The following is a 51,780-nucleotide window of genomic DNA, read 5'->3' on the forward strand; positions in this document are numbered from 1 at the left end:
CAGGTTCTCTGCAAGCCGGGTTCGGTGACACCGCACACCAAGTTCGAAGCCGAGGTCTACATCCTGACCAAGGAAGAAGGCGGCCGTCACACCCCGTTCTTCGCGAACTACCGTCCGCAGTTCTACTTCCGCACGACGGACGTGACCGGCACCGTGACGCTGCCCGAAGGCACCGAGATGGTGATGCCGGGTGACAACCTGAAGTTCGACGTGGAACTGATCGCGCCGATCGCCATGGAAGACGGCCTCCGCTTCGCCATCCGCGAAGGCGGCCGCACCGTCGGCTCCGGCGTCGTCTCCAAAATCGTCGCGTAAGCGGTCGTATTCAAATTGCGCGGGACGGTGTCATGCCGTCCCGTATCCGGTTCGAAGAAGGGGCAGGGTGGTCTTGCTTCGTCCTCTCAACCGCAACGCCAATAAAGGCTAAGACCAATGCAAAGCCAAAACATTCGCATTCGGCTCAAGGCGTTTGATTACCGTGTGCTCGATGCGTCGACACAGGAAATCGTGAACACCGCAAAGCGGACGGGCGCCACAGTGCGCGGCCCGATCCCGCTGCCGAACAAGATTGAGAAATTCACCGTTCTGCGGAGCCCGCACGTCAACAAGAAGTCGCGTGACCAGTGGGAAATTCGGACTCACAAGCGTCTGCTCGACATCGTTGATCCGACACCGCAAACCGTTGATGCGCTGATGAAGCTCGACCTCGCCGCTGGCGTGGATGTCGAGATCAAGGTTTAAGGAGGGTATCCCATGATGCGCTCTGGTATCATCGCGAAAAAAGTCGGCATGACCCGGCTTTTCATGGAAGACGGAAAGCAGATTCCCGTGACCGTCCTCCAACTCGACAATCTTCAGGTCGTCGCTCAGCGTACGCCTGACCAGCACGGCTACTCGGCAGTTCAGCTGGGCACCGGTTCGATCAAGGCAAAGCGCGTATCCAAGGCGATGCGCGGTCACTTTGCTGCGGCGAACGTGGAGCCCAAGCGGAAGGTCGCGGAATTCCGCGTCGCGCCCGAGAACCTGATCAATGTGGGTGAAGAGATCACCGCTGACCACTACTTTGAAGGTCAGTATGTGGATGTCTCCGGCACCTCGATCGGTAAGGGTTTTGCCGGTGCCATGAAGCGTCACAACTTCGGTGGTCTGCGCGCGTCGCACGGTGTGTCGATCTCGCACCGCTCGCACGGCTCCACCGGTCAGTGTCAGGATCCGGGCAAGGTCTTCAAAGGCAAGAAAATGGCCGGTCACATGGGCGCTGTCAAAGTGACGACCCAGAACCTCCAGGTTGTGAAGACCGACGCAGAGCGTGGGATCATCATGATCAAGGGCGCCGTTCCCGGCTCCAAGGGTGGTTGGGTGACAGTCAAGGACGCCATGAAGAAGCCGACGCCTGACAACATTATCCTGCCCGCCGCTCTGCGGTCGGCTGCTGATGAAGCCAAGCGTCTGGCCGAAGAAGCCGCCGCACAGGCCGCAGCAGAGGAAGCCGCCGCAGCAGAAGCCGCAGCAGCAGAGCAGGCCGCAGCAGAGGAAGCCGCTTTGAAGGAAGCCGAGGCTGAAATCGAAGCTGAGAAGAAGGAAGGCGACGAATGAAACTCGACGTGATCAAACTGGACGGCGGCAAAGCCGGGTCGGTCGAGCTGACGGACGAGATCTTCGATCTCGAGCCGCGCGCCGACATCCTGCACCGTGTGGTCCGCTGGCAGCGCAACAAGGCGCAGCAGGGCACCCACAAGGTGAAAACCCGGTCCGAAGTCAGCTACTCGACCAAGAAGATCTATCGCCAGAAGGGCACCGGTGGCGCACGTCACGGCTCCCGCAAGGCACCGATCTTCCGCAAGGGTGGCATCTACAAGGGACCGACCCCGCGCAGCCACGCGCATGACCTTCCCAAGAAGGTGCGCAAGCTGGGCCTGATGCACGCTCTGTCCGCCAAGGTCAAAGACGGCTCGCTTGTCATCATCGAGAACATCGAGTCCGATGGCAAAACGTCCCAACTGGCCAAGCAGGTCCGTGACCTGGGCTGGAAGCGTGCGCTAATCATCGACGGGGCCGAGGTGAACGAAAACTTCGCCCGCGCCGCAGCCAACATCGATGGCCTCGATGTTCTGCCGTCGATGGGGGCAAACGTCTATGACATCCTCAAGCGTGACACGCTCGTGCTCACGAAGGCGGGTGTCGAAGCACTGGAGGCTCGTCTGAAATGAGCGCAAAAGCAGAACATTACGATGTGATCCGCAAGCCGATCATCACCGAAAAGACCACCATGGCGTCCGAAAACGGCGCGGTTGTCTTCGAAGTGGCGATCGACGCCAACAAGCCGCAGATCAAAGAGGCCGTCGAGGCTCTGTTTGGTGTGTCGGTCAAGGCAGTCAACACGACGATCACCAAGGGCAAGACCAAGCGCTTCCGCGGCACAATGGGCCGTCGGAAAGACGTGAAGAAAGCCTACGTGACACTTGCCGAAGGCAACACGATCGACGTGACCACGGGTCTTTGATCGCTTCGGGCTTCGGTCCGGGTTGTGAGAATGAGAAAGCCCCTCGCCAGTGATGGCGGGGGGCTTTTTTATAGTTGACTACTGACGGGTGAACTATTTCGCCCGAACAGCGGCGAAGCCGCCGGGCCATCGCCAGACCGCCCGGACGGGCTGGCGGGTTGGTGGCGCCGGTGCCCCGTTCAAAGGTTCTTAGGATTTGGCAGATATAAAGCGCCGTAGAACGATCATTGGATCGCCATCTCGCGGTCTGGCGATGGCCCGGATTGCGCGTGGTGCGTGTGAACACGCACTCTAAGGTGTGAAGGTAATGGAAATTGTAAGTGTCAAGCTTTGTGGGCGTCGGCGTAGGCTTTGAGGACTGCGGCCATGCGTTTGGTATACCCTTTGGGGTCTTCGCTTTTGAAAAACGCGATCACGTCTTCGGGGAGGCGCAGGCTGACGACGGGTTTGGTGCGGGGTGGGATGACCTGGGCGTTTTCCCAGAAGTCAGAACCGAGTTCGGAGATGTCGGAAAAGTCGATCTCGGCGTCAGGGCGCTTGGCGATCTCTTCCGCCGTCAGGGGTGTCTTGTAACGCTTGGACATAGCGCGCGCGTTCCTGTGTATTGGCCTGCCGGGCGGAAATGATCCGACAGGTGCGATTTCGATCCGTGTGAACGACGACCAGCACCGCAATGCGCTTGACGCAGCCAATGCTCAGAACCCGAACTTCGCCATAGTCCACACGGGTGTCCAGTGCATCAACTGTGAAGCCATCGAAAATCTCAATCGCCAGTTCAAAGCTGATCCCATGCTTGGCGATGTTGGACCGGTTCTTGGTGTTGTCCCACTCAAATTTCTGCGTCATTTGTATTACATTTTGTTTTACATTGCAACTTCTGCTTGCATGTTAAGTCTTCGCTATTTCTGGTTAAGCGGTGATTAGTGCGGACATTGCCGAACACCCTGAAGGCACGAGGTATCGGAGCGCTTGACGTCGTGGCCCACACCTCCTAGTAAGCCCCAACCGCGCAGCCCCGGATTCGTCCGGGGCTTCGTTGTTGCGTTAACCGGGGACCTTCGGGGCCCTATACCAACGGCGGATACGTCCGCCCAAACATAGCGGGTCAAACAAGACCTGCACTGCTAACGGAAGACAGAAAGCATGGCACTCAAGTCGTATAAGCCGACGACGCCGGGCCAGCGCGGGCTGGTGCTGATCGACCGTTCGGAGCTGTGGAAAGGCCGTCCGGTCAAATCCCTCACAGAGGGTTTGACCAAATCGGGTGGCCGGAACAACACCGGACGTATCACATCCCGTCGTCGCGGTGGTGGGGCGAAACGCCTTTACCGTATCGTTGATTTTAAGCGGAACAAGTTTGACGTGAGCGCGACCGTCGCGCGCATCGAATATGACCCCAACCGCACCGCCTTTATCGCCCTTGTCCAGTACGACGATGGTGAGCAGGCCTATATCCTCGCACCTCAGCGCCTTGGCATCGGTGACCGCGTCGTCGCCTCGCAAAAGGCCGACGTGAAGCCGGGCAACGCGATGCCGTTCTCGGGTATGCCCATCGGCACGATCGTTCACAACATCGAGCTGAAGCCTGGAAAGGGTGGTCAGATCGCGCGTGCAGCCGGCACCTACGCTCAGTTCGTGGGCCGTGACGGCGGTTACGCTCAGATCCGTCTGAGCTCGGGCGAGCTTCGCCTGGTCCGTCAGGAATGCATGGCCACCGTGGGTGCCGTGTCGAACCCGGACAACTCGAACCAGAACTTCGGTAAAGCGGGCCGCATGCGCCACAAGGGCATCCGTCCGAGCGTGCGTGGTGTCGTCATGAACCCGATCGACCACCCGCACGGTGGTGGTGAAGGCCGGACCTCTGGTGGTCGTCACCCGGTGACGCCGTGGGGCAAGCCGACGAAGGGTAAGAAGACCCGCAACAGGAACAAGGCGTCGCAGAAGCTGATCATCCGCTCGCGTCACGCCAAGAAGAAGGGGCGGTAAACCATGTCGCGCTCTGTATGGAAAGGCCCGTTCGTCGATGCCTATGTCTTGAAAAAGGCAGAAGCGTCGCGTGAATCCGGCCGCAACGAAGTCATCAAGATCTGGTCGCGCCGCTCGACGATCCTGCCCCAATTCGTGGGTCTGACGTTTGGCGTCTACAACGGCCAGAAGCATATCCCAGTCAACGTCAGCGAAGACATGATCGGTCAGAAGTTCGGTGAATACTCCCCGACACGGACCTATTACGGTCACGCGGCTGACAAAAAAGCGAAGCGGAAGTAAGTCATGGGCAAGGAAAAGAACCCCCGCCGCGTGGCTGACAACGAAGCCATGGCGAAGCTGCGGATGCTGCGCACCAGCCCGCAGAAACTGAACCTCGTCGCCGGTCTCATCCGCGGCAAGAAAGTGGACAAGGCGCTGAACGATCTGACCTTCTCGAAGAAGCGGATCGCCGGCGACGTGAAGAAATGCCTTCAGTCCGCGATTGCAAACGCCGAGAACAACCACGGGCTCGACGTCGACGAACTGGTCGTTGCCGAAGCCTATGTTGGAAAGAACCTCGTGATGAAGCGTGGCCGTCCGCGGGCGCGTGGCCGGTTCGGCAAGATCATGAAGCCGTTTTCGGAGATCACCATCAAGGTGCGTCAAGTTGAGGAGCAGGCCTAATGGGTAACAAAACCAATCCGATCGGCATGCGTCTTCAGGTCAACCGCACCTGGGACAGCCGCTGGTACGCAGACAGCAAGGATTACGGCAATCTTCTGCTCGAAGATATCGCGATGCGCGAATTCATCGAGAAAGAGTGCAAGCAGGCCGGTGTCGCGCGTGTCATCATCGAGCGCCCGCACAAGAAGTGCCGCGTCACCATTCACACCGCACGCCCGGGCGTCATCATCGGCAAGAAAGGCGCGGACATCGAGACGCTCCGCAAGAAGCTGGCCGCGATGACCGACTCCGAGCTGCACCTCAACATCGTTGAAGTGCGCAAGCCGGAACTAGACGCGCAGCTGGTTGGCGAAAGCATCGCGCAGCAGCTCGAGCGTCGTGTGTCCTTCCGTCGTGCCATGAAGCGCGCCGTGCAGAACGCAATGCGCATGGGTGCCCTCGGCATCCGCGTGAACGTTGCGGGTCGTCTTGGCGGTGCCGAGATTGCACGGACAGAATGGTACCGCGAAGGCCGTGTGCCGCTGCACACGCTGCGCGCCGACATCGACTATGCCAATGTCGAGGCGGAAACGCCCTACGGCATCATCGGCATCAAGGTCTGGATCTTCAAAGGCGAGATCATGGAACATGATCCGTCTGCGCGTGATCGTAAGGCACAGGAACTGCAAGACGGTCCCGCACCGCGTGGTGCTGGCGGCGGTCGGAGGAACTAATCATGCTTCAACCAAAGCGTACAAAATTCCGTAAGATGTTCAAAGGTCGGATCAAGGGCGAAGCCAAGGGCGGCTCCGATCTGAACTTTGGCACCTTCGGCCTCAAGGCGCTTCAGCCTGAGCGTGTGACTGCACGTCAGATCGAAGCCGCCCGTCGTGCCATGACGCGTCACATGAAGCGTCAGGGCCGCGTCTGGATCCGCATTTTCCCGGATACGCCCGTGACCTCCAAGCCGACCGAAGTGCGGATGGGTAAAGGTAAGGGCTCCGTGGATTTCTGGGCCGCCAAGGTCAAGCCGGGCCGCGTGATGTTCGAAATCGATGGTGTCGGTGAGGACATCGCCCGCGAGGCGCTGCGTCTGGCCGCGATGAAGCTGCCGATCAAGACCCGCGTCGTGGTCCGCGAGGACTGGTAAGCGGTTCGGTGCGTGAGATCACGCACCCTACGAGATTGGAAACCCCTGGTGCGAAAGCGCCAGGGGTTTTTTGCCTAGTCCCGCCAGGTATCAGCGAGAGGTCCGACCATAATGTCCTTCAGCGGATGGCCGTGTTTCTTGTGCCATTCCGATCGCGCTTTGAAGGCCTCGGCATTTTCCGCCAACCAAGCCCTACGCTCGCCGTTCTGGGATAGTGTTTGCTTGTCTGACTTGATTGGCCGGTCTTCCGACATGGTGTCACTCCCATCGATAGTTGAAACTCACCGACACGCGCTCGTCCTCGGACTGGTTCATAACCACCTCGTGCCGCAACCAGCTTTCCCAGAGCAGCACATCGCCGACCGATGGCTTTACATAGATAAACGACCGCATCTCTTCGCGCGCGTCTTTTCGGCGGGGTGGGGCGGCCATCATCATGGCGTGGCGCGGATCTTCCAGCTTCAACGCGGACGCACCTTCGGGCATTGAGACATAGGTCGTGCCCGAGATCACCGAATGCGGATGGATGTGGGCGGCGTGGAAGCCGCCTTCGGGCAATATGTTTATCCAGAGGTCTTCCAGAACCAGCTTGCGCCCGTCCAGATCGAACTCCAGATCCTCGGCGAAGGCCGCCACATGCGCGTCGAGCGATTTGACCAGATCGGCGAAAATCGGGAAACGCCAAGGTAGGTCGCTCAGGGACGCGTAAGAGGTATAGCCCGGATAGGCGTTGTCCTCGCACCACTGCTGACCGGCCTCGTCATCTTCGGCGATGGCAAAACAGGAGGATTCCATTTCTTGCGGATCAATCGCCGGTCCGTGTTCGGACAAGGGCGCGCGGTAGAGGCGGGTTACGAAGAGGGAAGATATTGTGCTCATTCCTCCCTCATAATATGCGTTTCCGGCATTGGCGAGAGGTCAAGGCCGAAGCTTGAATACAAAGGGGTTGCGCGACGCGGACATCCCGCCTATACGCGCCACTTCATCCACCTCCACCGGGAATCGGGGTGACCCACATCAACGATGGGGCCCGCCGGTGATGTTGATAGAAAGGAATGGCGCATGAACGCCAAGGAACTGCATGACAAGACACCGGATCAGCTCCGGGATGAGCTTGTTTCGCTGAAGAAAGAGGCCTTCAACCTCCGCTTTCAGCAGGCCACAAGCCAGCTTGAGAACACCGCGCGCATCCGTCAGGTGCGCCGCAACGTGGCACGCATCAACACCGTGCTGAACCAAAAGGCGGCTGCGGCTGCCAGCGACGCGTAAGAGGGAGCCAGACAGATGCCCAAACGTATTCTTTCCGGCACCGTTACATCGACAGCAAACGCACAGACCGTGACCGTTTCCGTCGAGCGCCGCTTCAAGCACCCGGTTCTTCAAAAGACGATCCGGAAGTCCAAGAAATATCGCGCCCATGATGAGGCCGAGAAATTCGCAGTTGGGGACGTTGTCCGCATTCAGGAGTGCGCCCCCAAGTCGAAGACCAAACGTTGGGAGGTTATCGCTGAGTAAGCGATAGCCTTTCGGCATTTACGAAACCCCCGGGCCAATGCCTCGCTCTGAGCGGTCCGGGACGTCGGGAGACAGATTATGATCCAGATGCAGACCAATCTGGATGTTGCTGACAACAGCGGCGCACGCCGTGTTCAGTGCATCAAGGTTCTGGGTGGGTCCAAGCGGAAATACGCGTCGGTGGGTGACATCATCGTTGTATCCGTGAAGGAAGCCATCCCGCGCGGTCGCGTGAAAAAAGGGGACGTCCGCAAGGCCGTCGTCGTGCGCACCGCCAAGGAAGTCCGTCGCGAAGACGGCACAGCCATCCGTTTTGACCGCAACGCCGCCGTGATCCTGAACAACGCAGGTGAGCCGGTCGGTACGCGTATCTTTGGACCGGTTGTGCGCGAGCTCCGTGCCAAGAACTTCATGAAAATCATCTCGCTTGCTCCGGAGGTGCTGTAATGGCTGCCAAACTCCGCAAAGGTGACAAGGTGGTCGTGCTTGCCGGTAAAGACAAAGGCAAGTCGGGCACCATCTCGTCCGTCGATCCCAAGGCCGGCAAGGCCGTGGTCGATGGTGTGAACATGGCCATCCGCCACGTGCGCCAGTCCCAGACGACCCAGGGCGGCCGTACACCCAAGGCGATGCCGATCGATCTGTCGAACCTGGCGATCGTCGACAAGAACGGCAAACCGACCCGCGTTGGCTTCAAGATCGAAGGCGACAAGAAGGTGCGTTTTGCGAAAACCACGGGGGACGTGATCGATGCTTGATACAGCAACCTACACCCCGCGTCTTCGGACCGTCTTCCGCGACCAGATCAAGGCCGCGATGAAGGAAGAGTTCGGCTATTCGAACGACATGATGATTCCGCGCCTCGACAAGATCGTGCTGAACATCGGCTGCGGTGCCGAAGCTGTCCGTGACAGCAAGAAAGCGAAATCCGCTGTTGAAGATCTGACGAAGATCGCTGGTCAGCAGGCCGTGACCACCAAGGCAAAGAAATCCATCGCGGGCTTCCGCGTTCGCGAAGAAATGCCGCTTGGTGCCAAGGTGACCCTGCGTGGCGACCGGATGTATGACTTCCTCGATCGTCTGATCACCATCGCGATGCCCCGGATCCGGGACTTCCGCGGCGTGAAGCCGTCCTTTGATGGTCGTGGCAACTTCGCCATGGGCATGAAAGAGCACATCGTGTTCCCCGAAATCGACTTCGACAAGGTCGACGAGGTTTGGGGCATGGATATCATCATCACGACGACCGCGAAGACCGACGCGGAAGCCAAGGCGCTGTTGAAGCACTTCAACATGCCGTTCAACGCCTGAGGGGACCGATACCATGGCGAAGAAAGCAATGATTGAACGCGAAAAGAAGCGTCAGAAGCTGGTGGAAAAGTACGCCGCCAAGCGGGCTGAGCTCAAGGAAATCGCGAACGACGAAGGCAAGCCGATGGAAGAGCGCTTCAAGGCGCGCCTCAAGCTTGCAAAACTGCCGCGGAACAGCGCGCCCTCGCGCCTGCACAACCGTTGCCAGCTCACCGGGCGTCCGCACGCCTATTACCGTAAACTCAAGGTCAGCCGGATCATGCTTCGTGAACTTGCCAGCAATGGACAAGCCCCCGGTATGGTCAAGTCGAGCTGGTAAGGAGGGCATAGAATGAACGATCCTATCGGCGATATGCTCACCCGTATCCGCAACGCACAGATGCGCGGCAAGTCCACAACCATGACACCGGCGTCCAAGCTGCGTGGCCGCGTTCTCGCGGTGATGGCGGACGAAGGCTACATCCGCGGTTTCGAAGAAACCAAGGACAAGAATGGCCACCCCGCGTATGAAATCAGCCTCAAGTACTACGATGGCACCCCGGTGATCCGCGAACTCAAGCGCGTGTCCAAGCCGGGCCGTCGTGTGTACCTGGGTGTGGACGACATCCCGCAGGTCCGTCAGGGCCTGGGTGTGTCGATCGTGTCCACGTCCAAAGGCGTCATGACCGATGCAAGTGCCCGCAGCCACAATGTTGGCGGCGAAGTACTTTGCACGCTCTTCTAAGGAGGTCTGGTAATGTCTCGCATTGGAAAACAGCCGGTCGAGCTGCCCTCGGGTGTCTCTGCATCCGTGTCTGGCCAGACCGTCGAAGTGAAGGGGCCGAAAGGCACCCAGAGCTTTCATGCGACCGATGATGTCACCATCGCGGTCGAAGACAACGTCATCACCGTCACGCCGCGCGGCAAATCCAAGCGCGCGCGTCAGCAATGGGGCATGTCCCGCACTGTTGTGGCGAACCTAGTTCACGGCGTGACCAACACCTTCAAGAAAGAGCTTGAAATTCATGGTGTTGGTTATCGTGCGCAGCTTCAGGGCAACGTCCTGAAACTGAACCTCGGTCTGTCGCATGACGTTGATTTCCAAATTCCGGACGGTGTGACTGTGACCGTGCCCAAGCAGACAGAGATCGTGATCGAAGGTCACGACGCTCAGCTTGTGGGTCAGGTGGCAGCCAACATTCGCGACTGGCGTCGGCCCGAGCCCTACAAGGGCAAAGGCATTCGCTATAAGGGCGAATTCATCTTCCGTAAGGAAGGCAAGAAGAAGTAAGGACGCAAGGACATGGCAAACAGTAAACGTGATCTGTTCCAAAAACGCCGCCTGCGCGTTCGGAACAAACTTCGCAAGGTCAATGCAGGGCGCGTGCGCCTGAGCGTTCACCGTTCGAACAAGAACATCAGCGTTCAGCTGATCGACGATGTGAACGGTGTGACACTGGCATCGGCTTCCACGATGGAAAAAGACCTTGGCGGCAAAAACGATGTCGCCTCGGCCACCAAGGTTGGCGCGGCGATTGCCGAGCGGGCCAAGAAGGCCGGGGTCGAAGAAGCCTATTTCGACCGTGGCGGCTTCCTGTTCCACGGTCGCGTCAAGGCACTCGCCGACGCAGCCCGCGAAGGCGGCTTGAAAATCTGATGGGGCGGCGCGTGCAAGCGCGCACCCTACCTTCATAAAACCGTGGGGTGCGTGATTTCACGCACCTTGCGCTTGCGGAAGGGCCAACCCCTTCCCGATGATCCGGGAGCGCCAAGAGCTCACCTGGATTGGACAACGGGCCAGAGGCCCACAACACAAAGGATGCCTACATGGCAGAACGTGATAACAATCGTCGGGGCAATCGCCGCGACCGTGAAGAGCAGGCGCCGGAATTCGCGGATCGCCTTGTCGCAATCAACCGGGTGTCCAAGACCGTCAAGGGTGGTAAGCGTTTCGGCTTCGCCGCGCTTGTCGTTGTGGGCGACCAGAAGGGCCGTGTCGGTTTTGGCAAAGGTAAGGCCAAGGAGGTCCCCGAGGCCATCCGCAAGGCGACCGAGCAAGCCAAGCGCAAGATGATCCGCGTGCCGCTGCGCGAAGGCCGTACGCTGCACCACGACATGGAAGGCCGTCATGGCGCCGGTAAGGTGGTCATGCGCACAGCACCGACCGGTACTGGTATCATCGCCGGTGGTCCGATGCGTGCCGTCTTCGAAATGCTGGGTGTGCAGGACGTCGTCGCCAAGTCGATCGGTTCGCAGAACCCGTACAACATGATCCGCGCCACGCTGGACGGCTTGTCCAAAGAGGCAAGCCCGCGCTCCGTCGCACAGCGTCGCGGCAAGAAAGTGGCCGACATCCTGCCCAAGCGTGAAGACACGCCGCAGGAAAGCGGCCAGGTTGCTGAGGAGGCCTGATCCAAATGGCAAAGACAATCATAGTCAAGCAGGTCGGTTCCCCGATCCGCCGCCCCGGTATCCAGCGTCAGACGCTGATCGGCCTGGGCCTGAACAAGATGCACAAGACCCGCGAGCTTGAGGACACACCCGCCATCCGTGGCATGGTCCGTAAAGTGTCTCACATGGTCGAGATCATCGAAGAGCGCGGCTAAGCCAGCGCCAGATACAGCGTAGAAAGCCCGCCGGAGAAATCTGGCGGGCTTTTTCGTTGGACGTCCTGTTTTGCGGGTCTTTGGGGCATGTGCCCCCTTGATCCACTTCGGCCAACCTTCTATACGCCCTCGGTGGACCACAGGGTCCGCGACTCATAATCAAGAAATGCCGTGTGCCGCTCTCGTTCGCTTCGGGGCGGAGGTCCGGCGAAGGAGAAGCGATATGAAACTGCATGAACTGCGCGACAATCCCGGCGCAACCAAACGTAAAAAGCGCGTCGGACGTGGCCCGGGTTCGGGCATGGGCAAGATGGGTGGCCGTGGTATCAAGGGCCAGAAATCCCGTTCGGGTGTGGCCATTGCCGGTTACGAAGGCGGCCAGATGCCGCTCTACCAGCGTCTTCCGAAGCGTGGCTTCAACAAGCCGAACCGCAAGGCGTTCGCCGTGGTCAATCTCGGCCTGATCCAGAAATTCGTCGACGCCGGCAAGCTCGACGCGAAGGGCACCATTGACGAGGACGCGCTGGTCGCTTCCGGTCTGGTGCGCCGCAAGCTGGACGGTATCCGCGTTCTGGCCAAGGGTGACATCACCGCGAAAGTGACGCTCAACGTCACCGGTGCATCGAAATCCGCGATCGAAGCGGTGGAGAAGGCTGGTGGGTCGCTGACGGTCACAACCGCGCAGGCCGCTGAATAAGAGGTTGTGAGCGGCGCACCTGCCGCTTACATACCCTCAAGAGCTTTCCAAACGCCGCCTGAGCCGGACCGCTCATGGCGGCGTTCATCATAAAAGAGACCCGCATGGTATCAGCAGCAGAACAAATGGCCGCGAACACAAGCTGGTCTGCGCTCGGTAAAGCCACCGATCTGCGCAACCGGATTTTCTTCACGCTCGGCCTTCTGATCGTTTACCGCATCGGCACGTTCATTCCGGTTCCCGGGATCGACGGTATCGCCTTGCGCGACTTCATGGAGCAAGCGAGCGTCGGCATCGGCGGCATGCTCAGCATGTTCACCGGCGGTGCTTTGGGCCGTATGGGGATCTTCGCCCTTGGCATCATGCCCTATATTTCGGCCTCAATCATTGTTCAGCTTCTGGCGTCGATGGTGCCATCGCTGGAACAGCTCAAGAAAGAGGGTGAGGCGGGGCGCAAGAAGATCGCGCAATACACCCGCTACGGCACGGTGCTGCTGGCCACGTTCCAGGCGTATGGGCTTGCCGTGAGCCTTGAGGCGGGCGATCTCGTCACCGATCCGGGCTGGTTCTTCCGTGCCTCCTGCGTCATCACGCTGGTTGGTGGTACGATGTTCCTGATGTGGCTGGGTGAGCAAATCACCGCACGCGGCGTCGGCAACGGTATCTCGCTCATCATCTTCGTCGGCATCATCGCCGAGGTTCCTGCCGCTCTGGCACAGTTCTTCGCGTCCGGTCGGTCCGGCGCCATCAGCCCTGCCGTGATCGTGGGGGTGATCCTCATGGTCATTGCGGTGATCATGTTCGTGGTCTTCATGGAGCGGGCGCTCCGAAAAATCACGATCCAGTATCCCCGCCGCCAGATGGGCATGAAGATCGCAGAGGCGCAGAACAGCCACCTGCCGGTCAAGGTCAACCCGTCGGGCGTGATCCCGGCGATCTTCGCCAGCTCGCTTTTGCTGCTGCCGACGACGATCAGCACCTTCAGCGGTCAGAATTCCGGCCCTGTAATGTCGACGATCCTCGCTTATTTCGGGCCGGGGCAGCCGCTTTACCTGTTGTTCTTCGGCGCAATGATCGTGTTCTTCGCCTACTTTTATACCTTCAACGTATCGTTCAAGGTGGAAGACGTGGCCGACAACCTTAAGAACCAGAACGGTTTTGTGCCGGGCATCCGTCCGGGCAAGAAGACGGCCGAGTATCTTGAATACGTGGTGAACCGCGTGTTGGTCCTGGGTTCGGCCTATCTGACGGCGGTCTGTCTGCTTCCGGAAATCCTGCGCGGCCAGTTCGCGATCCCGTTCTACTTCGGGGGCACCTCGGTGCTCATCGTGGTCTCGGTGACGATGGACACGATCCAACAGGTGCAAAGCCATCTGCTTGCGCATCAATACGAAGGTCTTATTCAAAAGTCGCAACTGCGCGGCAAGGGTAAGTCCAAAGGCAAAAGAAGGACGCCGGCGCGCCGATGAATATCATATTGTTGGGCCCGCCGGGTGCGGGCAAAGGCACACAGGCGCGGTTCCTTTGCGACGAGCGTGACATGATCCAACTGTCCACCGGCGACATGCTTCGCGAAGCCAAGGACAGCGGCACCGAGATGGGCAAGATCGTCGCCGACGTCATGGCCCGCGGTGAGTTGGTGACGGACGAGATCGTCATCGGCCTGATCCGTGAAAAGCTGAAGGGCGACAAGAAGGGGGGCTTCATCTTCGACGGGTTCCCCCGGACCCTGGCTCAGGCTGATGCTTTGGCAGAGCTTCTCGCCGAAGAAGGCGAAACCCTCGACGCCGTGATCGAAATGCAGGTCGACGACAACGCGCTGGTCGCCCGCATCACCGCGCGGTCAACCTGCGCCAATTGCGGTGAGGTCTACAACGACAACACTAAGCCGATCCCGGCGGACGGCAAATGCTCCAATTGCGGCGGCACCGAATTCAAGCGCCGTGCGGACGACAACGAGGAAAGCCTCAAGCAGCGTCTGATGGAGTACTACAAGAAAACCTCGCCACTGATCGGCTATTACTATGCCAAGGGGCAGTTGTCCTCGATCGACGGTCTGGGCGAGATGTCTGCCGTGAAAGCGGACATTTCCAAGGTGCTGGACGCCTGAATCCGGCAAAGGAGTCCGACAGGCCTTGTGAGTTTCCAATGAGGCCTGTCTGGCTCTTGACGCGACAGCCAAACGCTCCTATCTACCGCCATCTCTTAACGAGAATCATCGTCACAAAGCGGGTCGCTCCCCTTTGTGGATCACCTGATCAGCTGGGGGCCCCAAGGGTAAAACCGACGGGCCTTATGTTGTGAAAAAAGGGTCTGGCGTTACGGACCCGCAACGAAAAGGAAGACCTACGTGGCACGTATTGCTGGCGTGAACATTCCCACAGGGAAGCGTGTTCCAATCGCCCTCACCTATATCACCGGTATTGGCCATACCTCCGCAAAAGCGATCTGCGAGGCCGTCAATATCGATCCCGCCCGTCGTGTGAACGAACTGAGCGATGCCGAAGTGCTCGCCGTGCGTGAACATATCGACGCCAACTACACAGTCGAAGGTGACTTGCGTCGCGAAACGCAGATGAACATCAAGCGCCTGATGGACCTTGGTTGCTATCGCGGCTTGCGTCACCGCCGGAACCTGCCCGTACGCGGTCAGCGGACCCACACCAACGCTCGTACTCGCAAAGGCCCCGCAAAGGCCATTGCCGGTAAGAAGAAATAAGGGAGGTCCGAACCAATGGCACGTGATACCCGTCGCGGAGGCAAGAAGAAGGTCTCCAAGAACATCGCTGCTGGCGTCGCACATGTGAACTCCAGCTTCAACAACACCAAGATCCTGATCTCCGACGTACAGGGCAACGCCATTTCGTGGTCGTCTGCCGGTACAATGGGCTTCAAAGGCTCGCGGAAATCCACACCCTACGCAGCCCAGCTGGCTGCCGAGGATGCGGGCCGCAAGGCGCAGGAACATGGCGTCAAGACGCTCGAAGTCGAAGTTCAGGGCCCCGGTTCGGGTCGTGAATCGGCGCTCCGCGCTCTGGCCGCAGTTGGCTTCAACATCACGTCGATCCGTGATGTGACCCCGATGGCCCATAACGGCTGTCGTCCGCCGAAGCGTCGCCGCGTCTAAGACGTACCGATTTTCAGGCATGGCTCTGCCCTTTGGCGGAGCCATGTTTTCGTCATTTTAACCTCGGGCGTTTCTGCCTTTCGGACATGGGGCAGGAACAAGAATGGAGGGACGCATGATCCATAAAAACTGGGCAGAACTGATCAAGCCGACGCAGCTTGAGGTCAAGCCGGGCGCCGATCCGTCGCGCGTGGCAACGGTTGTTGCCGAACCGCTCGAGCGGGGCTTCGGTCTCACGCTGGGCAACGCGCTGCGCCGCGTGCTTCTGTCGTCGCTCCAGGGCGCGGCCATCACATCCGTTCAGATCGACAACGTGCTGCACGAATTCTCCAGCGTCGCTGGTGTGCGCGAAGACGTGACAGACATCGTTCTGAACCTCAAGGGCGTCTCGCTCCGCATGGAAGTCGAAGGCCCCAAGCGCGTGTCGATCAACGCCAAGGGTCCGGGCGTCGTCACCGCCGGTGACATCTCGGAAACCAACGGCATCGAAGTGCTGAACGGCGACCACGTGATCTGCCACCTCGACGAGGGTGCAGACCTCTACATGGAACTGACGGTCAACACCGGCAAGGGCTATGTCTCTGCCGACAAGAACAAGCCGGAAGATGCGCCCATCGGCCTGATGCCGATCGACGCGATCTATTCGCCGGTCAAGAAGGTCGCCTATGATGTGCAGCCCACCCGCGAGGGCCAGGTGCTGGACTATGACAAGCTGACCATGAAGATCGAAACGGACGGCTCTTTGACCCCCGAAGACGCGGTCGCCTATGCGGCACGTATCGTTCAGGATCAGCTGTCGATCTTCGTCAATTTCGACGAACCGGAATCGGCGCGTCAGGCGGATGAGGATGACGGTCTCGAGTTCAACCCGCTTCTGCTCAAGAAAGTGGACGAGTTGGAACTGTCGGTCCGTTCGGCGAACTGCCTGAAGAACGACAACATCGTCTATATCGGCGACCTCATTCAGAAAACCGAAGCCGAGATGCTCCGCACCCCGAACTTCGGCCGCAAGTCCCTGAACGAGATCAAGGAAGTGCTGTCCGGCATGGGCCTGCACCTTGGCATGGACGTCGAGGATTGGCCGCCAGACAACATCGAAGACCTGGCGAAAAAGCTGGAAGACAACTTTTAAGGATTTTGGGTGAGGGAACACTCTCACCCAAACGGGCACCCGCCCCAAGGAGAGCCGCTGACACGCATCGGTGGCCGGACAAAGCAAAAACGCCCGTAGAGGGCACGATTTGGAGAAGACACATGCGTCACGCACGAGGCTACCGCCGCCTGAACCGCACCCATGAGCACCGCAAGGCGCTTTTCGCGAACATGGCCGGCTCGCTCATCGAACATGAGCAAATCAAGACAACCCTGCCCAAGGCAAAAGAACTGCGCCCGATCGTGGAAAAGCTGATCACGCTCGGCAAGCGCGGCGATCTGCACGCCCGCCGTCAGGCACGCGCATCGCTCAAGCAGGACATGCACGTTGCCAAGCTGTTCGAGGTCCTTGGCCCGCGCTTTGCAGACCGCAAGGGCGGCTATGTCCGCATCCTGAAGGCCGGTTTCCGCTACGGTGACATGGCGCCAATGGCGATCATCGAATTCGTCGACCGCGATGTCGACGCGAAGGGCGCCGCCGACAAGGCCCGCATCGCCGAGTTCGAGGCTGCCGACGAAGAATAAGACCTGACCCGTCAAGGGAAGGTAAAGGCCCCGCTGGTTTCAGCGGGGCTTTTTTTGTGTGGGACGGAAACCCTTCGAAGGGTTTCCCGAGACTTTTCGAAAAGTCTCGCCCCCGCACGGTCCATTTCCGCGTGCTTAACGCTTTGCCGGGATACCTTTGCCCATTGGATCCAAAACCCGTTCCGTCTTTTGGCGGAACACCCCAAGAGACTACCCTCTCTCTACGGACGCTCGATGTGCGTTCAGACCATGAGAGACGCGTTTCAGTAGGCCTCGTCAGAGGTACAGGTTCGGAGCCTCGCCAGAGGCTCTGCACAGGGGAGAGGATGTCCACCCAACTCAGGTGACGTCACCTCTTTTTGGTTCCTGACAAGAACCGTCGCAGAAACACTCGTCATCCTCGGGCTCGACCCGAGGACCTCAGGCCATATCAGATCCTCGGGCCAAGCCCGAGGATGACGGTACGTTGTGTTTGCCTACGGCTGGTGAATAGAAAACACGGGTCGAGCAATTCAGCCCGTCCGAAGGGCGGGCCGCGCCCGACCCTCCCCCCGGGAGGGCGCATTGGCGTGGCGTGTTGTCGGAACTGCCGTTGTGCGCGTGACTCCGTCTCGCACTGGTCGGAGGGTGTAAGCGCCCACCCAGGGTCGGGCGCTTTTGCTGGTTCAGCAGGATGCGTGAATAACGCACCTTCTATCAAACATCCAACTCCTCAACAAACCGCGCATTCTCTTGGATATACTGGAACCGTAGCTCGGGTTTCTTCCCCATCAGCCGCTCCACCAGATCACCCGTCTCGCCCGGCTCATCCTCGTCAATCGTCACGCGGATCAATTTCCGTGACGCCGGGTCCATCGTGGTTTCCTTCAGATCCTTCGCGTCCATCTCGCCCAGACCCTTGAAGCGTTGGACGTCGATCTTGCCTTTGCCGCCAAGGCCCTTTTCCATCATCAGGTCCTTCTCGGCGTCGTCGGCCACGTAAAGCCGCTTGGCCCCCTGCGTCAGTCGGTAAAGCGGCGGGCAGGCGAGGTACAGATGCCCGGCGTCGATCATCGGGCGCATTTGGGTGAAGAAGAATGTCATCAAAAGCGACGCGATATGCGCGCCGTCGACGTCAGCATCCGTCATGATGATAATCTTTTCGTAACGCAGATCATCGACATTGAACTTGGTGCCCAAACCCACACCCAACGCCTGTGTCAGATCGCTGATCTCGGCATTGGTCCCCAGTTTTGAGGAGGCAGCCCCAAGAACGTTCAAAATCTTGCCCCGCAGCGGCAGCAAGGCCTGCGTTTTTCGGTCCCGCGCCATCTTGGCCGATCCACCGGCCGAGTCGCCCTCGACAATGAAAAGCTCGGTGCCTTCACGGGTGCCCGATGAGCAATCCACCAGCTTGCCCGGAAGCCGCAGCTTCTTGGTCGCGGATTTGCGCTGCGTTTCCTTCTCCTGCCGCCGCCGCAGCCGTTCCTCGGCGCGCAGCACGAGGAAGTCGAGGATCGCGCCCGCCGATTTGGTATCCGCCGCCAGCCAGTTGTCGAAATGGTCCCGCACCGCGCCTTCGACCATGCGTTGCGCTTCGGTCGTGGCCAGCCTGTCCTTGGTCTGGCCGACGAACTCAGGCTCGCGGATGAAGCAGGACACCAGCGCACAGCCACCCGTGATCAGGTCATCCCGCGTGATCTGCGCGGCCTTCTTGTTGTTCGACAACTCGCCGTAAGCGCGGATGCCCTTTAGGATCGCCGCCCAGAACCCGGCCTCGTGCGTGCCGCCTTCGGGGGTCGGCACGGTGTTGCAATAGGACTGGATGAACCCGTCCCGCGACGGGGTCCAGTTGATCGCCCATTCCACCTTGCCCGGCGCGTTGAATTTCTCTCGGAAATCAACCGTGCCGGCGAAAGGTTTGTCCGCATAGGTCGACGCGCTGCCCAGCGTTTCGGTGAGGTAATCGCTCAGACCGCCGGGGAAGTGGAACGTGGCCTCGGTCGGCGTTTCGCCATCGTCGATCGCCGATTTCCAGCGAATCTCGACCCCCGAGAACAGGTAGGCCTTGGATCGCACCATCTTGAGCAACCGCGCCGGTTTGAACCGGTGCGAGCCGAAAATCTCTTCGTCCGCGTGAAACGTGACCGTGGTGCCGCGCCGGTTCGGGGCTTGGCCCACCTTGGCCACCGGCCCCAGGGGCACCCCGCGCGAAAACCGCTGTTCGTAGACTTCCTTGTTGCGCGCGACCTGCACGACCATCGAGTCCGACAGCGCGTTCACCACCGACGCGCCGACGCCGTGCAAACCGCCCGAGGTCTCGTAGGCCTTGCCCGAAAACTTGCCGCCCGCGTGCAGGGTGCAGAGGATCACCTCAAGCGCGGATTTGTCCGGAAACTTCGGGTGCGGATCAATCGGGATACCGCGCCCGTTGTCGCGGATGGTCACGGCGAAATCGTCGTGAAGCTCCACTTCGATCCGGTTCGCGTGCCCCGCCACCGCCTCGTCCATGGAGTTGTCGAGCACTTCGGCCACAAGGTGATGCAGCGCGCGTTCGTCGGTGCCGCCGATATACATGCCGGGGCGTTTGCGGACGGGTTCCAGCCCCTCCAGAACTTCGATCGAGGAGGCGTCGTAGTCGGTCGGTTCGTGTCCGGAGAGGAGGTCTTCGGCCATGGCAGCTGCTCTGTGTTTGTTGCTTTGCGACACTATGGCAGAGCGCGGCGCAGGGGGGAAGCGTCAGCTGTCCTGATCGCCCTTCAAGAGCCGGTCCGCCTTGCGCCGAACCAGCACGCCGCGCAGATCGTGCATGGCCAGCAGAAGCGAATCCGTCACCAGGTCGAGCTGTTCGTCGGTGGCGCGCGACTGCGCCCATTGGGTCGTCAGGTTGAGGTGATCCACCGCGCGCAGAATGTCGTCGACATCGCGTTCCGCCAGAACGGTCTGCCGTTCGGCCATCCAGTTGCGGATGACCTCGATATCCTCATCGCTCAGCGTACGGTCGCCATGCGGTTTGATTTCCCCGTTGCGGATATTGACCACCGCGATCTGGTCCATCTCGATCCGGCGCTGACGGTTCTCGGTGTCGACGCGAAAGACCAAGGCGCCGTTTTCGCGCACCCTGAAATAATAGTCAGGAAGATCGCCTGCCATTGAAACCTCGCACCTGCTTCCGGGCGCAGGCTAAAGCCTTGCGTTGGGATCCGCCAGTCAGGGCGAATTGTGCAGGGAAACTAACCGGAGCTATGGTTGCCTTACCACATCGGGCGTCGTACCCGCGTCGGCCTGCCTCATGTCAGTCCTTCACAGAAGGCCTGGATGCGGCGGCAGGCGTCACTCAGGATCTCTTCCGAGGTGGCGTAGCTGACCCGGAAATACGGGCTCAACCCAAAGGCCGCACCGAACACCACGGCGACGCCCTGTTCCTCCAGAAGCGCCGTCGCGAAGGCTTCGTCAGTGTCGATCCGCGCGCCGCCTGCGCTGGTCTTGCCGATGCAGCCCGCGATGGACGGGTAGACGTAGAATGCGCCCTCGGGCACCGCGCAGGTGACGCCCTCGCAAGCGTTGAGCCCCTTGACCACAAGATCGCGCCGCTTGCGGAACGCCTCGCAACGTTCGGCCAGGAAATCCTGCGGGCCGTTCAGGGCCTCGACCGTGGCCCATTGGCTGATCGAACAGGGGTTTGTCGTCGATTGTGACTGAAGCTTGCGCATCGCCGCAATAAGAGGTTCAGGCCCTGCGGCATATCCGATGCGCCAGCCAGTCATCGCGTAGGACTTGGACACTCCGTTCACCGTAAGTGTCCGATCATAAAGCCCTGGTTCGACCTGGGCGGGTGTGCAGAACTGGAACCCGTCATAAGCGAGGTGTTCGTACATATCATCGGTCATGACCCAGACATGGGGGTGACGCATCAGAACATCTGTCAGCGCTTTCAACTGGTTGTGCCCATAGCCCGCACCGGTCGGATTCGACGGTGAATTGAAGATGAACCACTTGGTCCTGGGTGTAATGGCGGCCTCGAGCGCCTCTGGCGAGATGCGAAAGCCGTCCTCGAGTTTGGTGTCGACAATCACCGGCTCGCCGCCGCCGAGACGCACCATGTCGGGGTAACTGACCCAGTAGGGGGCAGGGATGATCACCTCGTCGCCGGGGTTCAATGTGGCCATCAACGCGTTGTAGAGCACCTGCTTGCCGCCCGAAGAAACGGCCACCTGCGACGGGGCGTACTCCAGCCCGTTTTCGCGTTTGAACTTGGCGCAGATCGCCTGTTTGACCTCGGGGATGCCGTCCACGGCCGTGTACTTCGTTTTCCCCGCCTCAATCGCCGCAATTGCAGCGGCCTTGATGTTGTCGGGTGTGTCAAAGTCGGGCTCACCAGCGCCAAGACCGATCACATCGTGACCCGCCGCCTTGAGCTCCGTTGCCTTCTGAAACACCGCAACCGTAGGCGACGGGCTGACGCGGGCGAGTGTGTCGGACAGAAACGGCATGGCTGGGCCCTGTTTGTGATTGCATCCCGTCCGTCTTAGGGTGCGCCCGAAATACGATCAAGCGAGGATCGTGAAAGGAGAACCGATGACCGAGAACGACCAGAACTGGTACGCGCCCGAAATCGCCACGTTCGGTGACCGCATGACCGCCGCCCGCGAGGCCGCCGGCATGACACAAGAGGCACTGGCCAAGCGGTTGGGCGTCAAGAAAAGCACGCTGCGCAGCTGGGAAGACGACCTGTCCGAACCGCGTGCGAACCGCCTGTCGATGCTGGCGGGCCTGTTGAACGTCTCGATGATGTGGCTGATCAACGGCGAGGGCGAAGGCGTCGAAAACCCGGATGCCGAAACCATGCCTTCGGATCTGACCGAGATCATCCTTGAAATCCGCGAGATGAAATCAGAGCTTCACCGCAAGGCCGAACAACTGGCGCGGCTCGAAAAACGACTGCGCAATCTGATGGTGAGTGACCAATGAGCGAAACCCGCGAACATCGGCTGAAACGGCTGTCCATGCGCTCCATGCGGCGCGGGATCAAGGAGATGGACATCATCCTGTCGCGCTATGCAGAGCTTCGTCTCAGCGGACTGGATGATGCCGCGCTCGATCGCTACGACGCGTTGCTGTCTGAAAACGATCAGGACCTTTACCAATGGGTAAGCGGTCAAAAACCGCCGCCGGAACCGCTGCGGGATCTCATTTCGGACATCTCCGAGGTCGCGTTCCAAAGGTGATCTGAAAAGAGTTTTACCCGCTTAACCGATTGTTCGGGTTTATCCCCGATGCTCCGTCATAACAGATAAGGCGGAGAAACGAATGAGCATTCATGCATCTGTTGAGCAGGGCCGCTCCAACGTCGTGTTGGAAGGCTATCTGGAGGCACTGGCACTGGTGGAACGTCTCCACCGGTTGCTTCTGGACGTGATCAAGGACGAATTCGAACGGGTCGGCATCATCGAAATCAACGCGGTCCAGGCGCTGCTGCTGTTCAATATCGGCGATAACGAGGTGACGGCGGGCGAATTGAAAACCCGTGGCTACTACCAGGGCAGCAATGTCAGCTACAATCTCAAGAAACTGGTCGAAATGGGCTACATGCATCACCAACGCTGCGAGATCGACAGGCGATCCGTTCGGGTGCGGCTCACCGCGCGGGGTCGCGAAATCCGCGATCTGATCTCGGCCCTGTTTGCGCGCCACGCCGACGGTCTGATCGAAAAGGACGTCATTGACCACGACACGCTGGGCGATATGAGCGATACGCTTCGCCGGATGGAGCGGTACTGGACCGATCAAATCCGCTACATCTACTAGGATCAGCCGGGTCGCGCGCTCTCAACGGGTCGTGCGGTCAGGATCCGGTCGTTCAATTCGCGATACAGCTTTCGGGTCATCGCGTCGCGGTAGCCCTCATATCCTTCGGAGGTTTCGACAAAGGCGCCATGTCCGTAACGCACCTCGCGATGGAAGTAGTCGAGCACGTCCGCCGATCCGCCAAGAACCGCAAGACCGTTCACGGTGACGTTGGAAAACGGGAAGTTCTTGTAGGCCAATCGGGGTGAGAACCCGTCATTGTTTTCACCATCGCCCGACAGGTCGATCACGCGTCGGTCACAGGTCGGACCGCGCGACAACAGCGTCGCGCCGAACCCCAACGCATATCCCATGGCGGTGGGAAACCGCGAATGGCTGCGCGGTGCAGAGGTGAGCGATCGGATCAGTCCGTTCAGTGCCGCATCATCGGTCAAGGCCACCCAATCGCTGACCATGGCGCTCTGGCGGCGGCCGCTCCATTCATAGATGGCGGCAGCTACATGTCCGTCGCCCTCCAGGATCGCAGAGCGGATCAGCGGATCGTCCAGCGCGGCCGCCAATCCGTCCCGTTGCAGCGCGTATTCTGCGGCATCGACCGAAGACGATACGTCAAGAGCCAGAACCAGCGCCAACCTGCAATGGTCCTGCGCCTGGGCGGTCTGTGCCAGACCGCCCCAGACCGCCAGTCCCAATGCTACGCACCAGCGCCACATCGGTTTTACCAATGCCCGGTGTTTTCCATGCTGGCCCACGGTTCCTGCGGTGGCAGCGAATCGCCCGCTTGCAGCAGTTCGATGGAAATGTTGTCGGGCGAACGCACGAACGCCATATGCCCGTCGCGCGGCGGACGATTGATCGTCACGCCATTGTCCATGAGGTGCTGGCACATGTCGTAAATGTTGTCGACGCGGTAGGCGAGGTGACCAAAATGACGGCTGTCGGATGGCAACCCGTCATCGCCGTCCCAGTTGTAGGTCAACTCCACGGGGCAGTCTTCCTGCCCTTCCGGTGCCATGAAGATCAGGGTGAACCGCCCCTTTTCATTCTCCATGCGCCGGGTCTCTTTCAGCCCCAGCAAGCTGTAGAATTTCATCGAGGCGTCGAGGTCTTTGACCCGAACCATGGTGTGCAAATAACGAAGTGGCATAGCGTCCCCTTGAAGTGATTTCTCCCAAGGCTAGGCCAATTTCACACGATGTCGAGAGAGAATGCAGGTCTCAGAACGCGGACCGGATACCCAACTGGATGCCGTAATTCTCGGTCTCATAGAGACCGATATTCGCTTCGGTCCGCTCCGCATTGAACGTGATGGTCGGAATGAACCCGTAGAAGTCCATGTCGGGCAGGGCGGCTGTGACGGTCGCCTTTACGCCGCGTTCGTCGCGGCCATCCGGGCTCAGGCCTGACCGTTCATGTGACTTGTCCGAGAATGTCAGACCGAAATCCAACAAGGCGGGTCCAACGGGTTTCGCCATCCCGTAATTCACGGAAATCGCGCGCTGTGTGTAGTCCAGATAGTCGGCATCGCTTTCCGATTCCGAAAAGCTTGTCGACAGCGAGAGCTGATTGCCGTTGGCCAATGCCATGCCGTAGCCAAATCCCGCGCTCCAGATCACGGCATCGTCGCGGCCGTTTTCGCCGAATTGTTCCTCCCGGTTGAGCGACACGTTGATGAGACCATTCTTTCCGGCCGTTCTGCGATAGGTCGCGCCAAGGCGGGTGTAGTTCAAGAGCGGGTCCCCGCCATACCACGTGCGCCCCAACCGCGCGTCCCACCCCAGCCGGGAGGCGCCACCCGGCAGAACGTAATCCTCCTGCAAGCCGACAAAGACAGAGCTGGTGGCGAAATCCGCACCATCTGCATCGGGCGCGATATCCTTGGCGTCGTCCGACAGAACGAAGGTCCGATGCGTCAGGCCAAAGAGAAGGTTCGTGCGCTTTCGCTCCGAATTGGTTAGCCGGTACCGCGTGCTCAGCCCGGTCGAGATTTCCACACCGGACAGCGCGCGCGCCTCGCCCTCAAGCGCGAATTCGAAGGGCAAACCGAAAAGCTCGGACGTTTCGTTGCGGCTGCCATTGTTGATGTTGGAGCTTGGCGACACGGAAAATCGCAGCGCCGTCGCCCAAGGGTTGCGCCGACGGACGTAAGTGAAGTCTCGGGCTGCTTGCGCTTTTTGCGCCTCGGTCGGCGCGATGTGAATCGCACGGCGCAACCAGAGTTGCGCCGCGGTCCTACGGCCAGAGGAAGAGAGGGCCTGCGCCATCGCCAGCGCGGACGCGTATCGCGCGTCGCTTTCCTCAGCAAGCGCCCAGGCGCGCCGTGCATGGATCAATGCGTCGTCGTCCCGCCCAAGATCGCGCGCCGCGCGTGACCGGATCAGATGGGCGTTGAGGTCCGTCTCATCCCGCTCGATCAGCGCGCCGCTCAGATCGTAGGCCAGACCAGCTTGTCCGGCAAACACCGCCTGACCTGCAAGTTCACGCATTTCACTCGGGCTGAGGACAGCCTGAGCGGACGCCTGCCCCGCCGCGATGGAGAGACCGAGGAAAACAATTCTCGCAAGCATTACTGCCGGACGGCAATAAAACCGCCAGTTTCGCGTTCTGTCACACCTGGCTGCCGAGGGTCATCTGTTTCAGTAACAATTATTCCTACGATTTCTCCGCCCGGAAGGCTTGTATGATCGCCAGCCATGACTGCGTAGTAGGCTCCGCTGGGAAGATTGTTGGTCTGGTCAACTCCCGGATCACCTGATCCGGACAACAGAGTGCCAACATTTTCACCATTTAGGTCTGCAACACCATCGCCGATGAAAAAGGTAAGCACGGGCATGTTTTGAAATGTTGCTTCGTTGGAAACACCCAGTGCGTCCAAATAGTCTCCGGTTATGTCGGTTCCGTCCGGCAGAAAAATTCGGCGGTTTGTTATTCGACCGCGTACCGCATTGTCGCATTCTGGAGGTGTGCAATTTCCACGAAAAGCGCTGAAGTCTATGTCAACGGTGGCTTGACCTGTTGCATATTCCAGTCCGCCGCGCCCGTTAAAATCTCGCAATGCAGCGTATGGTCCGGAGTATGTGCCCTGACCTTCGGAAGGCAGCGTCACCTCCCCATTGCGCTGATAGATGAATCCTCCGAAACCATAGTTGATATAGGCTCCAGTTCGAACAATCGCGAACTCTGTTTCACCACTCCCGGACACGCCGTAGATGGCTCTGGTCTCAAACTGCGGAATCTGTGTACCCGTTACAGAATCTGGAAATGTAGGCGGTGCCTCGTACAAAGCATAAGGTCCCAAATTGCCAAACGGTGTGGACCGCGTATAGCGTTGACCATCCGGTTGGTCGCCGTCAAACCCCAAGCCGTCGACAAAAAAAGTATCGTCATCGGCGTTGTAACGATATGAGTTTGCATAACCGTTCCCCCCGGCGTCACGAGGTTCGCGTCTGACGATTGCGTTGCTGGCTGTCGGCGACTCAGTTCCTGGTGGTAACTCCCGATCACTTTCGATCGGGGTGTCGTCATCGCCGTCAGAACTGTCGCCGTTGTCAGAACCGTCGCCGCCATCCGGATCGGTCGCTTCATCCGTTGGCGCTTGCAAAACATCACCGCCGCCGCTGTCGCAAGCGGCCACGAAACCCAAACACAGGATGAGGAAAAAAATGCGCGTCATGGAAGATACTGCCCCGGATAGCCTTGGTCTTTTTTGCGACCTCTCGGACGAAAATCCGGCAGGCGGGTTTGAAAGTCAACGCAAAGCAGGATGCTTTTGACGAAAAAGCGCGGCAGTGAGGCGAAGATGCATGATACCATCCTTGGTGGTTCCTTGCGCACCACCCCCGAGATATAGTCGGCGTCGACTCATCCTAGTGGGAAAGGATTCGCCATGCCCCTGTCGCCGGAACAAGATGCCGAAATCAAAGAGCTGCGCAGCACGCCGCAACCGACGCTGCGCGCGGTCAGTGAAGGCATGGAGGCGCATCTTTACACCGCCTATCCGGTGCTGGACCACGGGTTCGTCCGGGTTGTCGATTACATGGGCGACGACGCGGCGATCTGTCAGGCGGCGCGGGTGTCGTATGGCAAGGGCACCAAGTCGGTGCAGAACGACGAAGGGTTGATCCGCTACCTGATGCGGCACTGGCATTCGACGCCGTTCGAGATGTGCGAGATCAAGCTGCACGTCAAACTGCCGGTCTTTGTGGCGCGGCAGTGGATTCGGCACCGGACGGCCAACGTCAACGAATACTCGGCCCGGTATTCGATACTCGACCGGGAGTTTTATATTCCCGCGCCCGAACACCTTGCCGCGCAGTCGGTGGTGAACAACCAGGGCCGCGGTGCGGCATTGGAGGGCGAGGAAGCGGACCGCGTGCTGCGCCTGCTGCGCGATGACGCGATGCGCTGCTACGATCATTACGAAGAGATGATCAGCCAGGACGGCCAACAGGGGCTGGCCCGCGAACTGGCCCGGATGAACCTGCCCGCGAATATCTACACGCAATGGTACTGGAAGGTCGATCTGCACAACCTGCTCCATTTCCTCCGATTGCGCGCAGATTCGCACGCGCAGTATGAAATAAGAGTTTACGCCGACGAGATTTGCAAGGTCGTCGCCGACTGGGTCCCGTTCGCGTTTCGCGCGTTCGAGGATTACCGCATTGGGGGCGCGACGTTGTCTTCGACCGCGCTGGATTGCGTGCGTCGGATGCTGAAGGGCGAGAGTGTGACGCAGGAGAACTCCGGCATGTCCAAGGGGGAATGGCGGGAGTTTGAGGGGTTGTTGGGGAAATGACCGAAACCACAAACAAGCTGCTCGAGGTTCTTTCTTCGATTGTGAAGCCGAACCACCTTGTTCTCGCTTGCTTCTGCATTTCGACATTGCTTCTGCTTAACCCTTATCGTTTGTCTGAGAACCTCGCTATTGCGGAACAAGTCGAAAAATATCGCTTCTACTTTTTCATTGCTTCGTCACTCTTTGGCTTGATCGTCTTATTTTCCCTACTTGAGATGATGTTACCGACAGTGAGGGCAGTCTATTTTGGCCTGAGAGATCATGTGAAATCGTATATTTTGCCAATAGGAAATGGGGAAAAGGTGTTACTATTGGCAATGGAGCAAAAAAGGCCGAACTCATTGCGGATGAATACAGAGCATCCGTCTGTAATTGAACTCAGAAAACATGGTCTAATCGAGTATGCGGCGATTTCAATGTCCAGCGACTTTCAGCATTTCAAACTCACCAGATTGGGATGCCTGACCGCACGCAGAATCAAAACAGAGTTTCTCGGCAGGTTCGATCTCAAAACAGTTTCAGAGTTTCTGCGAGATGTGACAGGTCTTACCCCTAAAGAAAATCCGTTCCAGCGGCTTTGACCAAGAGATGCGATGGTTCTTCATGCCGATTTTGGCTAACAGCGAGACTACCCCATAATCCCCGGCCAATTCGCCTCTCCCTTGGCGATGTTGCCCGGCACGTCCTGCAACCACAGCTCGCGGGCGCGAAGGTTGGCGTTGAGGTAGAGGCGGTCTTCGTAGATCGTCCAGGCCTCGGGCGTTGTCGGCGCGAGGTAGCCGCGGGAGGCGGCGAAGGCGCAGTAGCCTCCGAAGGCGGGGGCGTAGGCTGTGGGGTTGGCGGCGAAGGCGTCGGCGGAGGCCGGATCGGCAAAGCGCCAGGTGGCGCCTTTATAGTCTACGGTCACATCGCCGCCGGGCACCGGGCCGTTCGTGGTGAAATAGCCAACCGGGTCAGAGCCGTCGATGGCGATGCCGCCTTCCTGATAAATCTCGGGTTCGCGGGCGAGCGCCGGGCGGGCGAGCCAGAGGGCCGGTGCGGCCAGGGCGAGAGCGGAAAAGGTACGGCGGTGCATGGGCATTCATCCTTTTTTCACGACTGTGGGGCATAGATGGCAGGTGCCGCAACGGAAAGAAGGAGATTGATACAAACCTCCGTGCCTCGTGATGGAACGTCATCGCCCCCTTGGCATTGGCCCATGTCCCGCTTATACGCCCGGTCTGATCCCGAACAGCCGGAGGCCCATGATGCAGGGCAGCGCCAATCTCAACATCATGATCAAGGCCGCCCGCAAGGCGGGTCGGTCGCTCAACAAGGATTTCCGCGAGGTCGAGAACCTACAGACCTCGGCCGTCAGCGCTGCGGATTTCGTTGCGCGGGCGGGCAGTTCCGCAAGCGATCTGGTGCGCGATGACTTGATGGGTGCGCGCGGCACGTATGGATACCTTGATTCGCGCGGTGAGACGGATGGCGAGGATCCGACGCGGCGCTGGATCGTAAACGCCCTTGAAGGGGCGACCAACTATCTGCACGGCCAGCCGCATTTCGCGGTGTCGATCGCGCTGGAGCACAAGGGCCAGATCGTGTCGGCAGTGGTGTTCGATCCTGCAAAGGACGAGATGTTCTACGCCGAAAAGGGGCAGGGGGCCTGGCTCAACGACAACAAGCGCGTGCGCGTGTCGAGCCGGACCAAGCTGGTCGAGGCGGTACTGGGCCATGCGGTTCCGTTCGGTGTGAAGCGGACGCTGCCAGCCACGCTGAAGGACTTGGCGCGGGTGATGCCGGAATGCTCGGGCCTGCGGGCCTCTGGGTCGTCGGCGCTTGATCTGGCTTATGTCGCCGCGGGTCGGTTCGACGGGTTCTGGCAGCGCGAAGGTCACCGCGTCGATCTGGCGGCAGGTCTGCTGATCGCCGCCGAAGCCGGTGCTTTGGTCGAGGGCGTTCGGCCCGGGCAATCGCCGCTGGAGGATGGGACGGTGCTTTGCGCCAACAACCAGATCTTCGGGGCGCTGGCCAAGGTCATCCGCAGCACCGACTGACGAAGGGCTGTCCCGGCCCGTCGCCTTGTGTATCATGCCGCCACGCAACACGTGGGGGACAAGATGCGCCTGAGAGGAATTCGCGGCAGCCGGAATATCGAGGACCGGCGTCGCAGCGGTGGTGGCGGCAAGGCCGGGATCGGTGGTGTCGGATTGCTGGTGGTTCTGGCCATCGGGTATTTCGCCGGCATCGATGTCACGCCGCTGTTGCAGCAGACCAGTCAGCCGTCGTCGGCACCGCGTGAACTGAGTGCCGAAGAAGAGCGCGCGGCGGAATTCACCTCGCGCGTTCTGGCCACAACGGAACAGGTCTGGGGTGAGATATTCCCGAGCCAGGTGGGTCGACCTTACGATCCCCCGGTGCTGGTGCTTTTTTCCGGCGTCACCGCATCGCCCTGTGGCAACGCGAGCGGAGCGACTGGGCCTTTCTACTGTCCGGCGGACGAAAAAGCCTATTTGGACACGGCCTTTTTCGCGACCCTGTCCCGACAGTTGGGCGCGCGCGGCGATTTCGCGGCGGCCTACGTGATCGCGCACGAGGTGGCGCACCACGTGCAGAATGAACTGGGCATCCTAGGTCAGGTCAACGAACGCCGTCAGGTCGCGGGGCAAACGCAGGCCAATGCGCTGACCGTCCGGCTTGAATTGCAGGCCGATTGCCTGTCCGGCGTCTGGGCGCGGTCGGTCGACGGGCTGTTGGAGCCGGGCGATCTGGAAGAGGCGCTGAATGCCGCGCGCATGATCGGTGATGATCACCTTCAGGAGCGGGCGGGCCGGGTGCCGCAGCCGCATACCTTTACGCACGGAACATCCGAACAGCGGTCGCGCTGGTTCGCCACCGGGTATGACACCGGCGACATCCGCAGCTGTGATACGTTCGGGGCGCAAAGGCTGTGAGATGATCATTTATGCGGTTCCCGTCGGCGCAGGCATCCTGGCGATTTCGCCAATTCCGGGTGCGGAGGGCGACTACGCGGGGGATGTGCAGCACGTGATCGAATGGAAGCCGGCGATCGTCATGTCGTTGGTGACGGAAACCGAGCTTGTGTCCGCGGGCGCTTCCGGCATCTGGCAGAAACTGGTCGAGGCCGGCACGCGATGGGAACATCTGCCCATCAGCGATTTCGGCGTGCCGGATGACCTGTTCGAAGATGCGTGGCCCGAGGTCAGCGCCAACGCGCGCCGGGCGCTGATGGGCGGCGGGCGCATTTTGGTGCATTGCCGTGGCGGATGCGGCCGATCCGGGATGGTCGCTTTGCGGCTGATGATCGAGATCGGCGAAGCCCCGGACGACGCGCTGGCCCGGTTGCGCGCGGTGCGACCCTGCGCGGTCGAGACCGACGGGCAGATGCGCTGGGCGCTCGAGGCGAAGCGCGAACCGGCCGTATTTCTACGCCACGAGGACTGAAAAAGAGGAAAAGGTGAGAGGCTGGACAACGACCCAAGCGTGGCTCGTTACGGCTGCTTCCTTCCGGACCTGACCGGGTTGGCGAGGTGCTCGCCCGCGCCAACCTCTCGACACCTCAAATAGGCAAAGCGACGGGTGATTGCAAGCCCGGGTCGGCGGCAAATTCATTGGTCTGCGCATTGTTCTTTTGGTTCCAGCGTGGCACTCGCGGGAAAAGACTTCAACGCGGTGAACATGATGCGAAATGCAGAGCAGGTCACATTTGGGGGTTCCGGGCTGGACCGGGCGGCGGAGATTCGCGGCAACGTGCCGGCCTGCGCGGCGGCGTTGCAGCATCCGGATACACGGACGATCGTGCTCTGGAAAGGCAAGCCCCTGCTGTCCGGAGAGGGCGGGGCCCGGGCGCTTGTCCGGCTGCCCCTCACGCATCCGATTCTGAAAGAGGCCCGGAATGCGCCGATCCTTTTGGGGCGCGAGGATGGTGCGGCGCGGTTTGCGCATGATATCTCGGGCTGGGTGCCCGAGGATGATACCAGCGAGGTCGGTGCGTTTATCGACAGGAGCGAACAGCGCCATCCAAGCTTGCCTGACGGTCATGGTTTTGCCGAATTGCGCAGCGCCATGACCGCGTTGAGCCCGCGTGACGCGGAACTGGCGGCGACGGCCAAGGCGATCATCGGCTGGCACGACATTCACGGTTTCTGTGCGCGCTGCGGGGCACGGTCCGAGGTCACGCAAAGCGGCTGGCAGCGCGTCTGTCCCGACTGTGGCGCGAGTCATTTCCCGCGCACCGATCCGGTGGTGATCATGCTCATTACCCACGGGAACAAGGTGCTGCTTGGCCGATCGCCGGGCTGGCCGGAGGGCATGTATTCCTGCCTTGCCGGATTTGTGGAGCCGGGTGAAACCATCGAAGCGGCCGTGCGTCGCGAAGTATGGGAGGAAGCGGGCGTGCGCGTCGGCGAGGTGCGTTACCTGTCCAGCCAGCCTTGGCCGTTCCCGGCGTCCCTCATGTTCGGGTGTCACGGGGTCGCGCTGACCGAGGACATCACGATCGATCCGTTGGAGATCGAGGACGCGCTTTGGGCGAGTCGGGAAGACGTGATGGACGCGCTGGCCGGGCGGCGCGAGGGGCTTTTGCCAGCGCGCAAAGGGGCGATTGCCCATTTTTTATTGCGGAACTGGCTTGCCGATACGCTCGAATGACGCAAGTCTTGGGGAACCAGATCGAATGAGAGCGACCCGATGCAAGTGACAGCCACCGAAGACGTAGCGGCACCAATCGACCACGTCTTTGCCGAACTGACCGCGTTCGATGCCATCGAGCGGCAGGCGCTTCGACGCGGGATCGATGTCCGCCGAAAGTTTCGCACGGGCAGGCCGGCCATCGGCGATGGGTGGGAAGCCCAGTTCCGTTTCCGCGGTAAAGAGCGCACGGCGAGCATCGAGTTGATCGGGTACGAGGCGCCGAACCTCTTGCACTTTTCCGGGGCGTCGGGGGGACTGGAGACATCGACTTTGATCGAATTGGTGCCGTTGTCGCCCAACCGGACCCGGGTGAACGTGACGTTCAAGATGGCGCCGAAAACCCTCTCCGCACGTCTTCTGGTGCAGTCTTTCAAGCTGGCCCGGTCCAGCATCAACACAAGGTTCAAGAAACGCATGGCACAATACGCACGCGACATCGAAGGCAAATTGGCGAAATCGGCATGATGCTGCGAGCGTTGGTTCTGGCCACCTATGCAGTGGGTCTGCCTTTTGCCGCTGGCGCGCATGAATTCTGGATCGAGCCGGACGCCTATCAGGTCGATCCAGGCGAGGCGATGACCGCGCGTTTGCGTGTTGGAGAAACCTTTGCAGGCGCCGAGCAAACCTACCTGCCGCGCAATTTCGAGCGGTTCGATATGCAGTGCGACGGGACCTTGTCAGAAGTCCCCGGCCGGGCGGGCGACCGTCCCGCGCTGAATGTTGAAGCGCCCGAAGAAGGTCTGTGCGTGATCATTCACCAGACCCGCGATTACACGCTGACCTACCGTGACTGGCAGAAATTCGTCAATTTCGTCGAGCACAAAGATTTTGATGGTGTCCTCCAAGACCATGCCGCGCGCGGATTGCCCGAGACGGATTTTGTCGAGCTGTATAGCCGCTACGCCAAAAGCCTGATCGCGGTTGGCGATGGGGCTGGGGCCGATACAGAGGTCGGTTTGCTGACCGAGATCGTGGCCGAGGCGAACCCCTATACCGACGACTTGTCAGAAGGCTTGCCGCTCCGCGTGCTCTTCGATGGCGCGCCGCGGGAGGATGCGCAGGTCGAGCTGTTTGCCAAGGCTCCGGACGGACAGGTCGATGTGACGCTGCACCGTACGGACGGCGAGGGGCGCGTGACCATTCCGGTGCAAGCGGGGTATGCCTATCTGGCGGATGCCGTCGTGTTGCGCGCGCTGTCCCCCGAAGAGGACGATGATCCTGTCTGGGAAAGCCTTTGGGCGTCGCTTACCTTTGCCGTTCCGGAGTGATCGGCGCGGCGATCAGGTGCCGTGCCAGTCGAAAAAGCCCGGACCCGCGCGGTCAAGCAATGTGAGTGCCAGCGATTTGCCCATTTCGGCACCGTCCGCGATCGGACCGCTGACTTCATCCGCATGAGAGACCGACCCGTCCGGGCGCAACACCTCGCCCCGCAGATGTAGGCTGTCGCCGTTCAGTTCGGCCAGACCGGCAATCGGGGTCTCGCAGGAGCCGTCGAGTTCGGCGAGAAACGCGCGTTCGGCAGCGAGCCGTTGTCCGGTTTGCGTGTCATAGATCGCTTCCAGCATTTCGGCGGCGCGGCTGTCGTTGGCGCGGCGTTCGATGCCGATAGCGCCTTGGGCCACGGCGGGGAGCATGTCGGTCGTGTCGATGGCGGTTTTCGGCACCTCGTCCATGCGCAGCCGGTTCAGCCCGGCCATCGCGAGGAAGGTGCAGGAGGCCACGCCGTCATCCAGCTTTTTTAACCGGGTTTGCAGGTTGCCGCGGAATTCGACCACGTTCAGATCGGGCCGCCGGTTGAGCAACTGCGCACGACGGCGCAGCGAGGATGTGCCGACAATCGCGGCCTCCGGCAATTGGGCGATCCCGGAAAATTCGGGCGAGATGAACGCGTCGCGCACGTCTTCGCGCGGCAGGTAGGTGTCAAGCAGCAGACCCTCGGGTTGCAGCACCGGCATGTCCTTCATCGAATGGACCGCGATGTCGATCTTGCCCGACAGCATGTCGTCTTCGATCTCGCGCGTGAAAAGCCCCTTACCGCCGATTTCCTTCAAGGGGCGGTCGATGATCTTGTCCCCGGTCGTCTTGATGACAACGATGGTAAACGCCTCGAAAGGCAGATCAAAAGCCTTGGCAAGCCGTTCGCGGGTTTCGTTTGCCTGGGCCAGCGCAAGCGGGGAACCGCGTGTGCCGATCTTCAGGGGTTGGTCGGGTGTAGGCAGATCAATCGTCATGAATCGATCTTTATGCGTGTAAACCTGTCCTGACAACCATGCTTGTCTTGACATATGCCTTTCGACGGTTGATCCGAAGGCATGAGACAAGGAAAGACCTGATGAGCCAGACAAAAACCATCCTGCGTGCCCTTGCGGGCGAGACCCTTCCGACCCCGCCGATCTGGATGATGCGTCAGGCCGGGCGCTATCTGCCCGAGTACCGCGCGACCCGCGCGCAGGCCGGGGATTTCCTGTCCTTGTGCTACAATTCCGAACTGGCCGCCGAAGTCACCTTGCAGCCCATTCGCCGCTACGGGTTTGATGCGGCGATCCTTTTTGCCGACATCCTCCTGTTGCCGCAGGCGCTGGGCGCGGACCTGTGGTTCGTCACCGGCGAGGGGCCGCGTTTGTCGACGATCACCACGCAGGCCGAGTTCGACAAGCTGGGCCGTGGTGAGATGATCCATGACACGCTGAACCCGATTTACGAAACCGTGCGGATTTTGCGGCGCGAATTGCCGGAAGAAACAACTTTGATCGGTTTCGCAGGTGCGCCCTGGACGGTGGCCACTTACATGATCGCGGGCAAAGGCACGCCTGATCAGGGGCCTGCACATGCGCTGAAGGACGAAAACCGCGCGGTGTTCGAGGCGATCATCGACCGGCTGACCGAAAGCACGATCGACTACCTTTCAGCGCAGATCGACGCCGGTGCCGAAGTGGTCAAGATCTTCGACAGCTGGGCCGGGTCGCTCAAGGGCGAGGACTTTCAGCGCTACGCGCTCGAACCCGCCAAGACCATCACCCAAGAGATCAAGCGCCGCCATCCGGGCATTCCGGTCATCGCCTTTCCACGTCAGGCCGGTGACAATTACATCGGTTTCCATGCCGCCACGGGCGCGGATTGTGTTGCGGTCGATGACAGCGTCAGCCCGGAATGGGTGGCCGAACACGTGCAGCCGGGCGGCTGTGTGCAAGGCAATCTTGCCTCGCGTCACATGGTGACGGGTGGGCAGGCACTGGTGGATGAGACCCGCAAGGTGGTGGACGCGCTCAAGAACGGGCCGCATATCTTCAACCTTGGACACGGGATCACGCCGGATGCGGACCCGGAAAACGTGCAGTTGATGATCGACACGGTGCGCGGCGGCTAACGTCGCGCGGCCACGTGTTTGCTCGCCGGGGTGCGTTTGCCTTTCTGGCGTTCGCGCAGAAAGACAAAAAGCCCCGCGCCAAGGATCATGGCGCACCCCGCCCAGATCGCCGGTGTCGGCCATTCGGCAAAGAACAACCACCCCCAGAAGATCGCCAGCGGCAGCCCGATATATTCGAAGGGCGCGATGCTGGCCGATGGGGCCATGCGATAGGCCGAGGTGATGCAATAGGCGACGATGCCGTTGCAGATGCCCGTCAAAATGAACAGCGGCCAATCCTGCGCCGTGGGCCAGACCCAGGCGCGCAGCAGGAAGTGCAGGCTGGGCGCGTCCGGTCCGGGATCGGCCTGACCCTGACCGACGATCAGGTAGAAGAGGCCAGAAACCAGCAGAAACATCAGTTGGTTGTAGATGGTCAGCGCCGCCGCGGTGCTTTGCACCCCCAGCGCACGGGTCATGACCGCCATTGACGCATAAAGCGCCGCCGCGATCACCGGTAGCGCGAAGAGCCAGGGCGGGCCGTAATCCGATCCGCTGCTCCACGGCTCCTGCATGACGATGACACCCATGAATCCCACAACGATGGCGCTCAGTCGCAAGGGCCCGACCTTTTCGCGCAGGAAGAGGAAGGAAAATAGCGTGATGAAGAGCGGCCCAACGTAAAACAGCGCCGTGGTCAGCCCGAGCGGCAGCGCGGCAAGCGAGGCGAAGAAGGTCATGTTGGCCGCCACCAGCGTGAGGCCACGCAGGATATGCAGACCGGGGCGCGAGGTGCGCAACAGCGTCAGACCACCTTCGAGATGCAGCATCAGGAAGGACAGCCAGATCCCGATAGCCGTGCGCGTGAACACGATCTGGTGCAGCGGGTAGCCCCCCGACAGCGCCTTGATCAACAGGTCGTTTACCGAAATGGCAAAGACGCCTACGCAAATCAGGGTGATGCCGCGCGCAACGCTGGAGTCGGTCTGGGTGGTCATGGGTCCTGACTAGTGCGGACGGCGACCGAGGTCAGCCTCAAAAACGACCTGCACAGCGCATGCGTGCTGATGCACGTCTTTCGGGATTGCGTCTTTGGCGTGCGGGACTAGGTTGCGCCCTTGTTCGACGACAGGGGAGGACCGAGCCATGCCGATGGTCCGAATTTCAGATGTGCGCAAGGCCTATGCCGACGGGTTCGAGGCGCTCAAGGGTGTGTCCCTCGACATTCACGAGGGCGAGATCCTCGCGCTTCTTGGCCCCAATGGTGCGGGCAAGACGACGCTGATCTCCACGATCTGCGGGATCACGCAGCCCACCTCCGGCTCGATCACCGTGGGCGGGCATGATGTTGTGGCCGACTATCGCGGCGCACGGTCGTTGGTGGGTCTGGTGCCACAGGAGATCAATCTCGAGCCATTCGAGCGGGTGATGAACACGGTAAGGTTTTCGCGCGGGTTGTTCGGCAAACCCAAAGATGATGCGTTGCTGGAACGGATCCTGCGGCAGTTGTCGCTGTGGGACAAACGGAACAACCGCATCATGGAGCTCTCGGGCGGGATGAAGCGCCGGGTGCTGATCGCCAAGGCGCTGTCGCATGAGCCGCGCGTCCTGTTCCTCGATGAGCCGACCGCCGGGGTCGATGTCGAGTTGCGGCGCGATATGTGGGACATCGTGGCGGGGCTGAAAGAGGCGGGCGTGACCATCATCCTGACCACCCATTACATCGAGGAAGCCGAGGCGATTGCCGACCGGGTCGGGGTGATTAACAAGGGGCAGATCCTGCTGGTCGAGGAAAAGACCGCGCTGATGACGCGGCTGGGCCAGAAAGAGCTGCGCATCGAATTGCACGACCCCGTGGCCGAGATGCCCGCCGCACTTGCGGATCGCGGGTTGCGGATCGAGGAGGGCGGGCAGGTGCTTGTCTATACCTACGATACCACGCAGGACCGCACCGGTATCGCCACGCTGATCCGAGAGATCAGCGAGGCGGGGCTTGTGCTGCGCGACTTGCAGACGCGGCAGAACTCGCTCGAGGATATCTTTGTCGGGCTGGTCACCGAACAGGAGGACGCGGCATGAACTGGCAGGCGATCCGCGCGATCTACGTGTTCGAGATGTCGCGCTTCTTTCGGACATTGATGCAAAGCTTCGTGTCGCCGGTGATCTCGACGTCGCTGTATTTCGTGGTCTTCGGGGCCGCCATCGGCAGCCGTATCGACGAGGTTGACGGCGTATCCTATGGCGCCTTCATCGTGCCGGGGTTGATCATGCTGTCGGTGATGACGCAGGCGATCTCGAACGCGTCTTTCGGCATCTATTTCCCGAAATTCATCGGCACGATCTATGAGTTATTGTCGGCGCCCATCAACTTTCTGGAAATCGTTATGGGCTATGTGGGGGCCGCGGCGACCAAGGCGTTGTTCATCGGGGTCGTGATCCTTGGGACCTCGGCGCTGTTCGTGGACCTGACGATCCAGCACCCGCTCGCGATGCTGGCCTTTATGGTGCTGACCTGCCTGAGCTTCGCGCTGTTCGGCTTCATCATCGGGATCTGGGCGGGCAATTTCGAACAGTTGCAGTTGATCCCGCTTCTTGTGGTGACTCCGCTCGTGTTTCTTGGCGGGTCGTTCTATTCGATTTCGATGCTGCCGCCGGTCTGGCAGACGATCTCGTTCTTCAATCCGGTGGTGTACCTCGTGTCCGGCTTCCGCTGGTCGTTCTTCGGTCTGGCGGATGTGCCCATCGGATTGTCGCTCTTGGCGATTTCGGGCTTCACCGTTCTGTGCCTCGTGATCATCTGGCTGATCTTCAAGACGGGCTGGCGCATCCGGCAGTAAGCGCTGTGGTTCCGCGCTCTGATCTATTCGCGGATATAAGGCCGCTTCAAAAGCTGACGATGACCACCCCTGTCACGACCAAGGCCCCTCCGGCGAGTTCGCGGGTGGAGAGGGGCTGCCCGACAAAGTAGGTCGCAGCGAGCACGAGGAGCGTCTCGGTCGCGATGATCGCGATATAGGCGATGCCCAGATCCACCTGTCGCAGGAGCAGGATCTCGGCCGTGACCACAGCCGTCAGCAGAAGGGCAATCGCGCTGAGCACGAAAAGGGTCGTGCTTTCTGACGCGATTTTCATCAAGAGCGTGGCGACCGCGTACCCAACACCGGCCGTGATCGCCAAAAGGGTTTTGTTCGAAAAGAGATCGACAACAAGCATAATGTCACCGTTCGAAAATGTGCGAAATCAGAAATCAATATCCTTGAGGATAGCATGATTTCGGGTCATGCGGAGAGAGGAATCCTCAACTCACACTGAATTCGCACTTTTGAACGGCGTGGTCAGACCGCGGCAGGTTGGCCGCGACCGCCCATGACAAGGTCCATGCTCATCCCGCCGATCCACATGCAGAAGAGCGCGAGCCACGCGGTGCCGGCAAAGATCGACCCTCCGGTGACGCCTGCACCAATCGCGCAGCCGCCTGCGAGCATGCCGCCGAACCCCATCAGGGCCGCACCGATCATCGCGTTGCGCATGGGCGTTGGGCCTTCGAAGCCCTGGAACTTGAGCTCTCCGGTGAAGAACGCGGCGAGGAACGATCCGATCACCACGCCCGGCACCAAGCCGACGTCGAATTCCAGGATCGACGAACGGTCGAGGAAGAACATCAAGGTGTTGGCCGAGGGGCCTGTGAAGGTGGCGCTTTCGATCTGCACAGGATCGAAGGCCACGAGGCTGAGCGCGTAGGTGAAGGCCCAGCCCATTGCGACGGCGAACCCGACGCCCGACGCAAAGACAAGCCGCTGCCAGCCGATCTGGTTGCGGCGCGACAGCTCGAGCGCCAAGAGCGCCGTGGCAAGACCGAACACCAGGCCTGAACCTTCGGGCAGGTGAAGCGTGGTCAGCAGGTCCATGTTGCGCCCGCCCTTGGTGATCCACATCGCTGCCAGTTGATCGCGGATCGGGGCCAGCCAGCCGGTGATGCTCATTTGTGCGACCACGGCGAAGATCAGGCCCGAGACCACGGAGCGCAGGTTGCCGGTTGCTGCGAGCACCAGCAAGCGGCCCGAACAGCCGCGCGCCAGAACCATACCCGCGCCAAACATCAACCCGCCGATGATTGCGCCGGACCAGCTTCCGGGCACGGCCATCATGCGCGCCTCGGTCGTGTCGATCAGGCCGAACATCTGTGCCGCCTGCACCCAGACCACAGCGGTGGAGAAGGTCAGAAGCCAGACCGCCACCTTGTCCTGCATCATGCCGCGGGCGAATTCGACCGTGGCCGCGCGCAGGCAGAATCGCGATCGCTGCGCCGCGACGCCGAAGGTGATGCCGGTGACAAGGCCGAACAGCGCCGCGGTGGGAGCTTCGCCGATCCGATCCACAAGGGTGATGAGGTCCATGCCGGTCTCCAATTCGATTTGGCCATGCATGCGCGTGTCTGAATGTAATTGCCTTGATTTGGATCAGATCGCCGCGCCGGAATTTACAAAATCGCAGGGTTTTCGCAGCAGAACGCAGGGAAGTGCGGTGTTTTCAGGAGGTGCGGCGCATGACGTGATCTTGGCAGAAAGCGCATTTGGCGGCTGCTTGACACTCGCCAAAGGGAAAAAGCAGGCGTAAGGGAAAGGAATGAAGCGGATCGTTCCCCTTGCCGAGGCGCGTGACCTGCCGATGTATCGGCGACCCATCACGCTGCTGTTCCTGATGGCGATTGCCATGCCCTTGTCCTTCGCGACATGGTCGGCGCTGCTCAACAACTTCGTCATCGAAGTGGCGCAGTTCGATGGGGCCGATATCGGCTGGCTGCATACGGTGCGGGAAATCCCCGGCTTTCTGGCCGTCGGGGTCATCGCGGTGATCCTGTTTGTTCGGGAACAGACGCTGGCGATGATCTCGCTCGCCATGCTGGGTGTCGCGACGGCGCTGACCGCCTATTTCCCGTCGATGGGCGGGCTGTTGTTCATCACGCTGATCAGTTCGATCGGCTTTCACTACTACGAAACGGTAAACCAGTCGCTGCAACTGCAATGGTTGCCGAAGGATCGCGCGCCGCAGATGCTGGGTCTGCTGGTGTCGGCCGCGTCGGCCGCGACGTTGGTCGCTTATGGCGTGATCGTCGTGACGTGGCGCGCCTACGACCTGAGCTACAACTTCGTCTACATGGTGTCCGGCGCGCTGACGCTGATCATCGTGGCCTATTGCGTTGTCATGATGCCGCATTTCGAAGCGCCCAATCCGCAGATCAAGAAATTCGTCCTGCGCAAGCGATACTGGCTTTACTACGCGCTGCAATTCATGTCGGGCGCACGGCGACAGATCTTCGTGGTATTCGCCGCTTTCATGATGGTCGAGCGCTTTGGTCTGGGGGTCGACCAGATCACCAAGCTGATGCTGGTGACTCTCGTCGCGAATATGGTGCTGGCGCCGATACTCGGGCAGGTGGTGCACCGGTTCGGAGAGCGCAATGCGATGGTCTTTGAATATGTCGGGCTGGTCGTCGTCTTCGTGCTCTACGGCGGCATCTACTGGTTCGGCTGGGGTGTGTTCCTGGCGACCGTTCTTTATATCGCGAACAACATCTTTTTCGCGCTCGCTTTGGCGTTGAAAACCTATTTCCAGAAGATCGCCGATCCGGGCGACATCGCCCCGACGGCCGCCGTGGCCTTTACCATCAACCACATCGCGGCGGTGTTTCTGCCTGCGGTGCTGGGATACCTGTGGCTGATTTCGCCGGGGGCGGTTTTCGCGCTGGCGGCTGGAATGGCGCTCGTATCGCTGATGCTCGCCCTGATGATCCCACGCCACCCGGAGCCGGGCAACGAAACCGTCTTTTCGGTCTTCGCCCCGGCCCCGGCGGAATGATCACCAAAAGCCGATCAGAATTCCAAGCATGGCCGCGACGAGAAGTCCTGCCCAGAGTTTGATATTGGCATAGAACGGCGCGTCATCGGCCATCGCCTCTGTCGCCATTTCGGGAGACCAGGTCACGCTGTCGATATCTTCATCCGGACCGTGATCACCGGCAAGGCTGACCGCGACGAAGATCACCGTGCTGACGGCCGTCATGACACCGACATTCGTGGTGAAATGCAGCGGCCAGTAGCCCAGTTGCGTCGCGATGAAGACGCCAATGGCGATCGCGTGTCCGGCCCCCAAGGTGATGATGGCGGCGTTGCCGGTGCCGCGCTTCCACAGCGCCCCAAGCAGAAAGATTGTCACCACCGGCGGAACCAGGATGGAAAAGGCCTGTTGCAGGTAATCCCACAGACCGCCCATGTCGTCGATGAAGGGCGCCCAGAGAACGGCGATGACCATCAGGATCAGCGTCGTGACACGCCCGATATTGCGCTGTTCCTTCGGGTCGCGGTCGCCCACATCGAGAAAATCGTGGCTGATCAGCGTCGACGAGGAATTGAGCGTCGAATCTACGCTGGACATGATCGCGGCAACCAAGCCCGCCAGCACCAGTCCGGTCAGCCCTGCGGGCAGCACGGTCGTTGTGATCGTCGGGAACACCATGTCCGCATTCTCAAGGTCGGGGACGATGCTGATGGCCATGACACCGGGTAGCACCATGATGAACATGGGGATGATCTTGAGAAAACCACCAAGAAGAGCGCCGCGCTGGGCATCGCGCAGGGATCGTGCGCCCAACACCCGTTGTACGATGTACTGGTTCGTGACCCAGTACCAGAAGCCAAGCAGGGGCACGCCCAGAAACAGTCCCGGCCACGGCAGGATCGGGTCGTCGAGCGGCTGGATCAGGGACAGGTGGTTCGGGTCGGGAATGCTGTCCTTGACCGCTTGCCACGAGAAGTCCATCTGACTGAACAGGATGTAAGTTATCGCGGCGCTGCCGAAAATCAGGACGACAGCCTGCAAGACATCCGTGTAGACTACGGCGCGCAGGCCACCGGATGCGGTGTAGAGCCCAGCGAAGATGCCTATGGCGATGCAAGTTTGTCAGATCGGGATGTCGGGGAAAAAGGTCTGAACGACGACGCCGCCGGCATAAAGCCCACCCCCGGTGTCCACGATCACTGTCAGGATGATCGTGACCGCGATGAAATAGAGCCGCGCGCGGCGATCGAACCGGCGTTCCAGCCATTCGGGGATCGTGGTCACGCGGGATTTGAAAAACAGCGGTGCAAAAATGAAGGCCAGAAGGATCAGCGGGATCCCCGCCATCCATTCATAGGCCGATGTCGCAATACCGGTCGTGTAGGCCGCGCCGGTTAGCCCGATGAGCGTGGTGGACGAGATATTTGAGGCGAAGAGCGAAAACCCGACGACACCCCATGTCAGGGCGCGCCCGGCAAGGAATAGGTCGTCTCCGCTTTCGGTGCGTCGGCTGACCCAGACGCCAATAATGATCACAATTGCGAAGTATGCGGCGAGAACCCAAAGATCGAGTGACGTGATCGCGCCTGCCACGCCTTGCGAGTTGCCGCTTTCCATGCGAAATCCCCGAAATTGCTTGCAGGTACTCAATGAGAATTGATGCTGAACGGTTCCCTCGTTGCTGTCCGGATGTTTGCCATGACAACCTTCACCGCCTTCACCACCCTGTCGGAAAAGACGTCAGCCGAGGCGCTGGGCGAAGCGCTTGAGGGGCTGGAGCCCGAACCCTACGGCGTCGGTGTCTTCGAGATCGAGGACGGCAGCGGGATGTGGGAAGTCGGCGGCTATTTCATGGACGCGCCGGACGACATTGCCCTTGCCCTGCTGGCGGCGGCGCATGGGGCGAAGCCCTTTGTCATATCCGAATTGCCCGAGACCGATTGGGTTGCGAAGGTCCGGCGCGAACTGGTGCCGGTGCATGCCGGGCGGTTCTACGTCTACGGAAGCCACGATGCCGACACTGTGCCCGAGGGGGTTGAGCCGCTTTTGATCGAAGCGGCGATGGCTTTTGGCACCGGACATCACGGCACGACACAGGGCTGTCTGCGCGCGCTTGACCGGCTGATCGAGGCGGGGGTGACGTGTCACAACGTGGCCGATATCGGGTGCGGGACCGCCGTGTTGGCGATGGCGGCGGCGCGAGTTTGGCCCGAGACGGTGCTGGCCAGCGACATGGATCAGGTGGCCGTCGACGTGGCCGAGGCGAATGTCGCGGCCAATGATCTCTCCGGTCGGGTCGTCTGTCTCGAGGCGATGGGATTCGAGCATCCGCAGATTCACGACGCCGCGCCGTTCGATCTGGTGTTCGCGAATATCCTCAAACAGCCGTTGATCGACCTTGCGCCGGATATGGCGCGTCACCTCGCGCCGCAGGGATTCGCCATCCTCTCGGGCATTCTCAACGATCAAGGCGATGAGGTGGCAGAGGTTTATGCACGAAACGGCATCAATACCTGGCATCGCGAAGAGATTGGTGACTGGACGACACTGACGCTCCGGAAAGCCGCTTCATAAACCTGCCGCATTTCCCGGTTCGCGCGGATTTTCGCCGCAATTTCATCGAATTTGCCACGATTGCCCCATTCTTGCCACATTCTGCCCCTATCCCGGTCACATCCGGTGGGGGCCGGAACAAAGGCTGCTTCACATGACCAATCAGCAGGACATGTTTGACCAGAGGTACCGCAAGGTCCTCAAGCGCCACCGCCAGTTGTCGCGTGGCTATGTCACCAAACTCGAAAAGACCGGTGTCATCACCCATCGCCCGATCCGCCATATTCGCGAGGCGGTCTCGTTTTCGGCGCTGCTTTTGCCGTTCGGCATTCTGTTTTTCCTCAAGGCCAGCGTCGTGACGGTGCTGGGCGAGGAAGCCTACCGCCAGCAGGTCGATTTTTTGCGCGAAGGCGGTTTCGTCGAACAGATGGGCGCTGTGTTCATGCAGATCGATCCGATCACCGCACCGCTTTCGCGGCTTCTGGCCTACGTGATCAACTGATCGACCATTCTCTTGCTTGCTCGCACGAAAAAAGCCGTGTCAGTTCTCCTGACACGGCTTTTTTTCGTTGCGCTGATGTATGGATCAGAGCGAATTGATGTCGCCGCGGGTCAGGCCGATGTCATCGAGTTCATGATCGCTGAGCTGGCTCAGCGCGATGCGGGTCTGACGGCTGTCGTTCCATGCGGTGAAAGCGGCAATCAGGGAGGAGATGAATGCACCGAAGCCTTTGCGGCCAGCGGCGTAGGTGGGGCGGGATGTGTCGAAAGCGGCCATGGCCATGTTCCTTGGAAAAAAGATCGGGGTGTGTTTGTCTGAGGCGCACTTAGTTGCCGAATTCCCGGTCTGCAATTGCCCTTTTCGCATAGTTTTTATGCGGTTTGTGCATGGCTCAAAAATGTGGCGAAAGCGCCTTATTTCATGGCGCAAACCCGTCACTTCAGGTGTCGTTTTCAGGCCATTTGGCGCGATTGCGACAGGGCCAAGCCCGTTCCCGACATGAGCCCTACACACCGGCAATTTGTTTTGAATGCTTGGCGTTTGTTCGCGTTTCGTGCTAGCCGTGATGCAAAAGCAACAAGGGCGCGAGCAGCATGCGTGTTTTGGGGATCGATCCGGGCCTGCGTTTCCTTGGCTGGGGCGTGATCGAGGTCGAAGGAAGCCGTTTGCGTCACATCGCGAACGGGGTGTGTCTGTCTGGAACCGGAGAGCTGGCGCAGCGTTTGTTGGCGCTGCATGTCGGCCTGACCGAGATCTTCGAGCGGTTCCAGCCGGTAACTGTTGCCATCGAAAAGACCTTTGTGAACAAGGATGCCGTGGGCACGTTGAAGCTTGGCCAGGCGCGCGGAGTCGCGCTTTTGGTGCCCGCGCAATTCGGGCTTGAGGTGGGGGAGTATTCGCCCAATTCGGTCAAGAAAACCGTCGTGGGCGTGGGCCATGCCGACAAGCGGCAGGTGGAACACATGGTCAAGATGCAACTGCCCGGGGCGCAGATCAACGGCTCTGACGCCGCCGATGCGCTGGCGATCGCGATTTGCCATGCCCATCACATGACGGGGCCGGGCATGAGGATGCGCGCATGATCGGGCGGATCGCGGGACGGGTCGAATACAAGGGCGACGATCACGTGCTGATCGACGTGCGGGGCGTCGGCTACGTGGTCTATTGCTCGGACCGGGTGCTGGCCGGACTACCCGGCGCCGGTGAGGCGACGGCGCTTTATACCGACCTTCTGGTGCGCGAGGATATCCTTCAGTTGTTCGGCTTTCCCACGCGTGTCGAAAAGGAATGGCACCGGCTGCTGATGTCGGTTCAGGGGGTCGGGGCCAAGGCATCATTGGCGATCTTGGGCGCGCTGGGGCCTGACGGGGTGAGCCGCGCGATTGCGCTGGGCGACTGGAATTCGGTCAAGGCGGCCAAGGGGATAGGCCCCAAGACGGCGCAACGGGTCGTCAACGAACTCAAGGACAAGGCACCGACGGTGATGGCGATGGGTGGCGCCGCGTCGGTTGCGGCGGTGGCGTCGGATGACGACGCGGTGATCGAACCCGCGACTGCGGCACCCGTGCAGCCCGCCCCAAAGGTGTCGGCCTCAGCCCAGGCCGAGGCGCTGTCGGCGCTGGGCAATCTGGGCTATGCACCGGGTGAGGCGGCAGGAGCGGTCGCGCAGGCGGCAGGCGATGCGCCGGGTGCCGAGACGCCCGAGTTGATCCGCGCGGCGCTCAAGCTTTTGGCGCCGAAGGGGTAGGGGATGCGAATGCTCATCTTCCATTTTCGGCCTCTATGCTTCGATGGCACCACGAGAACAGGTCGTAAGTGCTTGAGGAGCGGCCATGTCGTCTGACCCGATCATGCGCCCCGACCCGCTGCCCGAGGACCGGGACCGCGCCTTACGGCCCCAGATGCTTGAGGATTTCGTCGGACAAGCCGAAGCGCGGGCCAATCTGCGCGTGTTCATCCAGTCGGCACGTCAACGGGGCGAGTCGATGGACCACACCCTGTTTCACGGGCCGCCGGGGCTGGGGAAAACGACTCTGGCGCAGATCATGTCGCGCGAGCTTGGGGTCGGGTTTCGCATGACCTCGGGACCGGTGCTGGCCAAGGCGGGTGATCTTGCGGCGATCCTGACCAATCTCGAAGCGCGCGACGTGCTGTTCATCGACGAGATCCACCGCCTGAATCCGGCGGTGGAAGAGGTGCTTTACCCGGCGATGGAGGATTACGAGCTTGATCTCGTGATCGGCGAAGGCCCGGCGGCGCGGACGGTTCGGATCGAATTGCAGCCCTTTACGCTTGTCGGCGCGACGACGCGGCTGGGTCTTTTGACGACGCCCTTGCGGGATCGGTTCGGCATTCCGACGCGGTTGAATTTCTACACCGAGGACGAGCTTGACCTGATCGTTGCGCGCAATGCCGTGAAGCTGGGGGTCGAAGCGGCCCCGGAAGGCACGCGCGAGATTGCACGGCGGTCGCGCGGCACGCCCCGGATCGCGGGTCGCCTGTTGCGCCGCGTGGTGGATTTCGCGGTGGTGGATGGTGATGGCGTTGTCACCAAGGACCTGGCCGACAGTGCCTTGACCCGGCTGGGGGTGGACGGGCTTGGCCTTGATGCGGCGGACCGGCGATATCTGCGGCTGATCGCCGAGAATTACCAGGGTGGGCCCGTGGGGATCGAGACGCTGTCGGCGGCGCTGTCGGAAAGCCGGGATGCGCTGGAAGAGGTGATCGAGCCATACCTGTTGCAACAGGGCCTTATCCAGCGCACGCCGCGCGGGCGGATGCTGGCCCAGAAGGGTTGGAGCCATCTGGGGCTGGCCGTGCCGCCCTCTCCCGGGCAGTCGGACCTCTTCGGTCGCGCCTGACTTGCCGCGCGCGGCACCCTGTGCCAGAGGTCGGATTTACGTATTTGGAAAGAGAAGAAGCAGGGGGTCGGTGCCTCATGATGGACGCAGCCGAGGTTGAACGGTTCTTTACGCGATCGGATGGATCCTACCTCTTTGCGCGCTGGGGGCGGCCAATCGCGCCAATCGTGTTCGGTGTCGAGGACGCAACGCTGTCCGTGGTCAAAGGCGCGTTCGAGGCGGTGTGCGCCATGGCGGGGCACCAGATGGCGGAAACCGATCCCGAACTGGGCACCAATGTCATGGTGTTTTTCTTTCGCGAGTGGGCCGAATTGCTCGAGGTGCGCGATCTGGATCGGCTGATTGACGGCCTTGCCCCGCTGGTGGCGCGGCTGTCGGAGGCGGAGGCCAATCAGTACCGGGTGTTTCGCTTCGACGAGTCGGGCGCGATCAAGGCCTGTTTCATTTTCCTGCGGATGGACGCGGTCATGTCGGCGCAGCCTGCCGAAACGCTGGCCTTGGCGCAGGTGGTGCAATCCATGCTGCTCTGGTCCGATCTGGCCTTCACAGATCGGTCTCCGCTGGGACAATTGGACGATGGGCGTGTCGTGCTCAGGCCCGAGATCGGGGCGCTGATCCGGGCGGCATATGATCCGGTGATGCCGGCCATGGCAGACGATCCGAGCCACGCCTTGCGGCTGGCTGCACGGATGCAGGTGGCACAGGGGAGTGTGAGCTGATGGTGCATGAACTTGCCGTGCGGGTGTATTACGAGGACACCGACATGGGCGGAATCGTCTATTACGCCAACTATCTGCGCTATATCGAACGCGCGCGGTCTGATTGGGTGCGGTCGCTTGGAGTCGATCAAAACGCCATGCGCGAGGACGACGGTGTGGTCTTTGTCGTGCGCCGGGTCGAGGCCGATTACTTGATGCCCGCGAAATTCGACGACGACCTGGTGGTGCGCACGGTGGTGAAAGCGGTCACCGGGGTGCGCCTGATCATGTCGCAAGAGGTGCTTCGTGGCGAAGATCTGCTGTTCCAGGCCGAGGTGACGGTGGTCTGCGTGAACCAGCTCGGAGCGCCCGCCCGGCTTCCGGCAAATATCCGCCGTCAGATTCACTAGCCGGCCGAATTGCGCATGAAGTGACGCCATTGTGTTGGCGTTTCCCCTGCAATTGCGGTATTGAGGCTGCTAATCAGAGCCCGATCAATTGGGGCCAACCGGCTAAAGAGCAGGCAGATGGAAGCAGAAACACTTGCGTTGGCGCAGGAGATTGATTTCTCCATGTGGGGACTTTTCGCGCGCGCGACGCTGACAGTCAAACTCGTGATGGTCATGTTGATCATCGCGTCCTTCTGGGCGTGGGCGATCATTTTCGAAAAGCTGATCTCCTATCGCAAGGCGCGCGCCGAAGCGGCCGAATTCGACCGGGCGTTCTGGTCGGGCGAGCCGCTGGACGAATTGTTCGATCAGGTCGGCCCGGACCCGGACGGGCGTGCCAAGAAGGTCTTTGCCGCCGGGATGACCGAATGGCGCCGCTCGCATCGCGACGATGGCGGGTTGATCGCCGGGGCGCATGCGCGGATCGATCGGTCGATGGATGTGGCGATCCAGAAGGAAGCCGAGGATTTGCAGAAAAACCTTGCCGTTCTGGCAACGGTCGGCTCGGTCGCGCCGTTTGTCGGGCTGTTCGGGACGGTCTGGGGCATCATGCACGCCTTCGTCGAGATTGCACAGCAGCAGAATACGTCGCTTGTTGTCGTGGCGCCCGGTATTGCCGAGGCGTTGCTGGCGACAGGTCTTGGCCTGCTCGCCGCGATCCCGGCGGTCGTGTTCTATAACAAGCTGTCGGCGGACAGCGACCGTATCCTGGCCGGGTACGAATCCTTTGCCGACGAATTCTCGACCATCCTCAGCCGCCAGTTGGACAGCTGAGCCATGGGAGGAGGCGTTGTCAGACAAGGAGGAGGCGGCGGGCGCAGGCGGAGAAAAGGCCGCGCGATGCCGATGTCCGAAATCAACGTCACGCCCTTCGTCGACGTGATGATGGTGTTGCTCATCATCTTCATGGTGGCGGCGCCCTTGTTGACGGTTGGTGTGCCCGTGGAATTGCCGAAGACAGCCGCGTCGGCCCTGCCGTCGGAAACCGAAGAGCCGCTCACCGTGACCATCGGGGCCGACGGGATCGTGTCGATCCAGAATACCGAAGTCGCCCGTGAGGAGCTTGTGCCGCGCCTTCAGGCGATTGCGGCGGAACGCTCGGATGACCGCGTGTTCATGCGTGCCGACGGGGCCGTGACCTACGAGGTCGTGGCACAGGTCATGGGCGCGCTGAATGCCGGTGGATTCAGCTCCATCGGGCTTGTGACCGATATCGGGGGGCCGGCTCTTGACGGGTCGGATGGCTGAGGCGCGCAGTGCATACGGGCCATTATATATCCGGCACCGCTCATGGAGTGTTGATCCTTTGGGCTTTGTTCGGGGGTGTTTTTCGAAGCGACCCCCCAGAGGTTCAGGTGTCTGAGGTCTCGGTCATCTCGGAGGCGCAATTCGCCGCGATGATGCAGCCGCAGCCTGCGCCGGTTTTGGGCGCCGAACCGGCCGCCTTGCCTGAGCCGGATGTAACGGAACCCGTACCCGAACCGCCGGTCGAAGAGACACCGCCCGCGCCGACGCCCGATCCGGTCGAACCGGAAGCCGTCGCGCCGGATCCCGTTCCCGAACCCGTCGCACCTTTGCCGGAACCACCTGCGGCCGAGGACTTGCCGCAGCCGCCCGCACCGGAACCGGTGCCCGAGGTGGAGGCGCCGGACGTGGCGTTGCGCCCCATCCCGCGCCCCGCGCCGCGCGTGGCCCCCGAGGCCGTACCGGAACCCGCGCCCGAGGCAGAGATCGCGCCGGAGGTGCAGGAAACCGTGGAGCAGTCGGAGACACCGGATGTGACCGACGCCGAGGAACAGCAGGCGACGGCACCCGAAGCGGCCGCCACCGAGATCGTGACCGAAGCCGAAGAACCGGCCCGGGCGCCGACGGCCTCGATTCGTCCGCAGACACGCCCGAACCGTCCGACTGCGCCCACGCAGACGGTGGCGGCACCGCCCGCCACCGCCGAGCCGGACCCTGCGCCCGCGCCGACACCGGCCGAGCCGGACACAGCGGCGGATGCGACCGCGTCAGCGATTGCCGGGGCGCTTGAAGAAGCGCTATCGGGTGCTGCTTCGGGCACGCCGGACGGCCCGCCCCTGACGACGGGCGAACGCGACGGCTTCCGGATCGCGGTTCAGGAGTGCTGGGTCGTCGATGTCGGGTCGCAAGCGGCGAATGTGACTGTTACTGTGGGCTTCGAGATGGACCGCTCGGGTCGGGTCGTCACGTCGAGCCTGCGGATGCTGGCGGCCAGCGGCGGAGATGGATCGGCTGCGGAAACCGCGTTCCAGGCCGCGCGCCGGGCTATTCTGCGGTGCCAAGGGGATGGTTATGCCTTGCCCGCCGAGAAATTTGATCAGTGGAAGACCGTCGAGATGACGTTCAACCCAGAGAGTATGAGGATCCGATGAAACAGATCGTTGCGTCGTTTTTGACTGTTTTGATGTTGGCCATCTGCGCGCCGCTCGCGGCGCTGGCGCAGAGCGGGCCGTTGCGGATCGAAATCACCGAAGGGGTTGTCGAACCGTTGCCCTACGCGGTGCCGGATTTCGTCGCCGAAAGCGCCGGGGCGCAACAATTGGCGCAACAGATCGCGCGCGTCGTGGCCGAGGACCTGACAGGAACGGGCCTCTTCCGCGAAGTGCCGCGCGAGGCGCATATCAGCCAGGTGACGAGCTTCGGCAGCCCGGTCCAGTTCGCCGACTGGAAAGCCATCAACGCGCAGGCGCTCATCACCGGTGCCGTCAGCGAAGAGGGCGGGCGCGTCGTGGTCAAGTTCCGCGTCTGGGACGTGTTCGCCGGGACCGAACTGGGTCAGGGAATGCAATTTGCGGGCACGCCTGACGGCTGGCGTCGCATGGCGCACAAGGTGGCCGATCAGGTCTACAGCCGGATCACCGGCGAAAGCGGATATTTCGACAGCCGTGTCGTGTTCGTGTCCGAAAGCGGCCCCAAGGACCAGCGCGCGAAACGCCTTGCGGTCATGGATTACGACGGGGCGAATGTGCAGTACCTGACGGGCAGCAACGCGCTTGTTCTGGCGCCGCGCTTTTCGGAAGATGGGCAGCGCGTGCT

Annotated in this window: 70 protein-coding genes, 1 other RNA gene and 2 pseudogenes (1 of these 73 only partly in view); 55 read left to right on the plus strand and 18 right to left on the minus strand. The window is 60.8% G+C overall.

All coding sequences use genetic code 11. From position 1 onward, the window contains the following. From tuf to Q1B16_RS10785, 5 genes and pseudogenes are all read left to right on the plus strand, one after another. Positions 1–315: pseudogene (gene tuf, locus Q1B16_RS10765) on the plus strand (elongation factor Tu); the annotation flags it as partial. Between the two features lie 117 nt (positions 316–432). Further along, positions 433–741, plus strand: coding sequence for a 30S ribosomal protein S10 (gene rpsJ, locus Q1B16_RS10770; RefSeq protein ID WP_299787897.1), 309 nt, complete (start codon positions 433–435; stop codon positions 739–741). Between the two features lie 12 nt (positions 742–753). Further along, positions 754–1,596, plus strand: coding sequence for a 50S ribosomal protein L3 (rplC, locus tag Q1B16_RS10775; RefSeq protein ID WP_299787900.1), 843 nt, complete (start codon positions 754–756; stop codon positions 1,594–1,596). Next, on the plus strand, positions 1,593–2,210 hold the full coding sequence (gene rplD, locus Q1B16_RS10780) for a 50S ribosomal protein L4 (RefSeq protein ID WP_299787903.1): 618 nt from the start codon (positions 1,593–1,595) through the stop codon (positions 2,208–2,210). The genes rplC and rplD overlap by 4 nt, the downstream gene beginning before the upstream one ends. Next, positions 2,207–2,503, plus strand: a complete 297-nt coding sequence (locus tag Q1B16_RS10785) for a 50S ribosomal protein L23 (protein WP_299787906.1) — start codon at positions 2,207–2,209, stop codon at positions 2,501–2,503. Before rplD ends, Q1B16_RS10785 begins: the two co-directional genes overlap by 4 nt. A 323-nt stretch (positions 2,504–2,826) precedes the next feature. Here Q1B16_RS10785 and Q1B16_RS10790 read toward each other — a convergent pair whose 3' ends face one another. Further along, the gene (locus Q1B16_RS10790) at positions 2,827–3,087 is read right to left on the minus strand and encodes a BrnA antitoxin family protein (RefSeq protein ID WP_299787909.1); all 261 of its coding nucleotides are present in this window, start codon (positions 3,085–3,087) and stop codon (positions 2,827–2,829) included. Then, complete coding sequence (locus tag Q1B16_RS10795) at positions 3,032–3,349, minus strand: BrnT family toxin (protein WP_299787912.1); 318 nt, start codon at positions 3,347–3,349, stop codon at positions 3,032–3,034. Before Q1B16_RS10795 ends, Q1B16_RS10790 begins: the two co-directional genes overlap by 56 nt. Before the next feature lie 297 nt (positions 3,350–3,646). On the opposite strand from Q1B16_RS10795, the gene rplB reads away from it, so the two are divergent. From rplB to rplP, 5 genes are read left to right on the plus strand one after another with little or no spacing between them, the layout of a single operon-like run. After that, positions 3,647–4,489 carry a 50S ribosomal protein L2 gene (gene rplB / locus Q1B16_RS10800; protein ID WP_299787915.1) on the plus strand — a complete coding sequence of 281 codons (843 nt, stop codon included), beginning with the start codon at positions 3,647–3,649 and terminating at the stop codon, positions 4,487–4,489. A 3-nt stretch (positions 4,490–4,492) separates the two neighbouring features. Further along, positions 4,493–4,771: a 30S ribosomal protein S19 gene (gene rpsS / locus Q1B16_RS10805; protein ID WP_048532936.1), complete on the plus strand. Its 279-nt coding sequence runs from the start codon at positions 4,493–4,495 to the stop codon at positions 4,769–4,771. A 3-nt stretch (positions 4,772–4,774) separates the two neighbouring features. Then, the gene (gene rplV / locus Q1B16_RS10810; RefSeq protein WP_299787922.1) at positions 4,775–5,155 is read left to right on the plus strand and encodes a 50S ribosomal protein L22; all 381 of its coding nucleotides are present in this window, start codon (positions 4,775–4,777) and stop codon (positions 5,153–5,155) included. Next, positions 5,155–5,868, plus strand: coding sequence for a 30S ribosomal protein S3 (rpsC, locus tag Q1B16_RS10815; protein ID WP_299787925.1), 714 nt, complete (start codon positions 5,155–5,157; stop codon positions 5,866–5,868). Before rplV ends, rpsC begins: the two co-directional genes overlap by 1 nt. Positions 5,869–5,870: 2 nt before the next feature. After that, positions 5,871–6,284, plus strand: coding sequence for a 50S ribosomal protein L16 (gene rplP / locus Q1B16_RS10820; protein WP_292293569.1), 414 nt, complete (start codon positions 5,871–5,873; stop codon positions 6,282–6,284). Positions 6,285–6,542: 258 nt separating this feature from the next. Here the strand turns inward: rplP and Q1B16_RS10825 are convergent, their stop codons facing one another. Beyond that, positions 6,543–7,163 (minus strand): 2OG-Fe(II) oxygenase family protein, encoded by a 621-nt coding sequence (locus Q1B16_RS10825; RefSeq protein ID WP_299787929.1) that lies wholly within the window; start codon positions 7,161–7,163, stop codon positions 6,543–6,545. 183 nt (positions 7,164–7,346) lie between these two features. Between Q1B16_RS10825 and rpmC the strand changes: the two genes are divergently transcribed. The 18 genes from rpmC to rplQ all read left to right on the plus strand — a co-directional run bounded on the left by rpmC (position 7,347) and on the right by rplQ (position 17,196). Then, on the plus strand, positions 7,347–7,553 hold the full coding sequence (gene rpmC, locus Q1B16_RS10830; protein ID WP_299787932.1) for a 50S ribosomal protein L29: 207 nt from the start codon (positions 7,347–7,349) through the stop codon (positions 7,551–7,553). Positions 7,554–7,568: 15 nt separating this feature from the next. After that, positions 7,569–7,799 (plus strand): 30S ribosomal protein S17, encoded by a 231-nt coding sequence (rpsQ, locus tag Q1B16_RS10835; protein ID WP_299787935.1) that lies wholly within the window; start codon positions 7,569–7,571, stop codon positions 7,797–7,799. A 78-nt stretch (positions 7,800–7,877) separates the two neighbouring features. Next, a complete protein-coding gene (rplN, locus tag Q1B16_RS10840; protein WP_007427594.1) occupies positions 7,878–8,246 on the plus strand; it encodes a 50S ribosomal protein L14 in 369 nt (122 codons plus the stop codon). Then, on the plus strand, positions 8,246–8,557 hold the full coding sequence (gene rplX, locus Q1B16_RS10845) for a 50S ribosomal protein L24 (protein WP_299787939.1): 312 nt from the start codon (positions 8,246–8,248) through the stop codon (positions 8,555–8,557). The genes rplN and rplX overlap by 1 nt, the downstream gene beginning before the upstream one ends. Then, positions 8,550–9,110 (plus strand): 50S ribosomal protein L5, encoded by a 561-nt coding sequence (gene rplE / locus Q1B16_RS10850; RefSeq protein WP_299787942.1) that lies wholly within the window; start codon positions 8,550–8,552, stop codon positions 9,108–9,110. The genes rplX and rplE overlap by 8 nt, the downstream gene beginning before the upstream one ends. A gap of 13 nt (positions 9,111–9,123) precedes the next feature. Continuing rightward, positions 9,124–9,429, plus strand: a complete 306-nt coding sequence (gene rpsN, locus Q1B16_RS10855) for a 30S ribosomal protein S14 (RefSeq protein ID WP_299787946.1) — start codon at positions 9,124–9,126, stop codon at positions 9,427–9,429. A 12-nt stretch (positions 9,430–9,441) separates the two neighbouring features. After that, a complete protein-coding gene (gene rpsH / locus Q1B16_RS10860) occupies positions 9,442–9,834 on the plus strand; it encodes a 30S ribosomal protein S8 (RefSeq protein WP_299787949.1) in 393 nt (130 codons plus the stop codon). A gap of 12 nt (positions 9,835–9,846) precedes the next feature. Continuing rightward, positions 9,847–10,380: a 50S ribosomal protein L6 gene (gene rplF / locus Q1B16_RS10865; protein WP_299787952.1), complete on the plus strand. Its 534-nt coding sequence runs from the start codon at positions 9,847–9,849 to the stop codon at positions 10,378–10,380. A 12-nt stretch (positions 10,381–10,392) separates the two neighbouring features. Beyond that, positions 10,393–10,746 (plus strand): 50S ribosomal protein L18, encoded by a 354-nt coding sequence (gene rplR / locus Q1B16_RS10870; protein WP_299787955.1) that lies wholly within the window; start codon positions 10,393–10,395, stop codon positions 10,744–10,746. 170 nt (positions 10,747–10,916) lie between these two features. Beyond that, a complete protein-coding gene (gene rpsE, locus Q1B16_RS10875; protein ID WP_299787958.1) occupies positions 10,917–11,501 on the plus strand; it encodes a 30S ribosomal protein S5 in 585 nt (194 codons plus the stop codon). Positions 11,502–11,506: 5 nt separating this feature from the next. Next, on the plus strand, positions 11,507–11,695 hold the full coding sequence (gene rpmD / locus Q1B16_RS10880) for a 50S ribosomal protein L30 (protein WP_299787961.1): 189 nt from the start codon (positions 11,507–11,509) through the stop codon (positions 11,693–11,695). Between the two features lie 223 nt (positions 11,696–11,918). After that, on the plus strand, positions 11,919–12,392 hold the full coding sequence (gene rplO / locus Q1B16_RS10885) for a 50S ribosomal protein L15 (RefSeq protein WP_299787964.1): 474 nt from the start codon (positions 11,919–11,921) through the stop codon (positions 12,390–12,392). A gap of 104 nt (positions 12,393–12,496) precedes the next feature. Then, positions 12,497–13,861: a preprotein translocase subunit SecY gene (secY, locus tag Q1B16_RS10890; RefSeq protein WP_299787967.1), complete on the plus strand. Its 1,365-nt coding sequence runs from the start codon at positions 12,497–12,499 to the stop codon at positions 13,859–13,861. Next, positions 13,858–14,502, plus strand: coding sequence for an adenylate kinase (locus Q1B16_RS10895; protein ID WP_299787970.1), 645 nt, complete (start codon positions 13,858–13,860; stop codon positions 14,500–14,502). The genes secY and Q1B16_RS10895 overlap by 4 nt, the downstream gene beginning before the upstream one ends. Positions 14,503–14,742: 240 nt before the next feature. Continuing rightward, complete coding sequence (gene rpsM, locus Q1B16_RS10900) at positions 14,743–15,111, plus strand: 30S ribosomal protein S13 (protein WP_299787973.1); 369 nt, start codon at positions 14,743–14,745, stop codon at positions 15,109–15,111. Positions 15,112–15,126: 15 nt separating this feature from the next. Further along, the gene (gene rpsK, locus Q1B16_RS10905; protein WP_021693342.1) at positions 15,127–15,519 is read left to right on the plus strand and encodes a 30S ribosomal protein S11; all 393 of its coding nucleotides are present in this window, start codon (positions 15,127–15,129) and stop codon (positions 15,517–15,519) included. 115 nt (positions 15,520–15,634) lie between these two features. Further along, positions 15,635–16,651, plus strand: coding sequence for a DNA-directed RNA polymerase subunit alpha (locus Q1B16_RS10910; RefSeq protein ID WP_299787977.1), 1,017 nt, complete (start codon positions 15,635–15,637; stop codon positions 16,649–16,651). A 122-nt stretch (positions 16,652–16,773) separates the two neighbouring features. Then, positions 16,774–17,196, plus strand: a complete 423-nt coding sequence (gene rplQ / locus Q1B16_RS10915; protein ID WP_299787980.1) for a 50S ribosomal protein L17 — start codon at positions 16,774–16,776, stop codon at positions 17,194–17,196. A 696-nt stretch (positions 17,197–17,892) separates the two neighbouring features. Here the strand turns inward: rplQ and parE are convergent. The 3 genes from parE to Q1B16_RS10930 all read right to left on the minus strand — a co-directional run bounded on the left by parE (position 17,893) and on the right by Q1B16_RS10930 (position 21,668). Further along, positions 17,893–19,851 (minus strand): DNA topoisomerase IV subunit B, encoded by a 1,959-nt coding sequence (gene parE / locus Q1B16_RS10920; RefSeq protein ID WP_299787983.1) that lies wholly within the window; start codon positions 19,849–19,851, stop codon positions 17,893–17,895. Positions 19,852–19,914: 63 nt separating this feature from the next. Further along, entirely contained in the window at positions 19,915–20,328 is a 414-nt protein-coding gene (locus Q1B16_RS10925; protein WP_299787986.1) for a hypothetical protein, read from the minus strand. A gap of 137 nt (positions 20,329–20,465) precedes the next feature. After that, the gene (locus tag Q1B16_RS10930) at positions 20,466–21,668 is read right to left on the minus strand and encodes a pyridoxal phosphate-dependent aminotransferase (RefSeq protein ID WP_299787989.1); all 1,203 of its coding nucleotides are present in this window, start codon (positions 21,666–21,668) and stop codon (positions 20,466–20,468) included. An 85-nt stretch (positions 21,669–21,753) separates the two neighbouring features. On the opposite strand from Q1B16_RS10930, the gene Q1B16_RS10935 reads away from it, so the two are divergent. From Q1B16_RS10935 to Q1B16_RS10945, 3 genes are all read left to right on the plus strand, one after another. After that, entirely contained in the window at positions 21,754–22,146 is a 393-nt protein-coding gene (locus Q1B16_RS10935) for a helix-turn-helix domain-containing protein (RefSeq protein ID WP_299787992.1), read from the plus strand. After that, positions 22,143–22,403 carry a succinate dehydrogenase assembly factor 2 gene (locus Q1B16_RS10940; protein WP_299787995.1) on the plus strand — a complete coding sequence of 87 codons (261 nt, stop codon included), beginning with the start codon at positions 22,143–22,145 and terminating at the stop codon, positions 22,401–22,403. The genes Q1B16_RS10935 and Q1B16_RS10940 overlap by 4 nt, the downstream gene beginning before the upstream one ends. A gap of 82 nt (positions 22,404–22,485) precedes the next feature. After that, complete coding sequence (locus Q1B16_RS10945) at positions 22,486–22,983, plus strand: winged helix DNA-binding protein (RefSeq protein WP_299787998.1); 498 nt, start codon at positions 22,486–22,488, stop codon at positions 22,981–22,983. 2 nt (positions 22,984–22,985) lie between these two features. Here the strand turns inward: Q1B16_RS10945 and Q1B16_RS10950 are convergent, their stop codons facing one another. The 4 genes from Q1B16_RS10950 to Q1B16_RS10965 all read right to left on the minus strand — a co-directional run bounded on the left by Q1B16_RS10950 (position 22,986) and on the right by Q1B16_RS10965 (position 26,656). Next, positions 22,986–23,696 (minus strand): DUF1194 domain-containing protein, encoded by a 711-nt coding sequence (locus Q1B16_RS10950; RefSeq protein WP_299788001.1) that lies wholly within the window; start codon positions 23,694–23,696, stop codon positions 22,986–22,988. Positions 23,697–23,701: 5 nt separating this feature from the next. Then, positions 23,702–24,130, minus strand: a complete 429-nt coding sequence (locus Q1B16_RS10955; RefSeq protein WP_299788004.1) for a VOC family protein — start codon at positions 24,128–24,130, stop codon at positions 23,702–23,704. Positions 24,131–24,200: 70 nt separating this feature from the next. Then, a complete protein-coding gene (locus Q1B16_RS10960) occupies positions 24,201–25,469 on the minus strand; it encodes a hypothetical protein (protein ID WP_299788007.1) in 1,269 nt (422 codons plus the stop codon). 80 nt (positions 25,470–25,549) lie between these two features. Continuing rightward, positions 25,550–26,656, minus strand: coding sequence for a hypothetical protein (locus Q1B16_RS10965; protein WP_299788010.1), 1,107 nt, complete (start codon positions 26,654–26,656; stop codon positions 25,550–25,552). A 213-nt stretch (positions 26,657–26,869) separates the two neighbouring features. Here Q1B16_RS10965 and thyX point away from each other — a divergent pair, with 213 nt between their 5' ends. Together thyX and Q1B16_RS10975 are read left to right on the plus strand one after the other, a co-directional pair. Beyond that, positions 26,870–27,778 (plus strand): FAD-dependent thymidylate synthase, encoded by a 909-nt coding sequence (gene thyX / locus Q1B16_RS10970; protein ID WP_299788013.1) that lies wholly within the window; start codon positions 26,870–26,872, stop codon positions 27,776–27,778. After that, entirely contained in the window at positions 27,775–28,359 is a 585-nt protein-coding gene (locus Q1B16_RS10975) for a hypothetical protein (protein ID WP_299788016.1), read from the plus strand. Before thyX ends, Q1B16_RS10975 begins: the two co-directional genes overlap by 4 nt. 47 nt (positions 28,360–28,406) lie before the next feature. Here the strand turns inward: Q1B16_RS10975 and Q1B16_RS10980 are convergent, their stop codons facing one another. Continuing rightward, positions 28,407–28,853: a YHS domain-containing (seleno)protein gene (locus Q1B16_RS10980; RefSeq protein WP_366140150.1), complete on the minus strand. Its 447-nt coding sequence runs from the start codon at positions 28,851–28,853 to the stop codon at positions 28,407–28,409. 172 nt (positions 28,854–29,025) lie between these two features. Between Q1B16_RS10980 and Q1B16_RS10985 the strand changes: the two genes are divergently transcribed. From Q1B16_RS10985 to Q1B16_RS10995, 3 genes are all read left to right on the plus strand, one after another. After that, complete coding sequence (locus Q1B16_RS10985; protein WP_299788950.1) at positions 29,026–29,817, plus strand: inositol monophosphatase family protein; 792 nt, start codon at positions 29,026–29,028, stop codon at positions 29,815–29,817. A gap of 63 nt (positions 29,818–29,880) precedes the next feature. Then, positions 29,881–30,714 carry a neutral zinc metallopeptidase gene (locus tag Q1B16_RS10990; RefSeq protein WP_299788021.1) on the plus strand — a complete coding sequence of 278 codons (834 nt, stop codon included), beginning with the start codon at positions 29,881–29,883 and terminating at the stop codon, positions 30,712–30,714. 1 nt (position 30,715) lies between these two features. Beyond that, positions 30,716–31,225, plus strand: a complete 510-nt coding sequence (locus Q1B16_RS10995) for a protein phosphatase (protein WP_299788023.1) — start codon at positions 30,716–30,718, stop codon at positions 31,223–31,225. An 11-nt stretch (positions 31,226–31,236) separates the two neighbouring features. Here Q1B16_RS10995 and ffs read toward each other — a convergent pair. Next, positions 31,237–31,335: signal recognition particle sRNA small type (gene ffs / locus Q1B16_RS11000), an RNA gene on the minus strand. 127 nt (positions 31,336–31,462) lie between these two features. Between ffs and nudC the strand changes: the two genes are divergently transcribed. Genes nudC through Q1B16_RS11015 form a run of 3 tightly spaced genes read left to right on the plus strand, consistent with a single transcriptional unit; the run spans position 31,463 to position 33,741 of the window. After that, entirely contained in the window at positions 31,463–32,431 is a 969-nt protein-coding gene (nudC, locus tag Q1B16_RS11005; protein ID WP_299788953.1) for an NAD(+) diphosphatase, read from the plus strand. 39 nt (positions 32,432–32,470) lie between these two features. Next, positions 32,471–32,938 carry an SRPBCC family protein gene (locus Q1B16_RS11010; RefSeq protein WP_299788025.1) on the plus strand — a complete coding sequence of 156 codons (468 nt, stop codon included), beginning with the start codon at positions 32,471–32,473 and terminating at the stop codon, positions 32,936–32,938. After that, positions 32,935–33,741 (plus strand): DUF4198 domain-containing protein, encoded by an 807-nt coding sequence (locus Q1B16_RS11015; RefSeq protein ID WP_299788028.1) that lies wholly within the window; start codon positions 32,935–32,937, stop codon positions 33,739–33,741. Before Q1B16_RS11010 ends, Q1B16_RS11015 begins: the two co-directional genes overlap by 4 nt. 12 nt (positions 33,742–33,753) lie before the next feature. On the opposite strand, the gene hemC is transcribed toward Q1B16_RS11015, so the two are convergent. Next, a complete protein-coding gene (gene hemC, locus Q1B16_RS11020) occupies positions 33,754–34,704 on the minus strand; it encodes a hydroxymethylbilane synthase (protein WP_299788031.1) in 951 nt (316 codons plus the stop codon). A gap of 101 nt (positions 34,705–34,805) precedes the next feature. Here hemC and hemE point away from each other — a divergent pair, with 101 nt between their 5' ends. Then, positions 34,806–35,840 (plus strand): uroporphyrinogen decarboxylase, encoded by a 1,035-nt coding sequence (gene hemE, locus Q1B16_RS11025; protein ID WP_299788034.1) that lies wholly within the window; start codon positions 34,806–34,808, stop codon positions 35,838–35,840. On the opposite strand, the gene Q1B16_RS11030 is transcribed toward hemE, so the two are convergent. Beyond that, entirely contained in the window at positions 35,837–36,817 is a 981-nt protein-coding gene (locus Q1B16_RS11030) for a DMT family transporter (protein ID WP_299788037.1), read from the minus strand. The genes hemE and Q1B16_RS11030 overlap by 4 nt on opposite strands. A 148-nt stretch (positions 36,818–36,965) precedes the next feature. Between Q1B16_RS11030 and Q1B16_RS11035 the strand changes: the two genes are divergently transcribed. Then, positions 36,966–37,898, plus strand: a complete 933-nt coding sequence (locus Q1B16_RS11035; RefSeq protein WP_299788040.1) for an ABC transporter ATP-binding protein — start codon at positions 36,966–36,968, stop codon at positions 37,896–37,898. Further along, positions 37,895–38,656 (plus strand): ABC transporter permease, encoded by a 762-nt coding sequence (locus tag Q1B16_RS11040; protein ID WP_299788043.1) that lies wholly within the window; start codon positions 37,895–37,897, stop codon positions 38,654–38,656. Before Q1B16_RS11035 ends, Q1B16_RS11040 begins: the two co-directional genes overlap by 4 nt. A gap of 46 nt (positions 38,657–38,702) precedes the next feature. On the opposite strand, the gene Q1B16_RS11045 is transcribed toward Q1B16_RS11040, so the two are convergent. Together Q1B16_RS11045 and Q1B16_RS11050 are read right to left on the minus strand one after the other, a co-directional pair. Continuing rightward, positions 38,703–39,032, minus strand: coding sequence for a 5-aminolevulinate synthase (locus Q1B16_RS11045; RefSeq protein ID WP_299788046.1), 330 nt, complete (start codon positions 39,030–39,032; stop codon positions 38,703–38,705). 122 nt (positions 39,033–39,154) lie between these two features. Next, a complete protein-coding gene (locus Q1B16_RS11050) occupies positions 39,155–40,216 on the minus strand; it encodes a YeeE/YedE family protein (RefSeq protein WP_299788049.1) in 1,062 nt (353 codons plus the stop codon). Here Q1B16_RS11050 and Q1B16_RS11055 point away from each other — a divergent pair. Continuing rightward, positions 40,215–40,436, plus strand: coding sequence for a hypothetical protein (locus tag Q1B16_RS11055; protein WP_299788052.1), 222 nt, complete (start codon positions 40,215–40,217; stop codon positions 40,434–40,436). The two genes, Q1B16_RS11050 and Q1B16_RS11055, sit on opposite strands and share 2 nt — an antisense overlap. A 9-nt stretch (positions 40,437–40,445) precedes the next feature. Continuing rightward, entirely contained in the window at positions 40,446–41,678 is a 1,233-nt protein-coding gene (locus tag Q1B16_RS11060; protein WP_299788055.1) for an MFS transporter, read from the plus strand. Here the strand turns inward: Q1B16_RS11060 and Q1B16_RS11065 are convergent. Continuing rightward, positions 41,679–43,274: pseudogene (locus Q1B16_RS11065) on the minus strand (sodium:solute symporter). It lies immediately after the preceding gene. Between the two features lie 81 nt (positions 43,275–43,355). Between Q1B16_RS11065 and Q1B16_RS11070 the strand changes: the two are divergent. Beyond that, positions 43,356–44,231: a 50S ribosomal protein L11 methyltransferase gene (locus tag Q1B16_RS11070; RefSeq protein ID WP_299788058.1), complete on the plus strand. Its 876-nt coding sequence runs from the start codon at positions 43,356–43,358 to the stop codon at positions 44,229–44,231. A gap of 133 nt (positions 44,232–44,364) precedes the next feature. Beyond that, a complete protein-coding gene (locus tag Q1B16_RS11075) occupies positions 44,365–44,712 on the plus strand; it encodes a hypothetical protein (protein WP_299788061.1) in 348 nt (115 codons plus the stop codon). A gap of 84 nt (positions 44,713–44,796) precedes the next feature. Here the strand turns inward: Q1B16_RS11075 and Q1B16_RS11080 are convergent, their stop codons facing one another. Then, positions 44,797–44,988, minus strand: a complete 192-nt coding sequence (locus Q1B16_RS11080; RefSeq protein WP_299788062.1) for a DUF1127 domain-containing protein — start codon at positions 44,986–44,988, stop codon at positions 44,797–44,799. A 317-nt stretch (positions 44,989–45,305) separates the two neighbouring features. On the opposite strand from Q1B16_RS11080, the gene ruvC reads away from it, so the two are divergent. The 9 genes from ruvC to tolB all read left to right on the plus strand — a co-directional run. After that, positions 45,306–45,794 (plus strand): crossover junction endodeoxyribonuclease RuvC, encoded by a 489-nt coding sequence (ruvC, locus tag Q1B16_RS11085; protein WP_299788064.1) that lies wholly within the window; start codon positions 45,306–45,308, stop codon positions 45,792–45,794. After that, positions 45,791–46,459 carry a Holliday junction branch migration protein RuvA gene (ruvA, locus tag Q1B16_RS11090; RefSeq protein ID WP_299788066.1) on the plus strand — a complete coding sequence of 223 codons (669 nt, stop codon included), beginning with the start codon at positions 45,791–45,793 and terminating at the stop codon, positions 46,457–46,459. The genes ruvC and ruvA overlap by 4 nt, the downstream gene beginning before the upstream one ends. Positions 46,460–46,544: 85 nt before the next feature. Then, positions 46,545–47,573: a Holliday junction branch migration DNA helicase RuvB gene (gene ruvB, locus Q1B16_RS11095; protein ID WP_299788068.1), complete on the plus strand. Its 1,029-nt coding sequence runs from the start codon at positions 46,545–46,547 to the stop codon at positions 47,571–47,573. Between the two features lie 80 nt (positions 47,574–47,653). Next, on the plus strand, positions 47,654–48,292 hold the full coding sequence (locus Q1B16_RS11100; RefSeq protein ID WP_299788956.1) for a hypothetical protein: 639 nt from the start codon (positions 47,654–47,656) through the stop codon (positions 48,290–48,292). Beyond that, a complete protein-coding gene (gene ybgC, locus Q1B16_RS11105) occupies positions 48,292–48,681 on the plus strand; it encodes a tol-pal system-associated acyl-CoA thioesterase (RefSeq protein WP_299788071.1) in 390 nt (129 codons plus the stop codon). Before Q1B16_RS11100 ends, ybgC begins: the two co-directional genes overlap by 1 nt. Positions 48,682–48,798: 117 nt before the next feature. After that, positions 48,799–49,494, plus strand: coding sequence for a protein TolQ (gene tolQ, locus Q1B16_RS11110; RefSeq protein ID WP_299788074.1), 696 nt, complete (start codon positions 48,799–48,801; stop codon positions 49,492–49,494). 3 nt (positions 49,495–49,497) lie between these two features. Beyond that, on the plus strand, positions 49,498–49,968 hold the full coding sequence (gene tolR / locus Q1B16_RS11115) for a protein TolR (RefSeq protein WP_299788077.1): 471 nt from the start codon (positions 49,498–49,500) through the stop codon (positions 49,966–49,968). Positions 49,969–50,075: 107 nt separating this feature from the next. After that, positions 50,076–51,116 carry a cell envelope biogenesis protein TolA gene (locus tag Q1B16_RS11120; protein WP_299788080.1) on the plus strand — a complete coding sequence of 347 codons (1,041 nt, stop codon included), beginning with the start codon at positions 50,076–50,078 and terminating at the stop codon, positions 51,114–51,116. Then, positions 51,113–51,780: the 5' portion of a Tol-Pal system beta propeller repeat protein TolB gene (gene tolB / locus Q1B16_RS11125; protein WP_299788083.1), read on the plus strand. Its footprint extends 658 nt past the window's final position; the window shows 668 of its 1,326 coding nt (coding positions 1–668); it begins with the start codon at positions 51,113–51,115; its stop codon lies off the right edge, out of view. The genes Q1B16_RS11120 and tolB overlap by 4 nt, the downstream gene beginning before the upstream one ends.

The sequence above is a fragment of the uncultured Marivita sp. genome (assembly GCF_947488135.1).
Classification (GTDB): Bacteria; Pseudomonadota; Alphaproteobacteria; order Rhodobacterales; family Rhodobacteraceae; genus Marivita.

Excerpts from the sequence above, each read along its gene's own strand:
- rpsJ (WP_299787897.1), top strand. The coding sequence starts at position 433 with ATGCAAAGCCAAAACATTCGCATTCGGCTCAAGGCGTTTGATTACCGT.
- rplC (WP_299787900.1), top strand. The coding sequence starts at position 754 with ATGATGCGCTCTGGTATCATCGCGAAAAAAGTCGGCATGACCCGGCTT.
- rplD (WP_299787903.1), top strand. The coding sequence starts at position 1,593 with ATGAAACTCGACGTGATCAAACTGGACGGCGGCAAAGCCGGGTCGGTC.
- Q1B16_RS10785 (WP_299787906.1), top strand. The coding sequence starts at position 2,207 with ATGAGCGCAAAAGCAGAACATTACGATGTGATCCGCAAGCCGATCATC.
- Q1B16_RS10790 (WP_299787909.1), bottom strand. The coding sequence starts at position 3,087 with ATGTCCAAGCGTTACAAGACACCCCTGACGGCGGAAGAGATCGCCAAG.
- Q1B16_RS10795 (WP_299787912.1), bottom strand. The coding sequence starts at position 3,349 with ATGACGCAGAAATTTGAGTGGGACAACACCAAGAACCGGTCCAACATC.
- rplB (WP_299787915.1), top strand. The coding sequence starts at position 3,647 with ATGGCACTCAAGTCGTATAAGCCGACGACGCCGGGCCAGCGCGGGCTG.
- rpsS (WP_048532936.1), top strand. The coding sequence starts at position 4,493 with ATGTCGCGCTCTGTATGGAAAGGCCCGTTCGTCGATGCCTATGTCTTG.
- rplV (WP_299787922.1), top strand. The coding sequence starts at position 4,775 with ATGGGCAAGGAAAAGAACCCCCGCCGCGTGGCTGACAACGAAGCCATG.
- rpsC (WP_299787925.1), top strand. The coding sequence starts at position 5,155 with ATGGGTAACAAAACCAATCCGATCGGCATGCGTCTTCAGGTCAACCGC.
- rplP (WP_292293569.1), top strand. The coding sequence starts at position 5,871 with ATGCTTCAACCAAAGCGTACAAAATTCCGTAAGATGTTCAAAGGTCGG.
- Q1B16_RS10825 (WP_299787929.1), bottom strand. The coding sequence starts at position 7,163 with ATGAGCACAATATCTTCCCTCTTCGTAACCCGCCTCTACCGCGCGCCC.
- rpmC (WP_299787932.1), top strand. The coding sequence starts at position 7,347 with ATGAACGCCAAGGAACTGCATGACAAGACACCGGATCAGCTCCGGGAT.
- rpsQ (WP_299787935.1), top strand. The coding sequence starts at position 7,569 with ATGCCCAAACGTATTCTTTCCGGCACCGTTACATCGACAGCAAACGCA.
- rplN (WP_007427594.1), top strand. The coding sequence starts at position 7,878 with ATGATCCAGATGCAGACCAATCTGGATGTTGCTGACAACAGCGGCGCA.
- rplX (WP_299787939.1), top strand. The coding sequence starts at position 8,246 with ATGGCTGCCAAACTCCGCAAAGGTGACAAGGTGGTCGTGCTTGCCGGT.
- rplE (WP_299787942.1), top strand. The coding sequence starts at position 8,550 with ATGCTTGATACAGCAACCTACACCCCGCGTCTTCGGACCGTCTTCCGC.
- rpsN (WP_299787946.1), top strand. The coding sequence starts at position 9,124 with ATGGCGAAGAAAGCAATGATTGAACGCGAAAAGAAGCGTCAGAAGCTG.
- rpsH (WP_299787949.1), top strand. The coding sequence starts at position 9,442 with ATGAACGATCCTATCGGCGATATGCTCACCCGTATCCGCAACGCACAG.
- rplF (WP_299787952.1), top strand. The coding sequence starts at position 9,847 with ATGTCTCGCATTGGAAAACAGCCGGTCGAGCTGCCCTCGGGTGTCTCT.
- rplR (WP_299787955.1), top strand. The coding sequence starts at position 10,393 with ATGGCAAACAGTAAACGTGATCTGTTCCAAAAACGCCGCCTGCGCGTT.
- rpsE (WP_299787958.1), top strand. The coding sequence starts at position 10,917 with ATGGCAGAACGTGATAACAATCGTCGGGGCAATCGCCGCGACCGTGAA.
- rpmD (WP_299787961.1), top strand. The coding sequence starts at position 11,507 with ATGGCAAAGACAATCATAGTCAAGCAGGTCGGTTCCCCGATCCGCCGC.
- rplO (WP_299787964.1), top strand. The coding sequence starts at position 11,919 with ATGAAACTGCATGAACTGCGCGACAATCCCGGCGCAACCAAACGTAAA.
- secY (WP_299787967.1), top strand. The coding sequence starts at position 12,497 with ATGGTATCAGCAGCAGAACAAATGGCCGCGAACACAAGCTGGTCTGCG.
- Q1B16_RS10895 (WP_299787970.1), top strand. The coding sequence starts at position 13,858 with ATGAATATCATATTGTTGGGCCCGCCGGGTGCGGGCAAAGGCACACAG.
- rpsK (WP_021693342.1), top strand. The coding sequence starts at position 15,127 with ATGGCACGTGATACCCGTCGCGGAGGCAAGAAGAAGGTCTCCAAGAAC.
- Q1B16_RS10910 (WP_299787977.1), top strand. The coding sequence starts at position 15,635 with ATGATCCATAAAAACTGGGCAGAACTGATCAAGCCGACGCAGCTTGAG.
- rplQ (WP_299787980.1), top strand. The coding sequence starts at position 16,774 with ATGCGTCACGCACGAGGCTACCGCCGCCTGAACCGCACCCATGAGCAC.
- parE (WP_299787983.1), bottom strand. The coding sequence starts at position 19,851 with ATGGCCGAAGACCTCCTCTCCGGACACGAACCGACCGACTACGACGCC.
- Q1B16_RS10925 (WP_299787986.1), bottom strand. The coding sequence starts at position 20,328 with ATGGCAGGCGATCTTCCTGACTATTATTTCAGGGTGCGCGAAAACGGC.
- Q1B16_RS10930 (WP_299787989.1), bottom strand. The coding sequence starts at position 21,668 with ATGCCGTTTCTGTCCGACACACTCGCCCGCGTCAGCCCGTCGCCTACG.
- Q1B16_RS10935 (WP_299787992.1), top strand. The coding sequence starts at position 21,754 with ATGACCGAGAACGACCAGAACTGGTACGCGCCCGAAATCGCCACGTTC.
- Q1B16_RS10940 (WP_299787995.1), top strand. The coding sequence starts at position 22,143 with ATGAGCGAAACCCGCGAACATCGGCTGAAACGGCTGTCCATGCGCTCC.
- Q1B16_RS10945 (WP_299787998.1), top strand. The coding sequence starts at position 22,486 with ATGAGCATTCATGCATCTGTTGAGCAGGGCCGCTCCAACGTCGTGTTG.
- Q1B16_RS10950 (WP_299788001.1), bottom strand. The coding sequence starts at position 23,696 with ATGTGGCGCTGGTGCGTAGCATTGGGACTGGCGGTCTGGGGCGGTCTG.
- Q1B16_RS10955 (WP_299788004.1), bottom strand. The coding sequence starts at position 24,130 with ATGCCACTTCGTTATTTGCACACCATGGTTCGGGTCAAAGACCTCGAC.
- Q1B16_RS10960 (WP_299788007.1), bottom strand. The coding sequence starts at position 25,469 with ATGCGTGAACTTGCAGGTCAGGCGGTGTTTGCCGGACAAGCTGGTCTG.
- Q1B16_RS10965 (WP_299788010.1), bottom strand. The coding sequence starts at position 26,656 with ATGACGCGCATTTTTTTCCTCATCCTGTGTTTGGGTTTCGTGGCCGCT.
- thyX (WP_299788013.1), top strand. The coding sequence starts at position 26,870 with ATGCCCCTGTCGCCGGAACAAGATGCCGAAATCAAAGAGCTGCGCAGC.
- Q1B16_RS10975 (WP_299788016.1), top strand. The coding sequence starts at position 27,775 with ATGACCGAAACCACAAACAAGCTGCTCGAGGTTCTTTCTTCGATTGTG.
- Q1B16_RS10980 (WP_366140150.1), bottom strand. The coding sequence starts at position 28,853 with ATGCACCGCCGTACCTTTTCCGCTCTCGCCCTGGCCGCACCGGCCCTC.
- Q1B16_RS10985 (WP_299788950.1), top strand. The coding sequence starts at position 29,026 with ATGCAGGGCAGCGCCAATCTCAACATCATGATCAAGGCCGCCCGCAAG.
- Q1B16_RS10990 (WP_299788021.1), top strand. The coding sequence starts at position 29,881 with ATGCGCCTGAGAGGAATTCGCGGCAGCCGGAATATCGAGGACCGGCGT.
- Q1B16_RS10995 (WP_299788023.1), top strand. The coding sequence starts at position 30,716 with ATGATCATTTATGCGGTTCCCGTCGGCGCAGGCATCCTGGCGATTTCG.
- nudC (WP_299788953.1), top strand. The coding sequence starts at position 31,463 with ATGCGAAATGCAGAGCAGGTCACATTTGGGGGTTCCGGGCTGGACCGG.
- Q1B16_RS11010 (WP_299788025.1), top strand. The coding sequence starts at position 32,471 with ATGCAAGTGACAGCCACCGAAGACGTAGCGGCACCAATCGACCACGTC.
- Q1B16_RS11015 (WP_299788028.1), top strand. The coding sequence starts at position 32,935 with ATGATGCTGCGAGCGTTGGTTCTGGCCACCTATGCAGTGGGTCTGCCT.
- hemC (WP_299788031.1), bottom strand. The coding sequence starts at position 34,704 with ATGACGATTGATCTGCCTACACCCGACCAACCCCTGAAGATCGGCACA.
- hemE (WP_299788034.1), top strand. The coding sequence starts at position 34,806 with ATGAGCCAGACAAAAACCATCCTGCGTGCCCTTGCGGGCGAGACCCTT.
- Q1B16_RS11030 (WP_299788037.1), bottom strand. The coding sequence starts at position 36,817 with ATGACCACCCAGACCGACTCCAGCGTTGCGCGCGGCATCACCCTGATT.
- Q1B16_RS11035 (WP_299788040.1), top strand. The coding sequence starts at position 36,966 with ATGCCGATGGTCCGAATTTCAGATGTGCGCAAGGCCTATGCCGACGGG.
- Q1B16_RS11040 (WP_299788043.1), top strand. The coding sequence starts at position 37,895 with ATGAACTGGCAGGCGATCCGCGCGATCTACGTGTTCGAGATGTCGCGC.
- Q1B16_RS11045 (WP_299788046.1), bottom strand. The coding sequence starts at position 39,032 with ATGCTTGTTGTCGATCTCTTTTCGAACAAAACCCTTTTGGCGATCACG.
- Q1B16_RS11055 (WP_299788052.1), top strand. The coding sequence starts at position 40,215 with ATGCCGGTCTCCAATTCGATTTGGCCATGCATGCGCGTGTCTGAATGT.
- Q1B16_RS11050 (WP_299788049.1), bottom strand. The coding sequence starts at position 40,216 with ATGGACCTCATCACCCTTGTGGATCGGATCGGCGAAGCTCCCACCGCG.
- Q1B16_RS11060 (WP_299788055.1), top strand. The coding sequence starts at position 40,446 with ATGAAGCGGATCGTTCCCCTTGCCGAGGCGCGTGACCTGCCGATGTAT.
- Q1B16_RS11070 (WP_299788058.1), top strand. The coding sequence starts at position 43,356 with ATGACAACCTTCACCGCCTTCACCACCCTGTCGGAAAAGACGTCAGCC.
- Q1B16_RS11075 (WP_299788061.1), top strand. The coding sequence starts at position 44,365 with ATGACCAATCAGCAGGACATGTTTGACCAGAGGTACCGCAAGGTCCTC.
- Q1B16_RS11080 (WP_299788062.1), bottom strand. The coding sequence starts at position 44,988 with ATGGCCGCTTTCGACACATCCCGCCCCACCTACGCCGCTGGCCGCAAA.
- ruvC (WP_299788064.1), top strand. The coding sequence starts at position 45,306 with ATGCGTGTTTTGGGGATCGATCCGGGCCTGCGTTTCCTTGGCTGGGGC.
- ruvA (WP_299788066.1), top strand. The coding sequence starts at position 45,791 with ATGATCGGGCGGATCGCGGGACGGGTCGAATACAAGGGCGACGATCAC.
- ruvB (WP_299788068.1), top strand. The coding sequence starts at position 46,545 with ATGTCGTCTGACCCGATCATGCGCCCCGACCCGCTGCCCGAGGACCGG.
- Q1B16_RS11100 (WP_299788956.1), top strand. The coding sequence starts at position 47,654 with ATGGACGCAGCCGAGGTTGAACGGTTCTTTACGCGATCGGATGGATCC.
- ybgC (WP_299788071.1), top strand. The coding sequence starts at position 48,292 with ATGGTGCATGAACTTGCCGTGCGGGTGTATTACGAGGACACCGACATG.
- tolQ (WP_299788074.1), top strand. The coding sequence starts at position 48,799 with ATGGAAGCAGAAACACTTGCGTTGGCGCAGGAGATTGATTTCTCCATG.
- tolR (WP_299788077.1), top strand. The coding sequence starts at position 49,498 with ATGGGAGGAGGCGTTGTCAGACAAGGAGGAGGCGGCGGGCGCAGGCGG.